We start from the raw sequence: 57,671 nt of genomic DNA on the forward strand, positions 1-57,671 counted from the left end.
TTAAACCGCCCCTAGTTTGAACAAATTTTAATCCGCAAAGGTCAACAGACCCTAGAGGTTTCATATGTTTCGTCGTTATTTAGCTGTTACTAAGCCAGGTATTATTATGGGGAATTTGATCAGCGTTGCCGGTGGTTTTTTACTCGCCGCCCGCGGTGATATAGACCCATGGTTAATGTTGGTTACCTTGGTTGGTTTATCGCTTGTTGTTGCATCGGGATGTGCCATAAACAATGTTATTGATAGAGACATTGATGTTGCCATGGCGCGTACTCGCTCACGTGTGACTGTAACGGGCGAAATGTCTGCAAAAGCCGCTTTAAGTCATGGCGTGTTATTAGGGCTAATTGGCTTTGGCTTATTAATTGCCTTTACCACTCAAGCGGCAGTATTTTTTGCCGCCTTTGGCTATGTCATCTATGTAGGGGTTTACAGCCTCTACATGAAACGCAACTCTGTTTACGGCACCTTTATTGGTAGTCTGTCGGGCGCAGTTCCACCTGTTGTTGGCTATTGCGCCGTTACGGATGTGTTCGATATGGGTGCATTAATACTGCTGGTGATGTTTAGTTTGTGGCAAATGCCGCACTCATATGCAATTGCTATTTTTCGCTTTAAAGATTACCAAGCCGCTAATATTCCAGTATTGCCCGTGGCGCAAGGTGTTAACAAAGCTAAGCGCCATATTGTGCTTTATATTGCGGTATATGCTTTAGTGGTGATGCTATTGCCAATTAGTGGTTATACCGGTGCTGCCTTTATGGCCGTTGCCTGTATTACCAGTTTTTGGTGGTTACTCATGGCACTTAGAGGATACCGCTACAACATAGACACCACCCGTTGGGCACGCCAAGTGTTTGCGTTTTCAATTATTAATATTACCGCTTTGAGCATTGCCATGGCGTTAGATTATCAAACAATTGCGCCACAACTGGTGGCGCTAAACTGATCTAAAACGATCAATGAACCGAGTTAATTCCCAAAGTTAACCAAAGGCTCTGAGCATTGCGAGGAGCCTTTTTTCGGCCCTAAAACAAAGCTAAATTATTTACTTAAGCTTTCAGCATCATAAAACATGGGTTTCAATGTGCCACAATTTATAAACTGATAATTGAGCTCACCAGCAGAGGGCACTTCAGTTGAGGTGCGAAACTTTTGTAAACAGGCTCCACTTAAATCAACAAACATAATATGATGATAGCTTGGTGGCTGAGTTATTTGGTGAATATAAATACGCTCGTTATTTTTTAGCGTAACCATATCGTACTGTTGCCATTTTGAGGCTGGGCTTAAATCAGTTAGCTCACGAGTAAATAACTGCTCGCTAAGCTCTATTAATTTATCACTGTAAACTAAGCTACCTCCTTGTCTAAAATCTCCAAGGTACACATCTGCGGTAATCGCGACTTCTTCGCCTCGCATTAAGCGTTGAATATTAAACGGCTTTGATTTTACGGTAACTAACTCAGCGTCACGTACTAAATCTAAAAATGGAATATCAGATACATCTACCTTGTACATAACATGCATATCATAAGGAAGCTCAAAGCTTGGAATATTAATGGCGTATACACTTGAACCCTTATTAACTAATACCATGCCATGCTCTGCTTCATATTTGGGGTTTAATGGCGGAAGTTCTGGTGGCTCTTCGGCATTAGCAAGCGAGCTGGTACAAAATACAATGCTGATAAATAAATATACGAAGTAGGGTAGCCGCATAATAACCTCAATTAATTTATAGATATAAAGTGTAGTATACATTTATACATAATTATCTTTAGTTATATTTTAGTAAAGCTTAAACGTGATACACACTAAAGCTTTAGCGTGTATCAGTACATTTAGGGTTAGCTATTATCTAATTGCTTTTTTCACTTCGCGCCAGTCAATAATTTTAAAGTTTTGTGGTTGTAGGGGCATGCGATTGTAGCCATCTTGTACTATAAGCATGCCTTCAGGGTAACCAGGCAAAGCCGTTGCTGTAACGGTTAAACCGTCAGTTTCACCTACGCCATCAATGCCTTTATCTAGGTTTGCAATTACATTAAACTTACCTGCAAAGCTTAGACTAGGCTCTTTGTCATCTGAGATTTTATAAAGCACATAGCTATTATCGCCTTGGCTTGATACCACTAAATAGCGAGCATCATTAGCATGATAAATTTCCATACCTTCAACATCTGCCACCAGTTGCTCATTAACACTTTGTAGCTTTACTGCTTTGTTACCAGCGGTAGGCTCTGCATCGATATACCAAATGCCTGCATCTTCTTCACCTGCAAATAGTTGGCCTAGATTATCATCAGCGCTACAGCCTTCAGGTTGGCTTGGTAGAGTAAACTCTCTAACCAGTTCACCACTTAAATTACTTTGCTCACCGATGAGTTTATATTGCTGAAATAAACCTGATTTATCATTAACAAACACGTAATGGCCAGACTCAGAGGAATACATACACATACCGTAAATCTCAGGTAGGTTAGTGGCTATTTCTGTCACATGGTTTACTTGGTTATCACTATCGACAGTAAATACGCTAATGCTATTAAGAGTACGGTTACTGGCAGTGATCCACGTATGGGTCTGGTTGTTTATGTCTTGATGTTGGCGCACATCAACATTATTTAAACGCCCAACATTAAGCGATTGTACTTTGCTGCCAGCAAGGTCATAAACCATCAAACCACGGCGTTTATCTGTGCCTAAAATTAAGCTGTTTTTAGCGTCTTGCTCATTAATCCAAATAGCCGGATCATCTGCTGCATCACCAAACGCAGCAACCGGTGTAGTTTGTGCGCTGGCATGAAGGTGAGTCATCGCGACATTGTTTTGTGAAGTCGCTGTTTGCGCTGTGTAGTTAACGTTTGCTTGAATGTAAGCGCCTGTTTCATCATCAATTAATACCAGCTGGGCTTGACTGTCATTGATAAAGCTCGCTGCAACAGACTCTATTGTGTGCTCACCTGCCAGCGACCATTGGCTTAGCTTGTCTGTTTGAGCTTGGTAAGCATAAACCTTATTACCATCAGTGGCACTCAGCCATAATGTACCGTCTTGTGATACCGATAGAGCCCCGATTTCACTGTTTAATTCGCCGTATGGCTGTACTAAAGCCACAGGTTGCTTATTGGCATCTGATTCCGCATCAGCATTAATGGCCCACACTCCGAGCTCTGCCTCACTCACATACAGGGTTTTTGTGTCGTCATTTACTGCACAACCTGAAGCCTCTGTGACTGCAGAGAACTCACGTACTGCGATATTTTTAGCTTGGTTAGTGGCTAAATCATAAATAACCGTTTCGCTGATCAAGCCGCGAACATCTGGCACAAATGCTGATACAGTTTCGTTATTGCTATTTTTAAATAAACACACGGCATCGGGCTGGGCTTGAGGTGGACTAATGCGGGTGAGTTCATTTAGCTGCCAAGTTTGGCCATTTTTTATAAGCTTAAAAATAACCACATTATCTTGGTTGTTATCTAGAGTTGCCAATAAAAATTGCTGCGCTGCTATTTTTTTCAGTGAAATTGACTCAAAGTTACCGGCGAGCAGCACACTGCTTTTCTCGTTATCGGTAAGTAATAAACCCTGGCTTTCGCTCGCCATTAGCCATTGATTATTACCTAGCGCTGCTGCTTGTGAGCCTTGCATGTATTGTTGTGGGCCAAATAATTTGGTTTCAATGTCTGTTTTTTCAATATATGGTTTTGTAACTGCTGCATTATTTTGCGTATCGTTATTACGTGTACAGCCGCTTATAGTAGTCAATAGAAGTGCACTGCCAAGCACAGCTGAAATTGTATTTAGTTTAAAGTTCATTATTTTATCCTTTACTTATCTATGTGCTTTTCAGTGCTAAAACGTACTTCACCAAGGTGATTAATCGCGCTTACACTGAGAGTTTCGCCATTGATAGAGACACTTAAAAAACCCGGTGTTGCTTCTGCGTAGCGGGTAAATTCACGTTGTTTTACAAACCGTGCTTCACTGCCACCACCAGAGACAAAGTGAGCCACCTTGCTATTTTTTGGTTGATTGTATTGCAAGTCGTGCTCGTGCCCTGCGATATAAACGTGCACGTTATGGCGTTCTAAAATAGGTTCTAAAATGTCGCGAAGACCTTGGTTGCGTCCAAAGCGTTTACCGCTAGAGTAAAGCGGGTGATGGCCAACAACAATTTTCCATTTTGCGTTACTGCCAGCTAGTTGGGTTTCAAGCCAAGTAAGTTGGGTTTTATAGCCTTGCCCTTGGGTTGAACGGTATTTTTCACGGGTTTTATATTCAGGTTGAATCGGGTTGGTATCTAAAAACACCATTAACACTTGCTCGTTGTTTTCAAGCGCAAATGTTTTACTGTAGTACCTTGCAGGTAACTGCCAACGCTGACTTTTTGCGGTGTAGTCAATTTGTGCTTGGGCATTACCCAAGTAATCGTGATTACCTAAAACAACATACCAATCTTCAAATGTGTGCGGGCCATGGTATATGTTCTCAAAGGCTGATTGCCAAAGAGGATCGTTCACACTTGCCACGCCATTTGGGTAAAAGTTATCGCCGGTCGAGACGATAAAATCGGCATCAGTTTGATACATAGCAATTTCTAGCTGATGAGCCACTTCTTTTTGGTAAAAGTGGCCGTTGTGTCCCCAATCACCAATAACCATAAAGTTAAGGCTATTAGGCAACGTAGTTAACCTAGCTATTTTTTGTTGTTGGTATAGTGCATCTTTATAAACAACAGGCTCGTTTGCACTAAGCGCTGATGAGCACAGTATCGCGGCCATTATGAAAGACAATTTAAACATGTTTTAACTCCAAAAAAGCACGCGATGGTTTGCCATTACGTGCTTAAAATGACAATACGTGTGATTAGAATGCGTAACGCAGCATTACTTGAATCACAGGGCCTGCTTCTTCCGATTCAAGCTCGTACTCATCAAAGGCACGATTGTTTTGATCATCAAGCGAGTCAAACTTATTGAAAACTTCATCTTTACTGGCATCCAGTAAGTTTGAACCAACTAGGCGTAGAGTGATGTCATCCCAGCGCTTTTCAACGAATAACTCTAAATCAGCACCGTAAGAGGTTGTTACTTCTTCACCCACAAAGCGTCCGTATGCATCACCTTGGTTACGGTACGTTGCACCAAATGATGCGCCAAGTGTTGGTAAATCTTGGATAAAGCCTACGTTATAAACATAATCAGATTGGTCATTAAATTTACGCTTACCAAAGCTGTCTTCAACTTCACTGTCGAGCCAAGAGTAATTTAAGAAGATACCAGTGTTAGGCATGTTTAAGGCGCTCAGTGGGGTTGATAAATCAAACTCAATACCTTGAACTGTGCCATCACCAGTATTTTGTGGTTGCAGCACAAATGTGCCTTCGCCTTCAGAGCCTTCAACACCGGTACTGGCAATTTCAATAAGGTCGCTAACGTCACGGTAAAATACGTTTACACCAACAACACCACTTTTACCTAAACGGTATTCGTAACCTAAATCGATACCCCAAGACGATTCTGGTTTAAGGCTTGAGTTACCTAAAAAGTCATTATCGGCGAGCTCTTTTTCAAGTAAGGCGGGTGTCATGTAGTCAAAGTCAGGGCGGCGTAAGCTGCGAGCAACAGAGGCACTGACTCGTCCGTTATCGCTGATGCTATAACGAAAGTGAGCCGACGGTAAGAAAAAGTCATAATCATTCTCGGCAGTTACGCCTTCATTGGTATCAGTAATACTTGAATCAGTTGACTCCCAGCGCACCCCCATCTCCCACGAGAACACATCCGCTTCGTGCTTGATTAGCGCAAATAAATCAAAACGATCTTCTTCTAGGGTATTAACGCCACCAGCCACTGGTTCAAAGGCGTTGTCAAAACCGGCAAGAGTCAGTGGATTCTCAGTAAATTGATCCCAATTGGTAAAGTCTTTTTCAAGCTCATCTTCAGCGACAAAAATAGCGGTATCGCGCTCTTTACCTTGTATAAAAGCACCAAATTGGATTTCTTTTGAATCACCTACTAGTAAGCTGTGCTGCCATTGTAATGACCATTCTTTATCATCGATATCAACGGTTTCTTCTGCTTCTTCAAACACCATTGGAGCTCTGAGGTATCAAGCTCAACTTCTTGTTCGTAAACAGACTCTTCAAAGCTGGCATAACCTAATTTAAATTTGCTGGTACCGCCCAGTAGGGGTAATTCATAGCCAGAATTAATGTTGTAGTTGGTTTGATCAATAAACGAAACGTTTGCGTTATCTGAGAGTAAATTACCCCCTTCAACAACAGAGCCTGATGTCGCCGTTGGGTTGTCGTATTCAAAAGAGCGCTCATCTTCGGTACGGTCGGTATCAACCCACATGGCGCTAATATCAAACTTACCGCCATTATCAAATACCTTCTCAAAGCTGGCATTTAAAGAGGTATCATCGCCATCACGGATATCAGATTGATCTTCACGGTTATCAAAATCGTCTGTAGCGTAATTAGGGTTATTTTCAGGGCTATCGCCATAACGTCTGCTTGATTTTTGTTTTGGGTTATAACGACCTTGTAAATTGGCACCTACGAGTAAACGGCCACCTGCAAATTCAGTACCGTAAACGCCCGCAAGGCTCTCTTTTATTTCGCCGTCATCGTAACGTAAGCCACCAGCGCGAATATAACCACCGTCTAAGCTGTAGCCATCGCGAAGTACAATATTAAGTGTGCCTGCTATGGCATCGGCAGAGCGGTTGGCACTAGATGAACGAATAATTTCTACACGCTCAATTAATTCTGCTGGGATACGGTCCACAAAAAATGAACGGTCAGCACCGGCACCCGGTACTTCCTCACCATTAATAAGTACTTTTGTGTAAGCAGGGCTTAAGCCACGCATACGAGCGCCGTCTGATTCAAGTACGTCAGATAAAAAAGTAACACTAGGAACACGCTTTAGTGCATCACCGGCGGTGAGTGGTTCAAAACGTTGAAAGTATTCTTGTGAGTATTCAAGCGTTGGCGCTAGTTCTTGCGAGCGGTTGCGATAACCAATCTCACCATAGACCACAAGTTCTTCAGAAACCTTTACTTCAGGTTCTCTTGGTGGTGTTTGTTCTTGTGCATTCACGATAATACTAAATTGGCTCAGTGCTAATGCCGCTACAACAGCATTTAACTTAAATTGTTTCATTGATTTGCTCCGGTTGTCCTTGGTTTGGTGAGCAAACTAAAAAAAGTTAATGACGCTAATGTGACAGTTTTAAAGTTAATTCCTGACAAAACGCCAACTTAGTACTTTTCAAACAGACATTTGAGCTGTTTAAACACGGCTCCAGAGCACTAAAAATGGTTATTACGAGGTTAAATACTTATAAATTTTAATCTCAATGTCATATCAATGAGCCAAAATGACCCTGACGAACACAGCATGACTAAGCTAGCATGCAGACCAACATAGACTAAAGAAGCCACCCTAATGCGATATAACCCATTTACCAACCATGCAAAATTAACCAACACCATCATTTTATTGTTAGTTATGGCTGTAGCAATATGTACTTACTTTGGCGAACTTAAGCAATGGCAAGACATTGCGTGGCTCGATATTGTTGGTGAAGGCGGTATTGTGTTGATGACCCTCAGCTGGATAGTTGCGTTACTTATTTCACGCCCGCCAGGCAAAGTAACTACCTTATTAGTGTTAGGTTTAGGTTTGTTTATGTTCTCAGCCACACTCGATTTACTCGATGAGTGGTTAAAGCAACCTTCACAATTATGGCTCACCTGGTTTGAGTCACTACCAGCGCCGTTTGGTATGTCGCTTACCAGTGTTGGGCTTTATTATTGGCATCAAGAGCAATTTGTGTTAAATCGTCAATTGCGTCGTCGAGAAGCGCATCTGCGAGAACATGAAAAGGTCTGTCCGGTAACAGGGTTATACCGAGTAAACTACTTACATTCACTGATGCAGCAACAACAAACAGAGCAGCAAGGGGGTACTTTAGGTGTTATTGATATTCGTGATTTTGCAAAGTTTAATGCGCAGTTTGGTTTTAGTGAAGGTGATAGGTTACTAAGAGAAATTAGTGATTTATTAGTAATGAATTGCCGATTAAATGATGTGCTTTGTCGCTATGCCGGTGATTGCTTTATTGTACTTATGCCGAATACCAGCCAAAGCCAAGCCAAAGAGCTATTAGCGCAAATGAAAGCGGCGCTTAATCACTGTGCGTTTAAAGTCGCAAAAAGCAAAGGTGCACAGTTTCAGCATATTTTAACCGCCACCATGGCAATGGATTTAGAGCAAGATCCAGTGCAGCAAACCAGCCAGCTACATCAACAATTACAACAACAAAAGGCGCTTGTAGGTGCAGCAGTATATTAGCTTAGACGATAAATACCTCAGCGCCGAGGGGATTATCACTGCGCTGGTGGAGCTTGCTCAAGGACGAGGGATCCCGCTGCATAAATTGCTGCGTGGTACGGGTATTTTTGAGCAAGATTTATATGACCTATCACAGCGCTTTAGTTTATCGCAATTATTGGCTTTAATTAGCCAGTTTAAAGCCTTAATGAAGAGTAATGATAGTGGCTTTTTACTGGGTCATCAATTGGTTAATGACGTTAGCCCAGTAGTGCAAAGTGTGCGTTTAAGCCCCAGTTTAGGTATGGCTTTGAAGCAATTACAACAAATTAGTACCGTTATTGCCCCTTTATTATTTACCCGTAGGCATATATTTAAAGACGATTTATATCTGTACTTGCAACCGAGTATCGGTATGGACGAGTCATTAAAAAATTATTGTTTTGAAATATACAGCGCTGCGTTAATGAGCTTACTAAAACGAGTATGTAATGTGTATCCACATTGTTATTTTGACTTTACTTGTAAACGCCCTCGGCATATTCAAGAATATGAGCAGCACTTAGGCTTACGGGTTCGGTTTGAACAACCCTACACCCGTTGGCACTTTAATAAACAACTACTTAAGTGCACAAACCCAGAGGCTAGTCAGCTTAGGTGGCAGCAGTGCATAGCGCAAAGTGAGTTACATAAGAATGTATCACAGTCTTTTGTTGAGGCTGTGTGCCAGCGCATTTACCGTGATAAAAACAACAGCCTTGCTAACAGTGCTGAGTATTTTGCCATGAGCTCTGCTACGTTTAAACGTAAGTTAAAACAACACGGTGTCAGTTACTCTCAATTACAAGATGAGCAAAATAAACTTAAAGCTCTGCATTTACTGGGGGTGTGCCACGGCTAGCGCATTTTAATCCCAGACTCTAACAGGGTTGAGCGGTAATCATCGTCTAGCCCTGCCATTTTCTTTTTCCTCGCCATACTTGCTGACTTAGATGCATCTTGTTTAAAAAGCGCCATGGCTATCTTTCGCATTACATTAAACATTAATGGCCCTTGAAGTTTGCGTATTCTCGATTCATCTTCTCTGAAGTTCATATCAAGCATCCAATGCATGCTTTCAACCTGCCAGTGACTGCGTACTGCATTGAGTGCTTGCGCTGCATTTAAGTCTAATGAACTTATATACCAGCGTGTTTCAGTGGTATCCGACCCTGCCGACTTATCATGAACTTCAGCCCTGACCTTAATAATACTCGTTAAGCCAGGCCAACGATAATCCTTGCCTAGCCAGCTTTTATCTATAAGTAACTGCTGGCATGTACGTGTTTCAACACGCCCATGTCCTGAGCTTATTTCGGTATGTTCATCACAATTATGCTTAGTTAACCTTTCACGCTCGCACTTGTGCCACCACGCTTCTAGTTCCTTTTGCATGCCTGAATGATTACCTTTAAGTGCAAGAATATAATCTGCTTTTTGTTGGATGATTTGTTTTGCTATTTCTTGTTGGCATCCCATCGCATCTAACGTAATGATACTGTTTTCAATATCGAGCAGGGTGAGTAATTCTGGTATTGCGGTGATTTCATTTGTTTTATTATCAACAGCCGTCTGCCCAAGCACTAACTGGTGTTGGCAACTCCATGCACTGACCGTGTGTAAGGCACTTTTTCTGTCTTTTGTGGTAAATGAACGCCGTGCGGTTTTGCCATCAATAGCGATGATATCTGCACCTGTGATTTCAATCAGTGATGATATCCAAGATTGAAATGCCCTTTCTATTTCATTTGCTTTTAACCGACACATGACGCGCGCAATCGTGTCATGTTTTGGAATTCCTGCGTTGAACGTGCCGTATTTTTTTAACCAATCAAGTTTTAGGTGCCCAAAGTCTTCAATATCTTCCCATCCTTCTGCACCAGAGAGCACAGCGCTAATAGCAAGGAGAAGAATATCGATAAGTTCATGCTTTTTACAACGTTCAATGCGAGGATCTGTAATTGAATTAAAATGTTTCAGAAAAGTAGTGCTCATATTTATGCGACCAAGTAATTATTATGCCTTGATCTGATCACTACTTGCTCTATAAGTTCAATTTATAATGATCTTGCCGTGGGGGGTGTGCCAGCAAGGTAATGAACGAGTGGCTGATCGGCTTGCATTTTATGATATTCCTAACTTTCGCCGAGCATTTAAGCGTTGGACCGGCCTTACGCCAAGTCAGTTAAAAATATAATTAAAAACTAGCCGCTTGCTTTATAACAATGCCATGGCGCTTTGCTAGGCGCTGATGATCTCTGTCATAGCCTCCACCAATCACAGTGGCAACAGGGGTATTATTTGCAAGGCAGCGTTTAAGCACTAAGTGATCGCGCTTTTCTATCCCTTGCCAACTAATATCCAGTTTGCCTAAGCCATCCTCTTGCCAAATATCAACGCCAGCATCGTATAAAACAAGATCCGGGTTAAGCTCGTTTAATAAAAATTGTAGCGTATCGTCAACAATACCTAAATATTCAGCATCTTGCATATTATTGGCTAAACCAATATCTAAATCGCTAGGGGACTTTCTAAACGGGAAGTTTTTCTCACAGTGTATTGAACAGGTAAACGCATAAGGTTGATGAGCCAGCATAGCTGCGGTGCCATCGCCTTGGTGAACATCTAAATCAAAAATCAGTACGTTGGTCACTTCACGATTTTGAATTAACGTTTGTGCGGTAAAAGCTAAATCGTTCACCATACAAAAACCTGAGCCAAAATCACTATGAGCATGGTGAGTGCCGCCCGCTAAATGGCACGCAAGCCCATTTTTAAGCGCTAAACGCGCGGTTTGCAGTGTTCCTAGCGGAGCGGTAAATGTGCGGTTCATTAGTGCTTGTGACCAGGGTAAGCCAATACGGCGCATGGCTCTTTCATCTAGGCGGTTATGCCATAAATCGTGAATGTAGTTTTCACAATGTACTATTTCTAGCTCTTCTACACTACCATGTGGTGGTTCTGTGATATTACTGCCAGCAAGCCCAAGGGTTTTAACATGCTGGTGTAGCTGAGCAAATTTACTCATTACAAAGCGATGTTTGGGATCAAAACTAAACGAGTAATTAGGATGATAAACTAAAGGTAGATTGGGATTTAAACTCATATCTGCGTCGTTTAATTATTTTTGGTTATGGTAATCAACTTCACGCAGTGCGTCTATTTATGTTTGGTGAATAAGCGTTTCAAGCTCACGGTGTAATAATGTTTCATCGGCAAGGTTTAGCTCAACTAAACGCTTTAAATGCGTGATACTGTCTATATCAATACTATGGCATTTAAGGCCAACATGATTTTCTTCTATGTGACGAATAACCACCGGCATTTTTATTTCAATATCGCTTTGTGGCAAGGTAAAACGTAATATTGCTTCGTCATTTTTGTTGCCTGTAAAGGCATCGCTTTTAGTGATCAGTGCACCATGTAAAGAAATATCTAATAGGGTACATGCATACTGGGAGCTAGCCGTTTCCAATTGCGCTGCTGTAGAGAACATAATACGAGAAAATTGCCGACGGTTTTGCATAATAATCTTATAAAGTTGTTATTTATAATAAGCATAGCTGGTAATGCTCAACACGCCAATTTGCTCAAAGATAAAAATAGCTCGCATAAAAAAGCCCCGCATAAAATGCAGGGCTTTTAACTTATTCACTGTGGCTGTTAGCCAATTTTTTTATACTTTATGCGCTTAGGCTGTGCAGCTTCTGCACCAAGAGTCTTTTTAAGCCACTCTTCGTATTCAGTATAGTTACCATCAAAGAAGTTAATTTGGCCTTCGTCGCGGTAATCTAAAATGTGTGTAGCAATACGGTCAAGGAACCAACGGTCATGCGAGATACACATGACACAACCTGGGAATTCTAAAATAGCATTCTCAAGAGCACGTAATGTTTCAACGTCCAAGTCATTGGTTGGCTCATCTAGAAGTACCACGTTGCCGCCTGCTTTTAACAGCTTAGCTAGGTGTAAACGGTTACGCTCACCGCCAGATAAGTCTTTAACAAACTTTTGCTGATCGTTACCTTTAAAGTTAAAACGGCTAACGTAAGCACGGCTTGGGAACTCAAAGTTACCAATTTTTAGTACATCTTGGCCGTCAGAGATTTCTTGGAATACCGTTTTGCTTTCGTCCATGTTGCCACGGAACTGATCAACAGTTGCCAGTTCTACTGTTTCACCAATGCTGATATTACCGCTATCTGGCTGTTCTTCACCGCTTAACATTTTAAATAGCGTTGATTTACCTGCACCATTGGCACCAATAATACCCACAATAGCGCCTTTAGGCATGCTAAAGCTTAAATCATCAATTAAAACACGGTCGCCAAAGCTTTTACGTAAGTTGTTTACTTCTAATACTTGGTCACCTAAACGTGGGCCAGGTGGAATAAACAATTCGTTGGTTTCGTTACGTTTTTGGTAATCAGACTGTTGTAGCTCGCTAAACTGTGCCATACGCGCTTTTGATTTAGCTTGACGACCTTTAGGGTTTGAACGAACCCATTCAAGTTCTTGTGCAATTGATTTTTGACGTGCTTTTTCAGATTTTTGCTCTTGCTGTAAGCGGGCATCTTTTTGCTCAAGCCAAGACGAGTAGTTACCTTCCCACGGAATACCTTCACCACGGTCAAGCTCTAAGATCCAGCCAGCAACATTATCAAGGAAGTAACGGTCATGCGTTACTGCCACAACGGTGCCTTCGTAGTCATGTAAGAAGCGCTCTAACCAGGCAACCGACTCAGCATCTAAGTGGTTAGTTGGCTCATCGAGAATAAGCATATCTGGTTTTTCAAGTAACAAACGACAAATAGCAACACGACGGCGTTCACCACCCGATAGGTGCTCAATTTTAGCATCCCACTCAGGTAAACGAAGTGCATCGGCAGCACGCTCTAATACGTTATCGATATTATGACCATCATGCGCTTGAATAATCGCTTCTAATTCACCTTGTTCTTTAGCCAGTGCGTCAAAGTCAGCGCCTTCCATTGCGTATTCGTTATACACTTCGTCAAGGCGGTTAAGGGCATGTTTTACTTCACCTACAGCTTCTTCAACAATTTCACGAACTGTTTTGCTTTCGTCCAAAACAGGCTCTTGCGGCAAGTAACCAATTTTAGTGCCTGGTTGAGGGCGAGCTTCACCTTCAAAATCTTCATCAACACCTGCCATAATGCGTAGTAATGATGATTTACCAGAACCATTTAGACCTAGCACACCAATTTTTGCACCAGGGAAAAAATGCAACGAAATATCTTTTAAGATAGTGCGTTTTGGTGGCACAACCTTAGATACTCGACTCATCGAGAATATAAACTTATCAGGTAAAACCATAGAAGAAGCCTTCAATAATAATAAAAATTTCAATGCTGTATTGTAGTGGCTCACAGGTGAAACAGTCAACGAATGGGGCTGTTTTAAAGTACATATTCAATTTGTACAAACCGAGTGAATAAATTTCATTTAGACATCTATACATCTAGAGGTTGATATTTTTCACATTCTGTTCATAATGAGAGCGTATTAATTCTCGGTTTTTATGAGCAGGAGCTTTAAGAATGCCAATTACAGTAGAAGACGAATTGCCAGCTATTGCACGTTTACGTCATGAAAACGTGTTTGTAATGCCAAAAACACGTGCAAAAACGCAAGAAATACGCCCTATGCGTTTGGCTATTCTTAATCTTATGCCTAATAAAGTAGAAACCGAAGTACAGTTTATTCGCTTGTTGGCTAATTCTCCGCTGCAAGTAAATGTAGAGCTACTGCGCCTTGACACACATCGTAGCAGTAGCAACTCAGAGCAACACTTAGATACCTTTTATCGTTACTTTTCAGAAGTGAAAAACAATAATTACGATGCACTATTAATTACCGGTGCGCCTTTGGCACATTTAGAGTATGAAGAAGTGGCGTATTGGGAAGAATTCAAAGTGATTATTGATTGGGCCGAGCAGCATGTAACCTCTACCTTGTTTTCGTGCTGGGCTGCCCACGCGGCTTTATATCACCGTTATAATTTAAAGCGCGATTTAAAAGACAACAAACTCTGCGGGGTGTTTACCCATCAATGCTACTTTGCCCATGGTGCACTTACCCGCGGCTTTGACGATACCTTTTTAGTGCCGCACTCACGTTATGGCCACATAGATATAGATAAAATAAACGCTTGTGAAGAGCTGGTGGTATTAGCGGGCTCTGAACGAGTCGGGGCTTATTTACTTAAAAATAAATCGGGCAGCCAAGTGTTTATTACCGGCCACCCAGAATACGATGCCGACAGTTTAAAAGCCGAATATGAGCGCGATTTACAAAAAAGCCCTGATGCGCCAAAGCCCGAAAACTATTTTCCTGATGACGATACCAGCAAGCAACCGTCTAAAACATGGCAAAGTCACGCGTTTTTACTGTTTTCAAACTGGTTAAATTATTACGTTTACCAAACCACACCCTATGATATTAACTTAGTTAGCCAAGACGTAAGGACTAACAACTATGCCGAATAATCCTCAAAACAATAAGCATCAAGAGCTGAGCGCTGCGCTCAAACAGCGCATTTTAATTTTAGATGGTGCAATGGGAACCATGATCCAAGCGCATAAGCTTGAAGAGCAAGACTACCGTGGTGAACGTTTTAAAGATTGGCACGTGCTTATTAAAGGCAACAACGATTTATTAAGCCTAACCAAGCCTGAAATTATTACTGATATACACCGCAGCTTTTTAGCCGCCGGAGCCGATATTATCGAAACTAACACCTTTAACTCGACCACCATTTCGATGGAAGATTACGACATGGCGAGTATAAGCCGTGAAGTTAATTTAGAGTCAGCTAAGTTAGCCCGCACTGTATGTGACGAATTTAGTGCTAAAACCCCAGAAAAACCGCGCTATGTAGCAGGTGTTTTAGGGCCAACGTCTAAAACGTGTTCGTTATCGCCGGATGTAAACGACCCCGGCTATCGTAATATCACCTTTGATAAGTTAGTGACTGCGTATGTTGAGTCAACCCTTGCGCTTATGGAGGGCGGTGTAGATATAATTTTAATCGAAACCATATTCGACACGCTTAATGCAAAAGCGGCATCGTTCGCAGTAGAAGAAGCGTTTGAACAAGCAGGGCGCACATTGCCAGTGATGATTTCAGGTACTATTACCGATGCCTCAGGCCGTACGCTTTCAGGGCAAACCACCGAAGCATTTTATAACTCTATTCGCCATATTAAGCCGCTTTCAATTGGCTTAAATTGCGCCCTTGGGCCAGATTTACTGCGCCAATACGTTGAAGAGCTATCACGTGTGTGCGAAACCTTTGTCTCTGTTCATCCTAACGCGGGCTTACCCAATGAGTTTGGAGAATACGACTTAGAAGCAGACGACATGGCAAAAGAGATCATAGATTGGGGTAAATCGGGCTTTATTAATATTGTAGGCGGTTGCTGCGGCACTACGCCTGCGCACATTCGTGCCTTTGCCAAAGGGCTTGAAGGCACAGCACCACGAAAATTACCTGAGCTTGAAGTGCGTATGCGTTTATCAGGCCTAGAAGCCTGTAACTTAAATTAAGGAGCCGCCAATGACCCAACAAATTGCAGTATTTACCAATGTCGGCGAGCGTACTAACGTGACTGGCTCGGCCATGTTTAAACGTTTGATCATGGAAGAAAACTACGAGACCGCCCTTAATGTGGCCCGTGAACAAGTAGAAAATGGCGCCCAAGTTATTGATATCAACATGGACGAAGCCATGCTGGACTCAAAAGCCGCCATGGTGAAGTTTTTAAACTTAATTGCTTCAGAGCCTGATATTTCTAAAGTACCTATTATGGTCGACTCCTCTAAATGGGAAGTTATAGAAGCAGGCCTAAAGTGTATTCAAGGCAAGGCCATTGTTAACTCCATTTCACTCAAAGAGGGTGAAGAGCCGTTTATTCGCCAAGCTAAAATTATAAAACGCTTTGGCGCCGCCGCTGTTGTGATGGCGTTTGATACCGACGGCCAAGCCGATACTGCCGATCGTAAGTTTGAAATTTGTGAGCGCAGCTACCGTATTTTAGTCGACGAAATTGGCTTTCCGCCAGAAGACATTATTTTCGATCCCAACATATTTGCCGTAGCCACCGGCATAGAAGAGCACGACAATTATGCCGTAGAATTTATTGAAGGCACCCGCCGTATTAAGCAAAACTTACCCCATTGTAAAGTGTCGGGCGGGGTGTCTAATGTATCATTCTCGTTTAGAGGTAATAACCCGGTACGTGAAGCGATTCACTCGGTGTTTTTATACCATGCTATAAAAGCGGGTATGGATATGGGCATAGTAAACGCAGGGCAGCTTGCGGTTTACGACGACATCCCCGAGGAGCTTCGTAAAGCCGTAGAAGATGTAATTCTTAACACCGACTCAGGTGCGGGCGAGCGCCTTGTTGAACTTGCGCCTAAATATTCAGGCATGGCACAAGCTGAGCGGGTAGAAGATTTAGAATGGCGCACTTGGCCTGTAGAGAAGCGCTTGGAGCACGCCCTTGTAAAAGGCATAACCACCTTTATAGATGAAGACACCGAAGAGTGCCGTGCTGGCGCCGATAAACCTATTCACGTCATTGAAGGGCCACTCATGGATGGCATGAACGTGGTTGGGGATTTATTTGGTGCCGGTAAAATGTTTTTACCCCAAGTGGTTAAATCGGCTCGTGTGATGAAGCGAGCCGTGGCCTACCTTGACCCATTCATTGAAGCCGAAAAAGAGGAAGGCGCCACCAACGGTAAAATTGTTATGGCTACCGTAAAAGGTGACGTGCATGACATAGGTAAAAACATCGTAGGCGTAGTACTACAATGTAATAACTACGAAGTAATCGACCTTGGGGTAATGGTGCCAGCAGATAAAATACTGCAAACCGCGATTGACGAAAAAGCCGATATCATAGGCCTTTCGGGCTTAATTACTCCGTCGCTTGATGAAATGGTACATGTTGCCAAAGAAATGAAGCGTCGTGGCTTTGAGCTACCGCTCATGATTGGTGGGGCAACCACCTCAAAAGCGCATACTGCAGTAAAAATAGAGCCGCAGTATGATAAAGGCGTAGTGTATGTAAATAACGCCAGCCGCGCGGTGGGTGTGGTGTCTAATTTACTTTCTAAAGATCACAAAGCAGAATTTTTAGCTAAAACCACCGCCGAATACGACAAAGTACGCGAACAACAAGCACGCAAAAAGCCGCGCTCAAAACCAGTTACCATACAGCGCGCCCGCGATAATGCTGCAAAGCTCGATTGGGATAACTACACACCACCCGTGCCGAAAAAGCTGGGCGTGACCGAGTTTAAAAATGTATCAATCGCGACTCTACGTAAATATATAGATTGGACGCCGTACTTTATGACCTGGTCAATCGCCGGTAAATATCCGCGCATAATGGACGATGAAGTAGTGGGTGAACAAGCACAAAGCTTGTTTAAAGACGCCAACGATATGCTCGACGACCTTGAAAAATCAGGCACTTTGCAACCACTAGGTGTAATTGGTTTATTCCCTGCAAACCGTGTGGGTGATGATATAGAAATATACACCGACGAAACGCGAAAAGAGCTATTAACTACTTCGTGCCATTTACGTCAGCAAACCGAAAAAACCGACTTTGCTAATTACTGTTTAGCCGACTACATTGCGCCAAAAGGCACGCCTGATTACTTTGGTGCGTTTGCGGTAACAGGTGGCTTAGAAGAAGACTACCTAGCCAATGCGTTCGACGCACAGCAAGACGATTACAATAAAATAATGGTAAAAGCGGTTGCCGACAGGCTTGCCGAAGCATTTGCAGAGTACTTGCACGAACAAGTGCGTAAAGAGTATTGGGGATATGCACCAGATGAAAACCTGCCTAACGATGAACTCATTCGCGAAAACTACCAAGGTATTCGCCCCGCACCGGGTTACCCAGCGTGCCCAGAGCACACCGAGAAAAAGAAAATTTGGCAGTTACTCGATACCGAAAAACGCATTGGTATGCAGCTCACCAGCTCTTACGCCATGTGGCCAGGTGCTGCGGTGTCGGGCTGGTACTTTTCACACCCACAAGCGAAATACTACGCCGTTGCTGCAATACAGAAGGATCAGGTTGAAGACTACGCTAAGCGAACAAATATGACGCTCGCAGAAGCCGAAAGATGGTTATCGCCTAACTTGGGGTATGAGCCGGAGTAAAAGAGCAGCGGTCAAAAGTTGAAGCGGTCAGTTTTTAGCTGTCAGCTATCAGTAAAACAAAAACGAGCCAAGGTAGGCTCGTTTTTTATTTTTGTATCTTTTTATCGCAATAAATATCGATAACTCAATTGTTTACATAATAGGCATTAGATGTGACTATTGAATGAATTGAACGTGTAGTCTAGGTATTAATTTTTTGGACTAAGCATAAAGAATACTAAGTTTTAGTTACTCTAATTAAGGAATTATAATGCAGACAATTACGGAAGATCAGCTATCTCTTGAATATTACGGTGCAGCAGTTGAAAAAGGGCAGCTAAAAGCGAAAGATGTTGCTCGCTATATTTTAGCACTAGATGAATTTATGAACGTGATTACAACAGAAGCTTATGGTAAAGATGCATCGCTATGTATGGATGTCTCAGGTTTTAGAGGGCAATCATTTGATATTGATTTTTTACTACAGGTGGTAGGTTTATCCTCTGGAGCATTATTTTGTACTAGCTCCCCCAAAGACCTTATTACTCTGGCTACTGACTCAATTAAATTGTGTATTCATTTAGCTGGCAATCAACCGAAGCAGTGCACACCAGATAGTAACGCGAATACAGTTAATATCGAAAACTCTAATGGTCATACTCAGGTATTTCATATTCAAACGCTAAACGTTCTTTCTGATCCAAAAGCTGCTAATTCGTTAGATACATTTATTAGGGAGCCTTTGGTTAAAGGATTAAGCGAAGTAAAGTTAAAATCTTCAAAGTTTGATATCCAAACTAAAGCTTCGGCTAATGATGCTGAATTTTTTAAACCTCTTGATTTCGATTTACCAATTTCAAAAAATACAATTACTACAGGTTTAACGATTGAATCTCCATCCTTTAAAGATGGAAATAAGTGGAAATTATTTGATGGACAGTCCAGTTTTTATGCAGAAATTACTGATAGAGAGTTTATTGATACTGTTGATAAGGGAGAGAGGTTTGGAAAAGGGGATCTATTAATAGTTGAAATAGAAATAATTCAGACTAAAACACCGCAAGGTTTGAAGATCGAAAAACTTATTACGAAAGTTACCGATCATAAAGAAGCGCCTCAACAGAAAGGTATGTTTTAAGATTTTAGGTCAAAGTATTAGCACATAACGAAAGTCAAAATTGAAGGTTTTTTAATGAAGTATCTAAATTACATATTGCTTTGCCTATCCCTATTTTTCACATCGAACACATTTGCGCTTGAGCAAAAGTATCACGAGAGTGTTTTACCTGTTATTACTGCTTTTAAAACGCATGATAAAACTGCGATTGCTGCGCATATTCGCTACCCTCTAAAAAGGCAATATCCATTGCCCGACATTAAAAATGAAGCTGAGTTTATTACCCGCTTTGATGAAGTGTTTGATGAGGAACTTGTTGGCGTTATTGCCAGTTCAAATATCGATACCGATTGGGATAGCGTAGGTTGGCGTGGCATTATGCTAAATAACGGCGTAATGTGGGTAGACACAGACGGCAAAGTTATTGCTGTGAATACACAAAATAGCACTGAGCAAGCACATGCAGAAAAGTTAATTGCTCAAGATAAACAATCACTCCATTTAAGTATTAATACATTTGAAGAGCCAGTGCTTGATTGGAAAACGGCTAGCTATCGTGTTCGCGTTGATAATTTAGGCGATGGAAACTTCCGCTATGCATCGTGGAGTATTGATAAAAGCCCAAGCGACAAGCCTGATATCGTTTTAATTAATGGTGATATTACCTTTGAAGGTAGTGGCGGCAATCATCACTATACGTTTAAAAACGGGCGTTACAGTTACGTGTTACATGTCACTATTATTGGTTGCGATACATCTTCACTTGGTTGGCTTGAAGTATATAAAGACGATAAGCAATTGTTATTTGAAGACGTTGTAAGTAAAGGTTAATACAGTAGCGAAAAGAGCACATAGTTACTAATTTTTAAATAGAATTATAAATAAAATATGAAAATAGAAGATATAAAACTTAAAATTGAAAGCTCTGAATTTTATAAAAACTATAATGTTAAACAGTTGATTAAACTGGTTATTGATTTATATGAAAGCTACCGAATTGAAAATACTAATTTAGAGTATGACGGCGATATGCTTCTTTTTCAGTGCGGGGTAGATAGCCTTAGTAAAGACTACTTTATTGTTGATATTACACGTCAAATTATTCCTGATTTAGACGACATAGATGAAGCTACAGATGCTATGCAGCAACTTAGTACGACTTTTAAATTTTTACCAAGCGAGGCTGCATTTGCGCTTTCAACAACGAGTCAGTGGTGTTCTGCGTTAAATGAGGTTGATAGTCTTAGGGCGTTTATTGAAAACAGTGATGCTTTTCAATGGGCTATTAAAAATGATGTGGTAAAAGTAGATATTGAATTATCTTATATATAAATATTAAAACAATAATTGTAGTCGCATAAACTACGATAATGGAATTGGTTGTGCAATTAGCTTTTTTAAAAGGATTTACATGAATAAAAAAACTTCAAACTTAGTCGTTATATTTTTATCTGCATTCATTACATCGTTTGTTAGCCGCTATTTAACTGATTCAATAATAAACCTAAAAGATCTACCTTTTTATATGGAGTTTTTACTTTTCCTAGCTATTTATTTGGTAATTTATTTCCCACTAAATGGTTTATTTGAAAAATTCGTTGTTAAGTCAACACCTGATAGTTAGCAAAACAGCAAGGCAGAATAAAATATAATGAGTCAGAGGGTTCGCTATGCAAGACTTTACAGGTATTTTAGCTTATTGTTTTGTCGCATATCTGTGTAGTAATCGGCTTGCTCTTAACCACTTTTAAACAAGGCAATTTTATGAAAACGATTGGCATGCTCGGAGGTATGAGTTGGGAGTCAACAGCCAGCTATTACAAAGCTTTAAACGAAGGCGTTAAACACTCATTGGGTGGACTACATAGTGCCAAAAGTTGTATGGTGAGCGTCGATTTTGCGGAAATTGAAGCACTACAGCATCAAGGCGATTGGCAACAAACAGCTAAGTTACTCACCAAGGCAGCTAAATCTGTAGAGGTTGGTGGTGCCGACTTTTTACTTATTTGTACCAACACTATGCATAAAGTGGCCGATGAGATTGCCAGTAATATTACCATTCCTATTTTGAACATCGCCGATGCCACCGCCGAGCAATTAAAGCACGATGGCATTACGCGAGTAGGGTTATTGGGCACGCAATTTACAATGGAGCAAAACTTTTACAAAGAGCGTTTAACCGATAAGCATAACATTGAGGTATTAATACCTCAGCCTAATGAGCGAAAGCGAGTGCACGAGGTTATTTATTCGCAGTTATGCCAAGGTATTATTGATGACGATTCGCGAGCTGATTATATACGCATTATAGAGCGATTATTTGAGCAAGGCGCGCAGGCCATCATTTTAGGCTGTACTGAAATCGCCTTGTTGGTAAAACCACAACATACGCAGGTTCCGCTTTACGATACCACCAAAATACATGCCGAGGCAGCAGTAAAACTAGCGCTGGCTAAATAAATAAGATTGAGCTTAATTCTGTAAATAATCACTTCGTTATGCTTGCATACAGTGATGCTGAGAGTAAAGTAATTTGGGGGTAGAGGTGAAAAAGCTTACTATTTATTTGTTACTTTTATTATCTGTTGGATATTCTGCAGTTGCTTTATATTCGCTTATTAATAGTGATATTGAAGATGTTATTATTTGCAGCACTGATGAGAATACTCATTACATCCCAAGTGACGCTTGTGAATATTACTTACTTAATTATAGAGCAGATAAGAGTGATATTGAATCACTTGAATCAGGCGCTGGTCTAGCATTTTTATTTGAAATTAAAGATATAGATAAGCGCGATGCTTATATCGAATACTTTATTTCTAAAGGAATCAAAGTAAATACGTTAAGTCACATAGATGGTTTATCACCTCTACACTCGGCTATTTTGCTTAATGACTTTGGTTTAGTGCAACTTTTAATGGATAAAGGCGCGAGTATTACCATTAAAGAAAAATCACATGGGCTTACACCTTTAGAGTTTATTCATAAACTGAGTGAAAAAAATGCTCAGATAGATAGGCAGCTGACATCTGAACTTTTGACGTCGATTTCAAATAATAAACAGGCTGGTTAATTCAAAAATTACCGAATACGTTAAATCTAGTGATTCTATTATTAACCAACAAAAAAACCGCCAAATGGCGGTTTTTTATTAGCAAGTAAAGCTGTTAACACGCTTTATTTTAATGGCCTTTCTCAAAGTCATTTACTTCGCGCTCGGCTTCCTCTTTCGATTTACCGTATTTTTGCTGAATTTTACCAACAAGCTCGGTACGGCTACCTTCAATTTTATCTAAATCATCGTTGGTAAGATCGCCCCATTTTTGCTGCGCTTTACCTTTAAGTTCTTTCCAATTTCCTTCGATACGATCGCTATGCATAATTAGCTCCTTATTAAGAGTGATGATTTTTCATTTTAAAAGCGTTACTAATAAAATGATTTTTAACGTTCACTTATAAAGTTGCAAAGGCTATACCAGAAAGTGAAACGCTTAATATATCAACTGCTTATGCTTTTTTGGTGCGTAAAGTTTTTTAGCTGGTGGCGAGCTTTATAAAAATTCTGCAGGGTGGCTTGTAATTATTTCAGGGACTGTCACTTCAGGGGGGGTTATTGCAGGGACACTGTGCTGGTTTTTTATAAGTAACCTGAACTCTGGTTAAGAGATTTACTAACATATTGAATCAAAATGATATTTATTTTTATTTTCTCAAGCTAGAGATTTTTAGTGAAAACAAGGCGAAATTACGCGTCAATAGCTAGCCTATTGCAAGTAAATTCAACGCAGTTAGCGCTGAAAATAGCTGCTTGAGATGGATTTATTATCCGGAGTTCAGGTTAAGTACAATAAAAAAGCGAGCTATTAAAGCTCGCTTTGCTGTTTAATAAAGGAATTAATGTCTAAAGCTTGGCATTAGCGCAGGAATGCCTGGCAGCATACCTACCAGTGCCATTACACTGGTTAATAACACAAACATAATAAGTGGGATGACCCAGCGACTCATTCGCGATAAATCAGCACTTCTTTCTTTACAGCCAATAAGGCCCAAGTTATCAAGTAGCATAGTTAGTGACCAACCAAATGCAGGGTTTACTAGGCTTGATGCAAACACCACAATGGCGGCTGATTGGGTGGTTTTACCTTCACGGGTCATTTCCATACCCGCTTCAAGTAGTGGAATAAACACCCCTACAATTAAGGCAACACATAATACTGGCTGCCAAATAGCTAAGTCCATTGGGTAACCCCAAACACCCGCGATAATACAAAATAACGCAGTTAAAATTGCGCCTGCAGGAATAGGGCGTTTTGCAATAGCAGCAGGAACAATGTAAGTGCCCCAAGATGACGCAAAGTTAGCACCGCCTAATAGCGAGCCAAAGGTTTGTCTTGTTGATGCGCTAAGCATGGTATCGTCAATATTCATTTGTACTTTTTCAGTACGCTCTGGGTAACTAATTTTTTGAAATACTTGATGGCCTAAAAAGTCAGGCGACCACATAGCAACTGCTAAAACTGCAAAAGGAAGTACAACTACAAAGCTTTCAGCTGTTGGTAAGCCAAGCATCCAGCCGGTGTTTTCGCCCCACCAGTACATAGGGTTCATGTTTGGTAAGCCCGGTGCAGTATGAAACTCAAACGGTGCACCCAATGCAAAAGCAGTAAAACCACCAATTAAACAGCTCAGTGGCACGGCTAACCAGCGTTTTTTATAATGCTCCAATAAAGCATAAAGTAAAATTGTGGCTAAGATTACGATAAAGGCAATATGGGTCATTTGAATTTCTTCAGCCCATGCAAACAGCTTTTTAACTTGTGAAATGGTACCCACAAATCCTAAATAGAGGAGTAGGCCACCACACACCCCTTTACTGGTGAGCTTTGCCATGAGACTGCCGCCTTTACTAAATGCTAATATCAATCCAAAGGCTCCTATGAGCAAACCAAAGGCCATAGGGTGTCCGCCTGCGGCAACCACAATAGGAATTAATGGAATGAGTGGGCCATGAGTACCCGCTAAATTAGCGGTCGGTAAAATAAAGCCAGAAAATAGTAAAATAAATAACGAAACAATTAAAAGTTCGTAGCGTACGTTTTCAAGTACAAAACCATCACTCAACCCCAAAGGGCCTGCAAACGTGGCAGCAATGGCTGCAACCATCACAACTTTACCTATAGTAGCGGCCATTGCTGGAATGGTGTCTTCAAATTCAAAGCGATAATCTCTAAACGGTAAATTTGGACGCCAGCGTTTTGGCTGCATAATTTGCAGCTCGTGCTCTAGATAAGCGTCGCGGCTTTCAAACTCAGAGCTGGGTTTATGAAGATTTTCATAGCTATCGGACGCGGTTTGAGTATCCGCTCCTGGTATAGCATCAGATGAATTATCATCTAGCGGCTTGGTGGTCATGACTTCTCCTGCAACTTAGTTGCTAACTCAAAATAAAAATACAGCTTTTACAAAGCAAATGAACGTTGAGTGCGCAGGGTAAAACAGCTTGCTACATATTGTAATTAGGCAAAAGGTCGTGCATAGCCCAGTTTAACGCTTTGTAAATGTTAACAAAAATAGCAAAGGGATGTGTTGTAACTGGCTTGTTAAATTTAAAAGGTCTTTAAATTCAATGGTTTATGTTTTTGTTTTTACAGTGTGATCTTGCCATGTAAAATAGCAGAAAGGTCATAAAATCAGCAGATTCAGCAGCAATCATTCTTTAGTCTAATAAAGGTGGCGTTAGCCGCTATTTGCTTATTATAAATACAATAGCCGCAAAGTTGCACAAAAGCTAACAATACTAAGCTTTAACGGAACGACTATTTTTGGACTCAAGATAGGGTTTTGAAAGGTAATAATAGGAGTAAAGTAAAAATATGGCGCAAAGTGACTAAACAAGGAAAAGCCTTTATGGAACGTATTTATAAAGGCATTTCTGGGTACGCTTGTTTGTTTTCACCGCCAGTTAAACGCTGTAACAACCGACGTTGGCTTGACAGTAATTGCCCTGAGCGTTCATTCATTATTTTGCAGGTTTTAGTTTTTAGCTCAAGCTGGTGTAATAATTTTGTAGTGAGCGAGTTTATATCAGCAGGCAGTAACGCGGTTAATTGTGCTAAGCCTTCTTTGCCACCTTGCAGGCCTAAACTCACCAAAAAGCCATCGCGCTGGTTATGTGATTCATTTAAGCTTTCTAAAAAGCCAAGCATTTTTTTATTGTGTGTTTCTAGCTGACATTACGTTGGCTTAGCAATTCGTATTGCGTTTCAAGTAATTCAATTAACGCGTCTAGCTTAATAATGTCTTGTTGCAGACTTACAATATACTCTTTTACAGTTTTCATTTTTTATGAAGTTCAACCATAGCGTTAACGGTTTCATCAATACTAATTTTAAATTCACCACTGGCAATTTCAGCCTCGGTTGACGTGTTAGGGATCACCGAGTCAAACCGAGCGGTAGAGCAGCGCTATGAGCCAAATAACCCAATAGCTAACAACGATGGTTATGTATTTTACTCCAACGTAAATGCACTTGAAGAAATGGCAGACATGATGTCTGCAAGTCGTAGCTACCAAACATCTGTTGAAGTTATGGGGCGTGTAAATAGCATGCAGCAAAGCATTCTTAAGTTAGGACAATAATTTTATGCAAGTTAATTCAGCCGTTCCAAGCGCTGCAGACGCCACAAAAAATACCACGAATATTGCCGGTAATAGTTCTGCAGATGAAATGTCGACCATGTTTTTAGAGTTACTCGTTGCGCAAATTAGTAATCAAAATCCATTACAGCCTATGGATGGCACCCAGTATGTGAGCCAGCTTGCGGAGTTTTCTAATGTTGAGTCGTTACAAAGCATTCGCCAAAACACCGCCGACGGCTTGGATTATGTCAGCAGCTTAGCGGTGCTTGAAGCCACTAATATGGTTGGTAAAACGGTTGATGTACAAGCAAGCAGTATTGCCCTTGAGCAAGATGGCAGTGTCTCAGGCATGGTTAATTTAGGGGAAGGCGCAGATTCAGTCACTGTGCAACTTTATAACCAACAGGGTGAATTAGTTGAAGAAAAACAACTGCCTTATTCTGGAGTCGGTTCGCTGCGTTTTGAATTTGAAAACCAAGAAGCCGGTGCGTATGCAGTTAGAGCGTATGCCACTACCGCAGAGGTGCCAAAGCAGCTTGATACTTGGTTAAGCGGTGAGGTTGAGCGTGTTTCTGTAGGTAAATCGTTAGAAGATATTTTATTGCAAGTCGATGGTTTGGGTAATTTTGGTATCACTGAAATTAATCAAGTGGCATAAATAAGAGGAATAAATAATATGTCTATGTTCAATATAGGATTAAGTGGTCTTAAAAGTACCCAAACAGGATTAGAAGTAACCAGTAATAATATTGCTAACTCGGGTACTGCTGGTTATAAAAATAACACTGCAGAATTTGCCGCGGTTTATAACGGCAGCCAACGCGGTGGCGTTAAAGTTGCCAATGTTAAAGAAGATTTTGTCACCGGTGGTGAAATTGTACGTACTGGTAATGCGCTGGATATTGCTATTGATGGCCAAGGGTTTTTTGCCATATCAGAAAACGGCCGTACGGCTTACACCCAAGCAGGCCAGTTTCAGTTAGATAACGACTTAATATGAATCGTTATAACGGTAATAAGAGTCAAATTATCGAACTAATGAAAAAACATAACACTAACGTGGCTGATGAAATACAAGAAAAAATGTACGATTTTGACAGCTTAATTAAGCAAACAGACGAGACATTAACCTTGTTGCTTAATGACATTCTGGATGAGTTATGGACGATGTCATTAAAGGGTGTGAACAGTGAGTTTTTAGCGCGTGTTTTAGGTGCACTACCTAAACGTTTAGCGCAAGTGTACCAACAGCAAATTGACGGCTTAAGTGCACAACTATTGAGCAAAGTGATTGCCGCCAGAAAAGAAATTATGTCGATAGTTAGAGACATGAGCAAACAAGGTGATATTGAATATCGCTTATTTGAAGAAGAGACTGCAGGCTAACTATGAGTCAAGCATTTAGGTTTCCCACTTTAAATAAAAATGAGCAACATCAAACGCTGCAAGAGCGTTTAGATGCTGCTCAGCGTGTTGGTTTACAGCAGGGCTATGAAGAAGGGCTCGCGCAAGGGGCAGCCGATAAGCAAAGTGAGTTAGAGCAGCAAATGGAGCAACAAATAGAGCTACGGGTTGCTGAACGTCTTGAAGCGCAAAAAACACAGCTTATTGAACGTTTTAACACTTTATTCGACAAAGCGAATAACGAACTACTTAACTTTAATGATGAGTTTAAACAAGATCTTGCCTTGATGATAAGCAAGTTAGCAGAGCATGTTATTGACTGCGAGCTAAAAGTACGCCCCGAAATACGCTCGCAGCTGATTGAAAAAGCCATTACCTTGCTTAGCAATCGCGATGTAGTAACAAAAGTTATGATCTCAGGGGCTGATCGCCACTGCTTTAATGATGCACGTTTAGCTGAATTTTCGGTGCCGGTTTACTTTGATGAGGCTCTGATCAGTGGAGACGTTGAACTGGTGGCAGAGCAACAAACACATCGATTTTCTTTTTCAGAGCGCCTACAAAGCTTACTGGATGAAGTGATACCTGAAATACTCAAAGCGCAGCCACATGACTAACCCCTTACACACTAGTTTAAAATCTGCGCTGACAGCGCTAACCCCGCCTGAATTAGTTAAAAGCTATGGTCGTTTAACAAGAGTCAATGGTTTAACACTTACCGCGACGGGTGGGCAATTCGTTATGGGTGAAAAATACCAAGTTGAGAGTGTTGACGGTCACTGGTATGACGCTGAAGTTGTGGGCTTTAATCAAGATGAAGCCTATTTAATGCCCTTGAAAAAAATACAAAATTTATATTCTGGTGGGCGAGTTAGACCAGTTATAAAAAACAGCCATGTGGCTATTTCAGAAAAGCTATTAGGGCGAGTAATTGATGCGCAAATGCAACCCATTGATAACTTAGGCCCACTTGAACAAGACAGCACAAAAAGCGCCAGTAAATTGAGTAACGATTATTCTTTAACGACGCTGGAGCGCAAAGGCGTTACCGAGCCGTTAGATGTGGGTATTCGCGCTATTAATAGCCTATTTAGTGTAGGTAAAGGCTAGCGGTTAGGGTTATTTGCAGGTTCGGGTGTGGGTAAAAGTAAATTACTTGGCATGATGACCCGTTTTACCTCGGCCGATGTAGTTATTTTAAGCCTAGTCGGTGAGCGTGGTTGGGAAGTAAAAGATTTTATTGAGCAAAGCTTAGGTAAAGAAGGCTTAAAAAAAGCCATTGTAATAGCATCCCCAGCAGACGATTCTCCCTTATTGCGTATTAAAGCCGCCGAGCTTAGCCATAAATTGGCGGCTTATTTTAGAGATAAAAATTCAAATGTATTGCTGTTGATGGACTCATTAACCCGCTATGCGCAAGCACAGCGAGAAATTGGCTTATCGGTAGGTGAGCTGCCCGCATCTAAAGGGTACCCGCCATCGGTATTTAGTAAATTAACCCAGTTGGTTGAAAGCTCCGGTAATAGTGAAAAAAGTAAAGGCAGCATGACCGCCATTTATACGGTATTGGCTGAAGGCGACGATCAACAAGACCCAATAGCCGATAACGCCCGAGCAATTCTTGATGGCCATATAGTATTGGATCGCACCTTAGCAGAAAAGGGTCATTATCCGGCCATTAATATTGGTTCATCGATTAGCTGAGTAATGCCAAATATAGTAAGTGATGAGCAGCTAAGTTTTTGTTATAAATTAAAAAAACTTTATAGCCGCTACATGCAAGTGCATGAGCTTATTCCTTTAGGGGCGTATCAGGCAGGTAAAGATCCTGAACTCGACAGTGCGGTAAATTTGTATCCAAAAATCGAATCATTTTTATGCCAAGGATTGAACGAACAAGTGGATTTCTCACAGTCAGTGAATCAGTTAAATGCAGTGATGGGTGAACTGAATGCTTAATAAATTTTTAGGATTACAACAACAAAAATTAGATAAAATGCTGGCCGAGCAAACTCAATTACAACAAAGAAGTAACTTAGAGCAGCAACGACTATCGCAGCTACAGCAGCACATAAACAGTATGGATAAAAACCAGCAAATGAGCTCGGCGCTAAGCTTACAAAATTTATCAGGGATGAAACGCATTTTGTCTGGTTTGTCAGCGCAGCAACAAGCGCGGATTCATGATTCACAGCAAGATGAATTACGTCAACAGCAAGCTTATTCTAAGCAAATGAGCTTTACCAAAGGCATAGAAGGGATAGTAAGCAACAGGCACCGTGCTTTTCAAAGGCAAGCGCAGCAACAAGAAGCTAAAGTTTTAGATGAAATGATAAGCCAAGCACATAGTCGTACCCTACATAAATAACTGCTAATTTTTGCTACAATGGCGACAAAGTAATTTAGGGTAAATAGCGTGCTGCCGGTTCAAGAAATATATAACTCACTCATTGATGCATTAAAAGCCAACCCAATCACCTTACTGCAAGCGCCGCCTGGTGCAGGTAAATCAACGTGGTTGCCATTACAGCTTATGCGCGATGGGCATTATAAACACATAGTGATGTTGGAGCCTCGGCGCTTAGCTGCACGTAATATTGCCAATTATTTAGCGCATTGCCAAAACGAAACGCTGGGGCAAAGTGTCGGTTTACGGGTGCGAGGTGAGAGTAAAGTAAGCGTACACACGCGCCTTGAAATAGTCACCGAAGGCATGCTGACACGCATGTTACAAAATGACCCTGAACTCAGTGATGTTGATTTACTGATTTTTGATGAGTTTCATGAGCGCTCTATCGCAGCAGATACCGCGCTGGCTTTTGCTTTAGAATCGCAAGCGGCGCTACGTGAAGATTTAACCATTATGCTGATGTCGGCCACCCTCGATAGCGATCGTTATACCGCATTTTTTAATTGCCCAGTTATTCAGTCAAGCGGGCGAAGTTACCCGATTGACGAAATATATTGCCCAATAAAAGATGAAAGCCGCTGGCTTGATGCCATCCCCGCTATTATAAAACAAGCACTCAATGAGCAAACAGGCAGTGCGCTGGTATTTTTACCCGGCCAGCGTGAAATACTGCGAGTGCAGCAAGCGTTGATCGACTTGCCCAGTAATTGTATTGTTGCCACATTATTTGGCGAACAAGATAAAGCCAATCAACAAGCAGCAATTGCACCAGCGCCTCAAGGAATGCGAAAAGTGGTACTAACGACCAATGTTGCCGAAACAAGTTTAACCATTGAAGGTATTAGAATTGTTGTTGATAGCGGCAAGCGCCGTGCAGCCAGCTTTAATTTAAAAACCGGTGTGACTGAGCTTACTACGCAAAGTATATCGCGTTCATCGGCAGTACAACGCGCAGGGCGTGCAGGACGAATAGAACCAGGGGTTGTGTATCGGTTAGGTTCCAAACAAACTTTTGAGAGACGAAACAGCCACGATAACCCTGACATTCTTACCTCAGATATTAGCCAACTGATGCTTGAGGCGAAGCAGTGGGGCGCAAGTATTAGTGAACTCACCTTACTTGACCCGCCGAGTGAGCAACAATGCAGCCAAGCTACTAATTTATTATCTATGCTTGAAGCTATAGATAGTAACGGTAAGCTCACCACGCTGGGTAGTAAAATGTTGGGCTTTGGTGCCGATATTCGCTTAGCGCATATGTTATTAAAAGCGCAAATGTTAGAACCACGGTTAAGTGGGATTTATCGATTAGCTATTTATTTAGTGGCCTTACTAGAAAGCCGAGTTAACACTGCCAATGAGCTCAACCTAGCACTGCATAGTCTACAACAACGACCACATCCGGTGTTTAAGCAGCAATTAAATTATTGGTTAAAACGCTTAAAATTTACCGATAGCCGTACAGATTTAAACACTGAACATTTGAGCTTATTAGTGTCGCTTGGTTATCCAGATCGGATTGCTAAAAAACGCGGTAATGGCTACTTATTAGCAAATGGGGCAGGGGCTGAGCTAAACCCTGACTACTGGCATAATGACGAATATATAGCTATTGCCAGTATGGGCGGGCATAAAGGCGGGCGTATTTTTGCAGCCACGGCGCTAAATCCATTAGCGCTTAAAGAGTATTTACCGCATTTATTCACTGAGTTGACCCGCTGCGAGTTTGATGAAAAAGCCGCTCGGTTTATTCATCAAGATGAAGTAAAACTTGGGGAAATTACCCTTAGTAGCCAACCAAGTAAACATAAGCTTGATAAAACAGAGCGCACCAAGGCATGGCTTAGTTTGTTTGCCAAACAGGGCTTTTCACTGTTTAACGAGCAAAAAGAAAGTGAGCAACTGCTTATTAGAATGTGCCTAGCTAGCAAATTGATGCCAGAACAGTTTCCTATTATTAGTCAGCAGCAGCTCATTGAAACAGCAGGTGATTGGTTAGGGGTATACCTTGAAGATATTAAAACCCTTGAGCAACTTAAAAAGTTTAATTATTTTGAGGCACTACAAAATTGTTTTAATTGGCAACAGCAAAGCGAGCTAAAATCTTTACTCCCACTGCGGCTAACAGTACCAAGTGGCTCTAACATAAAAATTGAATACCAACTTGATGGACCTGCCAAGCTTAGTGTGCGCATGCAAGAAGTATATGGTTTAACCAGCACGCCTATGTTAGCTAACGGTAAATTAACACTGCTAATGGAGTTGTTATCGCCAGGCAAGCGTTCACTACAGTTAACTCAAGACTTAGCGCATTTTTGGAATAGTAGTTACCGCGAGGTACAAAAAGAGATGAAAGGGCGCTACCCCAAGCACTTTTGGCCAGACGATCCTGCCAATAGCGTTGCCACCAATAGAGTAAAAAGCAGAATGTGATCACGCTTCCTTAATGTCACTTAATGTTAAACGTTGACCATACAAATAACGAACATTTTTGGGCGTTTTACAAGCACTAAACTATTATTACTTTAATGCTGATATTTTACAGAGTAAGACTTACTACGCTAGTGTACATATGAGTCGTAAGGTAGCGAGCGTTTGTAACTAATTGAAGATGCAGCTAACAATCTAAAAGTGATAATAGAGGGAAGATGCATGAAAGACGTTATCTTTAGAGGGCTTGAGGCACTGGTTATTGAAAAATGTGGCATGGCTGCATGGGACGACTTACTTGAAAAAATGCACCTGAAGGTCGTGTTTATATTTCTGCAGAAAGTTATCCAGATGAAGAAATAGTTGGTTTGGTACAAGATGTAGCAACTGCACTTTCTATGTCTATGCCAGAGGTATTAAAGGCCTTTGGAGAGTATTTATTTTCTCACTTAAAGGCACGTCACCCAGCTATAGTAGACAGCTTTAATAGTTTTGCTGATCTCATTATTAGTATTGATAAAGTAATTCATGTTGAAGTAGCTAAGCTTTATCATGAGCCTAATTTACCTGAAATTGACGCCAAAATTATTGAAGACGGGTTTATTTTAATGCGTTACAACTCTAAGCGACAGCTTTGTATGTGCGCCGAAGGGCTTATTTTTGGTGCTGCGGCTCATTATGGGGTTGATGCTAAACTTAATCATGCCCAGTGTATGCATGATGGGTTTGATTCGTGTTTAATTGAAATAAAATATGAGACTCCCCATGGCTGAAGACGACTACAATTATAAAAAAGCGTATTTGCGCGAAAAATCAGCCAGAGATCAATTAGAAACCCTACTAGAAGACAAAACACGGGCATTGTTTATTGTTAATCAAGAGCTGGAAGAAAAGCTCGAAACGGTTAAAAACCAACAAATAACCTTAATGCAAAGTGAAAAAATGGCCACGCTAGGGACACTCTCTGCTGGGATGGCTCACGAAATAAATAACCCGCTTGCTTACATAACCAGCAATGTAGAAAGTATAAATTTATAAAGCCCGTGTTGGTTTCGTTAATGACGGCGGCTCAACAAATTGTAGATAAATCGATTTCAGTATCGCAGTTAGAGTCTATTTTAGTTCAGCTCAATCAAGAGAACGATTTAAGCTTTATTGTGGACGATATTGATGACTTAGTTGATGATACCCAAGAGGGATTAGAGCGCATAGCTCATATTGTTAGTAACCTTGTCGACTTTGCAAGCCTAAAAGACAACGTAACTGCAATGGCAGATATTACAGAATCACTCAATGGCACACTAAAACTACTCGACAACCAGCTAGGGACGTGTGCTATAGAGTTACACATTGAAAAGTTACCTCTAACACGGTGTAATATTTCATCTATGAAACAAGTGTTTGTAAACTTATTAATTAATGCCAAACACGCCTGCGACGATTTGCGCGATCAGCAAGGAAAAATAAGTGTTAAGCTGTTTGCCAATGAAAACAATATTTACATAGAGGTGGCAGATAACGGCTGTGGAATGGACGCTGATACACTTAAACAAATGTTCGATCCCTTCTTTACCACTAAACCAGTAGGCCAAGGCACTAGTATGGCTATAGTTTACAATGTGCTTAAAGAGCACAATGGCACTATAGAGGTTGAAAGTGAAGTAGGTATGGGGTCTTTAATACGTTGTGTAATACCTATTGCTACATAACTTTGTAAGCTTAAAGTTTACAATGCAGGCATGGCTACAAAGTGTGTTGTGGCTATTGAGCGTAGGTATAAGTATCTTAACTCGATACTTCTTGTCCGCCGTGTTGCTCGGCTAAATCATCAAGTTCGGCAACGGTATAATCAAATCCGCTTTCATCATATTCGTAGCTTACTTTAACGCTGTCGCCGCCATTAAAAAGACGTGTTTTTACGTCATTGACTGGCCAATCTTTTAATTCGTGTAAAAAGCGGTTGGCTACTTGTGATGACTCAAACCGGTAACTAATCTCTGTTTTCATAAATAATAATACCCTGATAATTTTACCCCCGTAGTTTGTTGATTTTTACCAAGGAGTCAAGTTATCTACTTTAAAAGGGCAATAAATTATGACTTTATAGATACTTATCGGTCATAGTAATCTAAATTGGAGTGTTAACAGTATAAAGCTTGTTTAAAAAACAATAACTATATAACAATAACGGAGTAGGCAATGAAACATTTAGTGACTTTAGTTGGGCTTATCGCTTTTTTAATGGTGGTAGTACCGGGACCTCTTTATAAATTTAATATTGTTGAACTAGGTACTGCCTTTGCTGGTTTTAGATTAGGCGTTTATGTTGGTGGGGCAGCATTAGCCTTATTATTAGTTCAAGTGCTATTCATGCGTAAAACAGTGAGCCTAATCAGTGCAGTGGTCACGGTTATTTTTGCAGCTGTTGCTATTGCAATGCCGATTAACATGATGAATACAGCAAAAAGTGTTCCGCCAATTCATGATATTTCTACCGATTTAATTAACCCACCTAAGTTTGTTGCGGTTGTGCCTTTACGTGCTGATGCACCTAACCCTGTTGCTTACGCGGGTGAAGAAACGGCAGCGCAGCAACGTGAAGCGTACCCAGAACTAAAACCGCTCGAGTACAACCAAACCCAAACAGAGCTGGTGGCAGCAATTACTAAAGCCATGGAAAACTTAGGCTGGGAACTGGTTAATAGTGATGTTAATAATGGCATTGTTGAAGCAACAGACACCACAACATGGTTTGGTTTTAAAGACGATGTTGTGGTTCGTATTAACGATAAAGGCAGTAAACGCGTGGTCGATATACGCAGTAAATCACGTATTGGTAAAAGTGATTTAGGTAAAAATGCACAGCGTATTAAAACACTGATTGACGAGTTAAATGCTGTTGTTGTGGAATAATTAATTACCAAAAACAGCCCTCGCGTTTTGCAGGGCTATTTGCAGTTGCACATGATCAGCTTATGTTCATAGCTGACAGTGCATACTGTAGATGATTTTTAATAAACTATGGAGTTATTATGAAAACAGTCGGATATGCAGCAAAAAGCCAAGGTTCTGAACTTACAGAGTTTTCTTTTGAGCGCCGCGATTTACGAAATAACGATGTAGCAATAGAAATTTTATATTGTGGTGTGTGCCATTCAGACTTACACGCAGTGCGTAACGACTGGGGGGGTAGTAATTACCCATTAGTTCCTGGGCACGAAATTGTAGGTAAAGTAATATCAGTCGGTAGTGATGTAAAAAAATACAAACAAGGCGATACCGTTGCTGTAGGGTGTATGGTTGACTCCTGCCAAAGCTGTGACCAATGTGATAATCACGAAGAGCAATTTTGTCGTGAAGGCATGGTCGGTACTTACAGCGGGACCGATAGAGTTAACGGCGAAATGACTCAAGGTGGCTACTCTAAACACGTTGTAGTACGCGAAGAGTTTGTATTATCAGTGCCTGAAAACTTAGAATTATCGCGCGTGGCGCCGTTACTTTGCGCCGGTATTACTACTTATTCACCGTTACATAAATGGGGTGTAAAAACAGGTAGCCGAGTTGCTGTGGTAGGCCTTGGTGGATTAGGTCATATGGCGGTTAAAAATGCAGTAGCAATGGGTGCAACCGTTACTGTTATTGGTCGTACTGAGTCTAAAAAAGAAGATGCAATTAAGCTCGGCGCACAGCATTATTTAGTATCAAACAATGATGATGAAATGAAAAATGCGCAGTCAGCGTTTGATGTCATTATTGATACCGTGCCTGTAAAGCATGACTTATCAATTTACACACCACTACTTGATATCGATGGTACCTTGGTTATTGTTGGCCAAGTAGGCCCAGTAGATGAGCTAAACACAGTTCCTCTTTTAATGGGTCGTCGTCGTGTGGCTGGTTCTTTAATTGGCGGCATTGCAGAAACACAGCAAATGCTTGATTTTTGTGGTGAGCACAACGTACTGCCAGAGTGTGAAATGATCAACATAGACGAAATTAACACCGCTTATGAGCGTATGGAACGCTCTGATGTGCGATACCGTTTTGTTATTGATATGTCATCTATTAGCGTTTAATACGCTAAAGAGTAAAATGTAAAAAGAGCCGCTTAGCGGCTCTTTTTGTTTTTATTAACAAGGCTGTGCCTGTTTAGTTTTGTTGCCGCTAATTTGTATATAACTAAGCAGCCACATTAACAGCCCACCTAAAAATAAAGCCGCAGCAACATAGCCTGTTTGATTTGGCGCTGCCCCTTTTGCAATAGCAATGCCGCCAACCCAAGGGCCAATAGCATTTGCAATATTAAACGCACACTGCACTAATGCCCCAATCATGGCGTGGCCGTCAGGTGATACATCCATTAATAGCGTTTGCACTAAGGTTGATAGCCCTAAGCTGCAGCCAATAAAAAATATAACCGCATACAGCAGATAAATATTATAGCTGGCACTGACATATGCAAATGCAAAAACAATGGTAGAGGCAAGCGTAAATCCGGTGGTTTTAATCGCTGATTTATCGGCAGCTTTACCTAGTACGTAATTACCGAGCGTAGAGCCAATACCAAACATCACCATAGCAATTGAAATTGTATAGGGCGCGCTCTGAGTGACCTCTAAGATCGTATCGGCCACATAGGTATAAATACAAAATACGCCACCAAAGCCAATAATAACAATCCCTAATATTGACCAAACCAGTTTGTTTTTTAGCACCCCTAATTCGTTGAGTAAGTTAGAAGTATGGGTGTTTTTAACATTAGGCACCACGTTATACACAAAAATAAAGGCAATAAACGCCAACACCCCAGCTGCAGCGAGGCAATAACGCCAACTAAGATTTTGCCCAACGAGCGTTACTACGGGTACGCCTACAATGGTTGCGACTGTCAGCCCCATAAATACTTTTGACATAAAGCTAGCACGCTTTCCAGCAGGCGCTATATCTGAGGCCAATAACAAGGCTGCGCCAAAATATGCGCCATGGGGTAAACCACTTAAAAACCGAAACAGCACAAGTTGCTCTAATGAACTAGCTAAGGCGCTTAAGCTATTAGCAATACACATTAAACTTAAAAATAGTAACAGCGCTTTTTGTTTACGCATGTTTGCTGTTGCCAACATTAAAATAGGCGCGCCAACAACCACTCCAAGAGCATAAGCACTAATAGCATAACCACTTTGTGACGGGGTACTGCCAAATGCCTCACTAATTAATGGCAACATAGGCATCATAGAAAATTCAGATAACCCCAAAATAAAAGTACCCAACGCTAGCACAATTAAAATAGCGGTTCTATTGGGCTGACCCGACGGCGATGTAGTATCAACGGCCATATAAAATCCTTGAAGATAATAAATAAAATTTAATAACAAACTAAACGCCAGTGCGTTTAAAAATAAAGCACACACGCTTATTTAGTTGAATGTGGAAATGAGGAGTAAAGAGGCGTGCATTTTAAATTAAAAGCTCTCTTTCGTCATGGACTAAACCATAATTTAAGATGAATAAAATTTAACTTAAGCCAACCAAAGGATGGTTAAGTAAGTTCAGCAAAGTATTAACGCAATCAAAAATAAGCAGTGTTAAATTTAAAATGTAATGTTAACTTGACTTTTTGTAAGGCATGAATGATATTTGTAAAGTAAACATTACTTTTAAAAACAGGATAAAGGCAATGAAAGCAGAATTAAATTTAAAACAACGCCAAATTAAAAATACCAGTTACCTAGCTAAATGGACCTTAATATGGCTTTTTACTTTAGCTATTTGCAGCTTTGGCCCCACTTTAATCTGGGATCGTTCAGCGCTAATTAGTGGCTTTTTTATTATTATAAATTTGGCTGCTGGCGTAGGGATGATTTTAGCCAACAAGCGCTATTTGCAAGGCATGGATGAATTAATGCAAAAAATACATCTCAGTGCCATGGGGTTTACCTTAGGTGCAGTGTTAGTAGGCGGGCTGGCATACACCAATTTAAAATTGAGTGGTTTAATTGATTTTAAAGCGCAAATACCCGACTTAATGTTTTTAATGGGGGCGGTGTATTTAATTAGTGTGTATGTGCTTAATAAACACTATTGCGCAGGTGATGAATGAAAAATAGATTAAAAGTGTTAAGAGCCGAGCATAATTTCACTCAAGCAAAGTTGGCCGAGCTGTTGGATGTATCGCGCCAAACGATTAATGCCATTGAAAAGGGCAAGTTCGATCCCAGCTTGCCACTGGCTTTTAAGGCCGCAAGGTTGTTTAAACTTAAAATAGAAGACATTTTTGATGACGAACATGGTTAAAAATTAACAAAGTGCGACAATATGTCGCGCTTTTTAACTTGCCGCAGCACGTATAATTTACCCACAAAATTTTTGTGGTAAATCAATAATGACTGATAAAAAAAATCCCCTAACCTCCTATTTAGTATCGCCTTTGGCACTTGTTATAAGTGGCGTACTATCGCCTGTTGCCTTTGCAGATGACGCCTCAATTGAAGTGATTGAAGTACACGGTCAAGCACAAAATAAACACCTATCATTAGGCTCATCTGAATCGTTATTAACTGATTTAGGTGTGGACTTTTCAGCCGCCGGTGGCATGGCTAACTTACCTGTTTTAAATGGTTTAATGGGCGATAGAGTGGCGGTACTGGTCGATGGAGCGCAAATCACCGCCGCCTGTGCTAACCAAATGAACCCGCCACTGTCGTATATTTCAGCCAATCAAATTAGTAGCTACAAAGTAATTGCGGGTATTTCTCCAGTAAGCGCCGGTGGCGATAATATTGCAGGGGTGATTGCTGTTAATTCTATTTCACCTCAGTACAGTGAAAATAGCGAACTTGCATGGCATTCAGGTTATGTGTCAGCCCAGTACAGCACCCTTGATAACGCCAAAAAGGTCGGCGCAGGTATGCGCATTGCCAGCGATGTATTCAGTTTTAATTATCAAGGTGCGTTTAGCGATGCTAACAGTTATGAAGATGGTAACGGCGATTTAGTGCTCGATACCCTGTACCGCGCGCAAAACCATAGTTTAAGTGCTGCCATGCGCGATGATAAGCAACAATTAGTGGTTAAGCTAAGCCATCAAAAAATACCCTATCAAGGCTTTGCTAACCAATATATGGATATGACAGATAACACCAGCTATGGCGCTGTTGCCCAGTATAAGCGTGCTTTTACAAACAGTGAGCTTGAAGCGCAGTTAAACTGGCATAGCGTAAAGCATGAAATGGGGTTTTTTAGCGCAGAAAAAACCGGAAAAATGCCAATGAAAACCGACGCCGAAGATATAAGCACTCAGTTAAAATGGCGATTAGCGCTTGATAACAACAGCCAGTTATTACTCGCCCAAGAGTACCATTATATGAATATTGATGATTGGTGGCCTGCGGTTGAAGGCTCAATGATGATGGGGCCAAATGACTACAACAATATTAATAACGGCCGGCGTCAGCGTATTGCCCTGCTTGCTGAATATGAAAGCCAACTAAATACTCGCTGGTGGTTAAATGCAGGCATTCGATTTGAAAATGTAATGACCAACACTCATGATGTGCAAGCATATAACCCAGGCATGGCTGCAATGAATGCGATGGCCATGGCGATGCCAAGCGATGCAATGGCCGCTAAAAATTTTAATAACCAAAGTAAAAAACAAACAGATAATTTAGTTGATGCAAACGTGCTGATTAATTATCAACTAAGCAATAACGACGAACTACAAATTGGCTTAACCCGTAAAAATCGTGCGCCTAATTTATACGAACGCTACAGTTGGGGGGTGGGCAATATGGCCACCACTATGATTGGATGGTACGGCGATGGCAACGGCTATATTGGTAACATTGCCCTTAAACCTGAAACCGCACACACGCTTAGCACTACGTATACCCGTATGGCTAAAGACGACAGCTGGCGTATCAGTGCTAATGCATGGGTGAGCGATGTAAATGATTATATTGACGTCAACAGAGTAAGAAGCTTTAACCGCACAGCGCTTGCAGCTAATACCCGTAATGTACTTATGTTTAATAACCTAGATGCCACGCTTTATGGAGTAAAGCTAGATGCGGTTGCTACTCTGCACGAGTCTAAGCAGTATGGTAGTTGGTCGTTAAAAGCTAACATTACCAATACCCGTGGTAAGCGCGACGATACCAATCAGCCGCTTTATCAAATTAAGCCACTGCAAACCCAATTTGCGATTAACCAGCAAGTTGGCCGCTTTGAAAACGCTCTCACGTGGCAGTGGGTCGATAGTAAAACCCGCGTAGATAGCAACCGCCTAGAAAACCAAACTGAGCAGTATCATTTACTTAATTTAAGCTCTAAAGCCAGTTGGGATGCATTGACCGTGAGTGTTGATATTACCAACCTGCTTGATGAGTATTATGAATTACCATTAGGTGGCGTAAGTATTGCAGAATTTAAACAAGATATGTCGCAGGGCTTTAATCAATTAGCTGGGCAGGGGCGCTCTATAAATTTAGCCATGAGTTACGCGTTTTAAGATGAGAGAGTAAGTTAGTACCAGCCGTCAGATTCGATTTTAGGTTAATCGAGTCTGACGGTTTATTGCCATTAATTTTTAAGTTTGCTTGTGACAAAATTCTATAAACTGCGTTAACAGTGGGTTTTTGTATTTGTCTTTATGCATCACTAACCAAAACTGCCTTTGCATGGAGTGGTTTAAATTAAGCTGTTTAACACGGCCATCTTTTAGGGCATATTGCGCAGCAAGTGATGATAAACATCCTAAACCCAAGCCATTCGCTACACAGTTTATAAGCGCTTCAGTGGTGTTGAGCTCCACGCTTTGTGCCCAATTTTTTATATGTGGTGCAAGGCTATGTAAAAAGAAGGAACGCGAGCCAGAGCCCGTCTCTCTTAATACCCATTGGCTACTATTTAAGTCGTTAAAGCTAAGTTGTTTTTTTGCAGCCAGTGGGTGGTTTATTGGCGCAATAATACACATAGCGTCATGGCTAAACACATTAGAGACTAAATCGCCTTGATGGGCTTGGCCTTCAATAAGTGCTATATCGAGCTCGTAATCTATAAGCTTTTGACAAATAAGCGCCGAATTGGAAATCAGTATTTGTTGCGAGTAATGCTGTTGCTGCGCTCTGAATTTGCTTAGTAAAGCAGGCAATAGATGATTACCTATAGTATCGCTGGCACCAATTTTTAAGGTTCCGCTGGTAGGAGCGTTGTCTAAAAACAAGTTATCGATAGTATTTGCCCGATTTAATAGTTCATCAGCAAGGGGCAGTAGTTTTTGCCCTTCTTGATTTAATAATAAGCGATTATTTACACGATCAAATAATGGATGGCCTAACTGCTTTTCAAGTTCGCTAAGCGCCATACTCACCGCCGCTTTAGATAGAAACAATGATTCAGACGCTGCTGTAAGGGAGCTGTGCTGGGTTATGCCTACAAATACTTTAAGTTGCTTAAGTGAAATATTCATTATGCTATGTTTAGTTTGCCTGAACGTGCGTTCTATATAATTAGATTTAACTTAACAAAATGCAAGCGTAAACTTCTCTGTAAGTTACAACCACAGGGTGGAATAGAGATGTTTAAACATATAAAAACAAAAGTATCTGGTGCACCCACCCCAATGGGCGGTTTGGCATTAGGTATTGCCAGCCTAGGTTGGGCTTGGGAGAGTATGGCTAACCTAAATGGCGTAGCACAATATGCCGGTGCCGCTATTGCGAGCGTATTATTGCTATTGTTAACACTTAAGTTTTTATTACATCCTCAGCTGCTTAAAGCCGATTTAGCCCATCCGGTTGTGGGAAGTGTGGTGCCTACTTTTGCTATGGCAACGTTGGTGGTATCTAATTCGTTAGGGCACGTTAATCTATTAGCAGGGGATGTGCTTTGGGTTGGTGCATTTTTATTGCATTTGGGATTTTTACTGAGCTTTATTATTCATCGTGTTCGTGAATTTAAAATTGAACACATGGTGCCAAGTTGGTTTGTACCACCGGTTGGGATTATTGTTGCCGATGTCGCGTTTTCAGGGAATCCGGCTCTGCTATTTTTAGCACAAGGGGCGCTTTATTTTGGCATGCTGATGTATGCAGTTATGTTGCCTATGATGATTTACCGGATCATTTTTGCTGCGCACATTCCTGATGCTGCACAACCTACACTGGCTATTTTAGCGGCGCCAGCAAGTTTATCGTTAGCTGGTTACTTTACAGTTATCAGCGAGCCGTCACCGGTTATTATTGGCTTGTTATTTGGAATTGCGGTACTGATGACCTTTATAATTTACGTCGCATTTTTTAAATTACTGTGCCGTCCATTTTGCCCAGGTTACGCTGCCTTTACTTTCCCTATGGTTATTGGTGCTACTGCGTTATTTAAACTCGCCGCATGGATGCATACAGTGGGAATTGATTTGCAGTTTGTTAAGCAAATACAGTATTTAGCAACGTTTGAATTGATTGTGGCAAGTGGGGTAGTTTGCTATGTGGCGGTTCGTTATTTGGCTCACTTTAAGCTTTTTAACACTCAATTTAAGCCTCTCACCCTATCGCAATAACAATTAAACGCTTGTTTGCACTACCTCGGTAGCACCGTGCTCAATTGCTTGTTCGGCATCTTGCTCAGCAAGCTTTGCGCGCTCTGCTTTTGAAACATAAGCCGGTTTGTTGCTTTTATGCAGCTTGGCATTAGCGCGCTTATCTTTCTTTTGAAACTTAGTAACGATTTTTTTTCTGCGATTCATGATTAACCCCGTAATTTTGAGCTGCGCATTATACAGGCATCTTGTTCAAAGCTGTTAGATAAATTATAAGCTTTGCTTGTGGGTCTGCCGCAAAGCGCTGTTTGTTACTTTACAAGGAGGTTATAATTAGTGTTCTTTGTTGTTAATTAAATGGAATCTGTTTTGAACAAGCTAGCTTTAGCAAGTATTGCCTTATGTGCATTTAGCGCTCATGCACAATTAAATAAACACAGTGAAAGCGTGGCCGATTACGCAGTTAATAACTATCAAAATGCACAGGTGCATACGCTTACTAATTTAGTATCGTTTCCTACGGTTAATAAAAGTGAGATCAGCGCGCCACAAAACCCTGACTTTATTGGCTTTAAAGCATTATTAAAAATGAAAGCCGCTGAACTTGGCTTTGACTACCAAGATTTAGGCTATACCGTACTCATAGGCATGGGTGAGCAAAAAGAAAAAGTAACCATAGTGACTCACGGCGATGTACAACCTGCAAACGCCAGCAAATGGAAACAAAGCCCATTTATTATTGATACCTCAGAGCCGGGTAAATTAGTTGGCCGAGGTACCGAAGACGATAAAGGCGCTATAGCCACCGCTTTATATGCGATGAAAGCCATAAAAGATAAAGGCATAACCCTTGATAACCGCATTGAATTAATGATTTACCTAGCGGAGGAGTCTGACTGGGGGCCGTTAACTGAGTTTATGAAAACCTATGAGCAACCAAAGTATGCGATAACCATTGATGCCTCATACCCTGTAGTGGTTGCTGAAAAAGGCTGGAGCTTAATTGCGCCAACATTTGATGCAACATCACCACAAACAGGTGTGTATGTCAGCAATGTCACGGGTGGTGCCTTTGCTAGCCAAATCCCTGAAGATGCCAGCTTAACTTTGCATAATGCGAGTACTGAATTGGTGGCTCAATTAAAACAAACAGCCAAGGTTCTTAAGCAAGTAGAATTTACCTTTGATGATCAAACAGATGGAACTTTAATTAGTGTTAAAGGCATGTCGGCTCACTCATCTGAGCCAGAGTCAGGTGTTAACGCCATTGCTTATTTGGCTGAACTATTTAAAGCCGTTGAGCTTGAAAACAACAGTGATGGCCAGCTCATTGATTTTGTTAATCAGCTTATTGGTTTAGATATTCACGGTAAACAGTTTGGCGAAATTGCTTATGAACATGACTTTATGGGGCCAATGACCGTAGCGCCTACGGTTATTGAACGTGAGGGTAATGCGCTTACTTTAGCGGTCAATGCTCGCCGTCCGGTTGGTAAAGATGAGACGTTACTTAAACAACAAATTGATACTGCGCTTGCTAATTGGCAAACGGCTAATCAGGTTACGTTAGCTAACATTAAAACCACCATTGGTACGCCCATGCTTTTAGATAGCGCACCCCATGCGCAAAAGCTACTTGATATTTTTAAGCATTATACGGGTGATAAAAACGCTGATTTTGTCTCTATTGGTGGTGGTACCAACGCTAAGTTATTTGATAATGCCGTATCGTTTGGCCCATCTATGCCGGGCAAACGCTACACCGGGCACTCAGAACATGAGTTTATTACCCTTGAGCAATTAGCACTTAATTTACGTATGTACACCGCAATGATGATAGAGCTGGGGAATATGTGATTTTGGATATATAACCTATATCTAATACGAAAAAACCGCCGTAACGGCGGTTTTTTTTATAGCAACGGTGTGCTATTGAAAATCAACTTCTGGCAAGCATTCAAATCCAGGTTTTGCAAATAAATAACCTTGCATTAGCTCAATACCTGCGTGTTTTAACCACTGATATTCTTCAATGGTTTCAATGCCTTCAGCCAGAGCTGTAACATTTAGCGCGCTAAACATGTTTAAACAGTGGGTAACGATTGCCTGGCGATTTTTATCTTTGTCGATATCTCTGATCAGCGCCATATCAAGCTTGATAATATCAGTTTGAAAATCGGCTAATAGGTTTAATCCAGAATAGCCTGAACCAAAGTCATCGCTGGCTGTTTTAAAGCCTAATTCTTGGTAATAGCTCACAACACGTTTTACATGTGCGCTGTCTTCTATTTTTTCGACTTCTGTAAATTCAAACATAATATTTGTTGTAGGGAAGTTATACTTTTTAGCGGCTTCTAGGGTGGTACGAATACAACGCTCTGGCTTGTAGATAGCGTTTGGTAAAAAGTTAATACTAAGCATCGAATCTACACCTAGCTTTGATGCAAGTGCAATCGCTTTAATTCTGCATAACTGATCAAACGTATAGCGGTTAGTATCGTTAACGCGAGAAATGATAGAGTAGGCAGATTCATTATTTAAACCACGGACAAGTGCTTCATATCCAAAAATAGTATTATTTTGACAATTTACAATAGGCTGAAATGCCATGGTAAAGTCAAAATCTAGTTCATTCGAATCAGCGCAATTGCTACAAGATACTTTTTCGCAATTTAGTGATTTATCATTCATTCATCGTACCCTTTGTTTTAACCTACAAAATAAGGTGTGGTTAAGCCTGCCCTTAATCCTAACAAAGTATTGATATTTTACATAATCTATTTAACTGTTTTTGTTTAACCTTTTTGTAACTCACTGCGATTAAATAGTGCCTTTATTTCTATGATTAATGAAAAAGTAGCAATAAGGTTATGGCTTCTTTACATGCGCATAACCTTACTTTTCATGAGCTTTAAGCGCTTTGCGCCTAGCTTAATACACTCGGTATTTACTTAAGTGTGGCGTTAAGCGAAATCTCAGTATTTAATAATTTTGAGATAGGGCAGCCTTTTTTGGTTTGTTCGCACAATGCTTGAAATTGCTCATTTGAAATATCTGCAATGGTTGCATTTACTTCAAGGGCAATGTGCGTCACGGCAAAGCCATCATCCACTTCATTTAAACTAACCACTGCTTCGGTGTTTATGTTCTCAGCGGTAAAGCCCGCTTCACCAAGTGCCAGCGATAAAGCCATACCAAAACAGGCACTATGTGCTGCACCCACTAACTCCTCTGGGTTTGAGCCTGGCTTATCTTCAAAGCGAGTATTAAACCCATACGGCTGGTTATCGAGAGCACCACTTTGAGTTGATATAGTGCCTTTACCACTTTTAATATCGCCAGACCAATTTGAGCTTGCCGTTTTTTTAATTGTCATCATGTTCTCCTTGTTGCGATTAATGTAAATTTTTCAGCATTGATATCAGTTGTATGTAAAATAATCCGATAATTGCTTAAAAATGTACGTAGTAACATGGAGGCTGCAAGATAAACGCCAATCTCTATTTGCTACGTTTACATCGCTCAGAACAATAAATAACGTTATCCCAGTCTCGTTGCCATTTTTTACGCCACGCAAACGGTTTATTACACACAGGGCATATTTTTTCAGGTAGGGTTAGTTTTTTATGTGCCATAGTTATTTGCCTGACTGCTTTTTGGATTTACGTACCGAGGGAGTCATGGCTACATGTTTTTTTAGTATGGCATGAATAGCACGTTTAACATCGGGCCGCTCTCGGTATTGCCATAGCCGTTCGCGGGCTTCTTTTGAGGCGGTGGTTAAATCAAGCATCGGCTCAGGGTAGTCTTCACCTAGTTTAAAGTCGTTAAATAGCGCTTCCATGGGCGTTTGCTCCCAAGGTTGATGTAAATATTCAATGGGGAGCTTTTCAAGTTCAGGGCACCATTTTTTTATAAACGCACCGGTTGGGTCTTTATCCTCCGATTGCTTAATTGGGTTGTAATGACGAATAGTATTAATACCGGTGACAGAGGCTTGCATTTGAATTTGTGGGTAATGAATCCCCGGTTCAAAGTCTAAAAAGTAATTAGCCAGCGGAAAACTTGCCTGTTGCCAGCTGATGTTTAAATGATGCGTTACAAAACTAACCAGCATAGCGCGCATTCTAAAATTAATATAACCGGTGGCTTTTAAACAGCGCATGCAGGCATCAATAATAGGAATACCAGTTTGCCCCTGTGCCCAGCGTTCAATATCGCTAGTAACCTGGGCGTCATCACGATACGGAAATGCATGGTAACCCGGATTTAGCGCTTTAAATTCCATGGTGCATTCGCTTTCAAACTTTTGCATAAAATGACAATGCCAATGCAAGCGTGATACAAACGCGGCAAGTGGGCGCTTCCACCCTTTTTTATCAGCAGAAGTGCTATGGTATGCGTCAATCGCCATTTGATACACTTGCCTCAGGCTGATATTCCCCCACGCTAAATAGGGCGATAACCTAGAGCAATGTGTACGGCTTAAGCTTGGGCTGGATATTCCTTTTTGATAACTCTTACCGCGTTCAGCAAAAAAGCTTTGCATTACTTCACGGGCAAGTCGAGGGCCCCCGTGCTGAAAATGTTCATTATCTTGCGTGTAGGCGCTCGGCAGTATAGGTGTTTGATAATCAGTAAGAGCAAGTGGTTTTATTTGTTTCCAATTAGGTATAGCAATAGGTGCTTGCATGGTTTGTTGCCAGCGCTCGTTCCAATTACTGCGATTTCTTTTGCCACGTATCACAGCCCCCGTTGGCGACTCTAACCAGTTAATATGATGGTGTTGGCACCAGGCTTTAATTGCTATGTCACGCTCAAAGGTATTGTTTAGCCCTATTTCTTGGTGGCTAAAGAGGTTTGTGATTTCAAACTGCGAGTGAAGCGATTCAAGCAGGGTTTGCATATCTTCATTAAAGATATACACGCGGCTGTTAAAGCGAGCCAACTGGGTGTTTAAGTCGCAAATAGATTGATATACAAAGCGCCAATGCCGCTCGTTGTAATGCGCATCGTCAAGCAGTAAAGGTTCGAAATTATAAATTAAGAGGGTAGGCAGGCCATTACTAAACGCATTTTTTAAAGGCTGATGATCGCTTAGGCGTAAGTCACGTTTAAACCAGACTATGTTTATTTTTTCTTTCATACTAGCAATATTAAAACCGTGGCATTATAAATAATAGGACAAAACCAATACGTATTAAATGTAAAAGAAGACTAGTGTAAAAACGATTTTGATATAGGCAACTCATGTTAAGGTGATACTAAAATGAGTCGCCAATAAAAGAAGTATTATAAATAGGGAGAATTACCGTGATACTTAAGCAATTTTGGCACTTGCAGTCATGTGAGAGTACACCTATTAAAGCTTCACCAATTGCAACTACTACCATTATCTTTTCCTAAAACTTGCGGGGGTATCGCTTTGTATGACGATACCCTCAGTTAGGGTAAAATTAAAAACGCTTACCAATAGTAAAGCTAAAGACACGAGATATGACAACGCGCGCATTAAATATAATTGATTGATCTGCTACCGTTTCACCTGAGTGAAACTTCCCTCTGATAAGTTTCCTGAGTTATTTAGGTTTTTAACATCGACACGAAGATTTAAGGGTACTCGCCGAGATATCATGGTATGTAGGTAGGGCATCAAAGGCTCCAAACGTTGCTACTGTTTTGGCTCCGCATTTAGTAGCAAAGTCGATAGCCTTTGAAACGTTAGTAAAGTTATTTGCCCAGTCAGTAAATTCTGTTTTATTACTCACTAGCGAAGATATTTGATATAAAAAACCACCTACAAACGCATCGCCTGCAGCTGTGGTATCCACAACATATGCCTTAGGGCAAGGATAAGTACCACTAAATGAGCTAGATGAAAAAGTAATAGGCTCGCCACCATCGGTCATTAAAACTAAAGCTACGCCACTATCTACCCAACTTCTAATAGTGGTATCAATATGCTCTATTCCATAAAGCGAGATCAGCTCATCTTTACTCGCTTTAATAATATCAACTGTTTTAGCAACATCCTCAATAACAGATTTAGCTGTGAGTGGTTCATCCCAGAAGGCTGAACGAAAGTTAATGTCAAAGCATGTAACCGAGCCTGATTCTTTAAAGTGTTTTAGCGCATGTAAGGTTGTATTTAATACTAAAGGTTTTGCAAAAGAGCCTGAACAAAAACTCACAATTTTAGGTGTTGAAAATAAAGAGGGCTCTAAATCGGTTATTTGTAAATCGTAATGTGCAGCATCTTTATCGTAAAATTCAAATGTACGTTCACCGTTTTCATCCAACGATACGAACGCGAGTGCCGTCTTCCCTTTTTTTGAAAAGCCAACATAAGATGTGTTTACATTATACATTTTGAGTGCATTTATTAAAAAGCGACCAAATTTATCATTGCCTACTTTACCAAGCAAATAACTTGAACCACCAAGCTTTGCTACGGCTACAGCAACATTAGCGGGTGCGCCTCCGGCAAACTGTGTGAAGTCTAGTTCGCTATTTGATGCCTTATTGTGCATGCAGTCATGTGAGAGTATATCTATTAAAGCTTCACCAATTGCAACTACTTCCATTATATTTTCCTAAAAATTGCGAGGGTATCGCTTTGCATGACGATACCCTAGATTAGAGTAAAATTAAAAACGCTTACCAATAGTAAGGCTAAAGGTACGAGGTAAGACAACGCGCGCATTAAATGTAGTTGCTTGACCTGCTACCGTTTCACCTGCGCGAGGATCCCCCTCTGATAAGCCTTCTGAGTTATTTAGGTTTTTAACATCGGCACGAAGGTAATAACCGTCTTCGTTTTCAAGGGATAAACCAAGGTTTAACATGCCATACATAGGCAGTTCTGCTGTGTTGGCGTCGTCGGCATAACGTTTACCGCTCCAAGAGTAGCTACCATGAATAGCTGCCATACCCCACGAAAAATCTTCAAACTGATAGCTACTAGTTAATTGGCCAAAGTGCTTAGGCACACGTACAGGTAAGTTGCCGTTTATATCAATAGAGGCAGAGCTTCCATTAGCATCCAAGTATTGCGCCGCTGGTGTGTTTACAAACTCGGGTGATTGGTACGTTGCAGATACACCAATGCGCCAGTCTTGGGTGATTTGCAGGTTAAATTCGGCTTCTACACCTAAGGTTTCTGTGTTTCTAAAGGCTTGACGTTGCACTACTTGACCATTTTCAACAGTAGGTACATTAAAGAATAAATCATCCGCAGCGGCGAAGTAACCGGTTACAAATGCTGCGACATCACCTTCGTTATATTTAATGCCCACCTCGGCCATTACCGTTGAAGCTGGTTGTGTTTCGCGTCTCTCAGAGTTATTAAATTGATTAATTTCCTCTTGACTAGTTAGGTTGGTAATCGCCATGTATTTATCTACATCAGGCATACGAAAACCATCTGCATATCGAGTGAATACCGCTAAGTCGTCGTTAAATTTGTAGTTAGCTGCAATTGTCCATGCCATTTCGTTGTATTCAACATCAAAGTTTCGGTAAGTCCCATCACCAAAGGGCAGGGTAATATTCCCATTGACGGTATCAGTATCGCTGGCAAAACTGTCAATTGTGTAATTAGCTTGGTTTTGCGCTTCCCCATCTGCTTTGAGGGTTTCGTACCTTAGGCCCAGATTAAACGACACATCTTCAAGCTCGTATTCAAAGTCAGCAAAGGGCGCAAGGGTATTTTCACTATAAACAATATCGGCAAAACCATGTGATCCAGCCTGAATACCTTTGTAAGTACCGCTGGCAATGTCAAGACCTTGTGCATCTGTAAATACAACATCTAAGCGCTGCGGCAGGGGCTCTACTGATTGCAGTGTATTAATTCGATAGTCGGTAACATGGCCATTAATATTAGAGAAGAATAAGCCAAAATTAGCATAAAGAGTCCCTTCGCCTACATCATCAAAGGTGTAGTTGAATCTGGTTTCGTTTTGAAAGTTATCGCCTTCAAAACGTCTATGCCAAAAGCCTGCGTTTATTCCGTATCCATTGGTGTTGTAGGTATTTACGTTGCTTGAATCAGCCAATACAAAGCCGTTTCCTGCATCGCGTATATCGTAACTTAGGTTACCATCAACCATGGCACCTGCAAGGACATCAGTATTTGCAGCATATATAGCTTGTGCTTTACTAGCTAACGATTCGGCGTTACCTACGTTAATGATGCCGGTAAAGGTTGTTAGCATATCGGTATAACGCATTTGATTTGAAAAGACTAAGTTTTCGTTGATTTCAATTTCGGTTGTATTGCCAAAGTAGGTCACATTAGCGTAGTTACCATCTGCAATATCCAAATCAATGTCGCCGCTTGGGGTGTTATTAAGAGTTAATAAACGCGCACCTGCTGAGTTACCGGTGGTGCCATCTCTGATATCCATTCCGCCTGGGATTGTTTTAGCATTGGTGGTTGAGCCTATTAATGGCTGAGGAATAAAAAAGAATGATCTATCGTTTTGTTTATTAAACTCAAAGCGGGTAAAGCCGCTGCCATCTTTAAAAAAGTGCTTAATATTGCCATTAAGCTCACCACCTTGGTTAGCTGTATACCCCGGATCGCGTGCGGAGTCATCCTTGCGATACCAAGCGCCAACAGCATAGGTTGTCTGATCGTCTATTGATCCGCTAACCCAACCTTGTCCACCTAGGCGGTTGTTGCTGTTGGTTTCAAAAAACACATCACCTTGGGTATCATCGGAGCCTTCACGAGAAATAAAATTAATAAACCCAGCTGGCGCGCTACCAACAAAAATTGACGAGGCACCACCACGAATAGCTTCAACGCTGCCAACAAAATTAGACAAACGGGTAAAGCGATCATTTTGAGTAAATAAAATATCTTGATTATAAAACACGGTCATACCATCACGAAGTAGTGCTGTAAACTCTGTTTGCGTTGATAACGGAAAGCCTCGTGGGGCTACGTTGTTACCGGTTTCTCCACCGGTGTCTTCGGCATGAAAACCAGGAATACTTCGCACTAATTCAGCAACACTGTGCGGAGCCAATTGCTCTAACTTTGCTTCGTTAAAGGTAGTTATTGCATTAGTTGATTCGATTTTCTCTTTTGGCCGAGATGTTCCCGTTACAATAATGCGCTCAAACCCTAAATCACTTTTTGCTTCTTGTTGCTCTTGTGACAAGACGCTAGGGGATATGGATAGACCTACAGCGACTGCAATTAGAGTCATTTTTGCTGATACTTTCATTTTTCTGTTCTCTCTTTGTTGTGTGTGTATACAAATTTGCGGTTTTATTAATCAAACATGTCAGTGTTATCAAATTTGTAAATAGAATGTAGAGAACTTAAAATAATAAATCAACTATTATTGCTTATTATTTTTTGTACAGCTTTTTGATTGTTTAAGTGAATTTTTTACCTCTGATAAAAAATAAATAAGCAGCCAACGTTACCGATGGCTGCTTTTTAACTTTAAAGTATATTAGTGGTGTGAAAGGCTTGCGTGATCTTGAGAAAAGTTGATAAGTAACGGAAGGTTAGCGCAGCCTACTGATTGAGCCTTGGCGCCAATAGAGCCACTTTGTACTTCACAGCGATTAATACCGCGATGATCAGCCTGGCTCAATTTTAACTTTGTTGCCAAAACTATTTTTTCTCTGACATTGATAGGAATGGCGCCATCAATGACAATTGCCTCAAAATCAAAAATAGCTAAAGAACACAATGCCGCGTAGGCGAGGCCATCTGCAACTTGGTCTATCCACTTATCGAGTACGGGGCCTAAGTCTCCCCAATACTCTTTTGAACTCCATAGTATGTCAGTATTGTAGCCATCACCTTTGAGCATTTTTTCGAGAATATACAGTGATGATTGCATAATAAGTTGTTGGGAGGTTAGTTGTCCTTCACTATTAAGCATAGGCCTAGGTAATGAACCTATAGCGCCGGCATTACCTTTTTTACCAGTAAATAAGGTTTCGTTTATAACAACTCCACCACCAATAAAAGTACCAATAAAAATATATAAAAAATCGCTAAAACGAGCAGGATTACCAAAGCTTAATTCAGCTGAACAAGCCGCAGTATCATCATTACATACATACACGGGAAGGTGTACAATTTGATTTATTTTTTCTTTAAAATCAAAAGACTTCCATTCATTCAATACTGTTTTTGGAGCGCCGGCTTCTTCTGTCCAGTTCCAAATTTCGTAAGGGGTTGCAACACCCACACCTAAGATACGCTTGGCTAATTCGTCACTTAAGCTCATTTTAAGTACGCTGATCCCTTTCTCTAAAAAGGTTAGCAAGCTCTGTACTGTGGGGTAAGCGCAGTTTTCGTGCAAAGTTGCGCGTATATTTCCTACTAAGTCAATCAAGGTTAAATCAAAACTGCGACGACCTACTTTTAAGCCAATTCCAAATGCACCATCTGGATTTAACGCAAATGGGATGGTTGGTTGGCCAACCTTACCACGCTGAGGGTCTTTCCGTATTAATAACGATTCGGCTTCTAAACTATTGATAATTACTGTGACGGCCTGTGCTGAAAGCCCTGTTTTTTGTGCAATTTCAGCTTTTGGAGCACTACCGTGTTGGCGAATTAATGACATAATTCGGCGTTCATTATGAGCACGCAGGCCAGATTGGCTTCGGCCTTCTTGTAAAGAGAGTCGAGGGTTTTTAGATTTGATAATTATTCCTACCTAGTTGTTATTATCTTGAATAACCTGATTAATTGTACACCGAGTGTGTGTAATTGGCGACTATATTAGCTTTATTGCCGGGTTCATTTCTTATTATTAAATTTACGACAGAGTATAAATAAGTCACAGGAGGTCAATAAATAACTATAGTTGATTTATTGACGGAATGATATTTAACTGGTTAAATGCTTTACTTAACATTAACAACTGAGACACGGCAATGACCACACACACACACACACAAACACCTCTTGTCTCCAAGGAGATGGTGGTTCCCTTTATTTTACTTGTTCTGTGCTTTGCTGCATGGGGAGCTGCGGCAAACATGACTGATCCGCTAGTAAAAGTGTTTAGTAAAATTTTTACTATGTCGTCAGTGCAGTCTGCATTGGTACAATTTAGCTACTATGGAGCTTACTTTTGCCTAGCTATTCCGGCGGCATATATCAATAAACGCTTTTCGTATAAAACAGGTGTGTTAACCGGTTTAGGGATGGCTGCAATCGGAGCATTTTTGTTTTATCCCGCCAGCCAAGCAATGACTTATGGTTTTTTTTTAGTGGCTTTGTTTGTGCTAGCTGGAGGCTTATCTATTTTAGAGACATCAGCAAACCCTTATGTAATGGGAATGGGCACCCAACAAGGTGCAACTCGCAGGTTGAATTTGGCGCAATCATTTAACCCTGTCGGTACTAACATTGGTGTTTTTTTAGCCGCTACCCTTATTTTACCAAAGCTCAATACCGCAACCTCTGGTGAGCGCACAAATATGAATAGTGAGCAATTAACTAGCATTATAAGCGCAGAACTTGATGCAGTTATGGTGCCTTATGTTGGTATGGCTTGTGTGTTGGTTTTTATTTGGTTGGCAATTGCGTTTACTAAAACACCTAATTTTTGTAAGCAAAAAAAAGTCTCTAAGCATGTAGAATTTAGTGCAACGTTTAAGCGCTTGTTTAAAAATACCCATTACCGCTTTGGTGTTATCGCCCAGTTTTTTAATGTTGCGGCGCAAACTTGTGTATGGACATTTACCATCCAGTACGTAATGGAGGCACTCGATACAAATGAAGTTACTGGGGGAAGTATTTTACAATACAGTATGATCACCTTTTTAGTTTCTCGATTTGTAATGACCTGGCTTATGGGATTTATTCGTCCTGCCAAACTGTTAATGGCAACCTCTATTATTGCAATGCTGCTGTGTTTTTATATGGTGAAAATGCCAAATATAAGTGGCGTATGGGCGCTGGTAAGTATATCGGCTTGCTTGTCGTTAATGTTTCCAACTATTTACGCGATTTCACTACATGGGTTAGGCGATGATGCAAAACTAGGTGCTGCTGGTTTAGTAATGGCTATTTTAGGTGGAGCGATAATTCCTGTATTCCAAGCTGTGTTTATTGATACATACAGTGTCGCGTTTTCTTATGTTGTGCCTGCGGGGTGTTTTATTATTGTTGCAGCTTATGCTGCATTTGATTTAAAAACAAAAGTCAGAGTATTCAATAATGTAGCGCCTTGCTAAATGGATTGAAAACCGAGCCTGAAGGCTCGGTTTTACTTTTTAACTTTTCTCATTTGTAAATCTTCTTTAACCCCAACCTTCATCGGATTAAGATATTAGGCATGTTGATATTCTTATTTAGTTGAAAAAATATGTTTTTAGATCTCACCGAAAATACCAACCAAAATGTTTACTCTTACTTAGTAGGCGGTATCAGCCCAAGGCCTATCGCATGGATAAGTACATTAAATAGCGAAGGTAGTGCAAATATTGCGCCTTATTCATTTTTTACTGTGGCTAGTTGCAAGCCAGCTGTTTTAAGTGTTACGCAAGTAAACCCTAGTGATAAAACGAATAAAGATACGCTTAGTAATCTAATGGCAACTAAAGAATGTGTGGTTAATATTGTCAGCCAAGAGCTAGTTGAAAAAATGAACCAAAGTTGTGCAAATTATCCTAGTGATATAAGCGAGTTTGATGCAGCTAACATTGCCCAAGCTCCAAGTAAGTTAGTTAACGCGCCAAGCGTTGCCGATTCAAAAGTACGGTTTGAATGTAAGTTACGCGAAGTTATTAGTATTTCAAATGAGCCTGGCGGTGGAAAAATGATGTTGCTGGATGTAGTGGGTATTTGTATAGACGATGAAGTGATGAGTGGTGGCTATATTGACCCTGAATTATTAAATGCAGTGGGCAAAATGGGCGGCGATTACTTTAGCACCACTAAAGATAAGTTTGTATTAAAACGCCCACAACTTTAAAGGTGAGCGTTTTAATTACATTAGGTTAAACAGCGCGCTATTTACTCTGTTTTTGGTAAAAACAGTGCACTCATTGCCCCCAAAAAACCTAATCCGCTGTAAAGCAAAATAAGCTCTGCGGTTGATAAAAACGATTCTAATAAGCCTATGCTGCCCAACATCAGTAATAAAACCCCAATAACGGTATTACTAACCGACACATAATCGGTGCGTTTGTTACCCTCTGCCATATCGACGAGGTACGTTTTTCGCCCTAAGCGCACTCCTTGATGCGCAACTGAGAGTAAAAAGTACAAAATAGGCATAGCCCACCAATTTAGTAGCAGCTCGTTATACCAAGTTGCAATAACAAATACAGCCAGCCCATTAATGGTAACCAAAGTGGCACTAAGTACCAGCACTCGCTGGCTAGATAAGTCACTTAAGCGCCCCCAAATCGGCGCTGAGACTAGGCTTGCAAAGCCGGAAACGGCAATAAAGGTGGCAAGTAAAGAAAATTCAAACGACTGTTTACTGGCTAAAATAATATAAAAAGGGGCACTCAATGCTGAACAAAGCAGTAAGGCACGTGTAATAACAAAATGCGCAAACTGTTTGTCTTGGTATAAAATTTTTAACTTTGAAAACGCGTGCAATAGGCCATTATTAGCTCCTTCGGTAGCGCCACTATATTCGTTAATTTGTGCATAAGAAAACGCGGCAATCAGCCACATTAATGCACCCAGTAGTAAAGCGATGATCACAATGTCTTGATCTTTTTGCTGTGAAAAAAACCACATCATGAGACCAAACGTTAAGGTGGCAAAACCGGCAATGCTCGCAGCAAGCCCGCTAATATTACCGCGTTGCTGTTTAGGAATAACTTTGCCCAGCACATCTTTTGCAGCGACAGAGTTAAACCCTCTGGCAAGGCTAAATAAAATTAATAAGCCAATAATAGCGTAGCCTGCTTGTGCGCCCTTGAGGGTAAACGCCACCGCAACCATGGCTAAAATGCATCCTGCTTGTATCACTGCACCTATTACCCATACCCATTTACGAACGGGGAGTTTGCGAATAACGTTAGCAATAGCAAGTTGGGGCAGCAATGAACCCGATTCTCTGATTGGTACTAACCAAGCAATAAAACTCGCTGGTACATTTAAGCTTTGCATTAACCATGGCAGCGTTATTTTTGGATTAAGCAGTGCATCGGCAAATTTACTAAACAGCTGGCTAATGAGTAAAATAATAAAATTACCGGGTACTTCCTGACAGGCATTGTCGTCGATGGCCTTGCAAGCTCGGGCGTCTTCTTCATTGTTTAAGCGTTTATAGATTTGTTCTTTTGTCAGTTTTTTCACTCTATTTTACCGCTGTATAAGTACAAATATTTATATATATTAAGATGGTATGCTTAACTTTTCTACTGTTGGGATTACAAAGTCATTTTACCAGCTAAGAATAAAGGAACCCCAAATAAACACAAAAAAATCAGCTAAGCGCTGATTTTTTGTTTGTACTAAAGCAGCGTCTTATTCAAAATCACGAGCACTGTGGCGCTCTGCGAGTTGATCCTCTTCTGCTCCCCACGTACGGTTAAC

The 57,671-nt window shown here is 40.9% G+C and carries 52 protein-coding genes and 4 pseudogenes (1 of these 56 running past the window's edge); 31 read left to right on the forward strand and 25 right to left on the reverse strand.

The features are described from left to right. Positions 1-64: 64 nt before the first annotated feature. A complete protein-coding gene (gene cyoE, locus QMA00_RS01015; RefSeq protein ID WP_290155489.1) occupies positions 65-949 on the forward strand; it encodes a heme o synthase in 885 nt (294 codons plus the stop codon). Between the two features lie 95 nt (positions 950-1,044). On the opposite strand, the gene QMA00_RS01020 is transcribed toward cyoE, so the two are convergent. The 5 genes from QMA00_RS01020 to QMA00_RS01040 all read right to left on the reverse strand — a co-directional run bounded on the left by QMA00_RS01020 (position 1,045) and on the right by QMA00_RS01040 (position 7,181). Further along, the gene (locus QMA00_RS01020; protein ID WP_290155490.1) at positions 1,045-1,722 is read right to left on the reverse strand and encodes a hypothetical protein; all 678 of its coding nucleotides are present in this window, start codon (positions 1,720-1,722) and stop codon (positions 1,045-1,047) included. A gap of 135 nt (positions 1,723-1,857) precedes the next feature. Further along, a complete protein-coding gene (locus QMA00_RS01025; protein WP_076923143.1) occupies positions 1,858-3,825 on the reverse strand; it encodes a phytase in 1,968 nt (655 codons plus the stop codon). A gap of 11 nt (positions 3,826-3,836) precedes the next feature. Then, complete coding sequence (locus tag QMA00_RS01030) at positions 3,837-4,811, reverse strand: metallophosphoesterase (protein WP_076923142.1); 975 nt, start codon at positions 4,809-4,811, stop codon at positions 3,837-3,839. 64 nt (positions 4,812-4,875) lie between these two features. Then, positions 4,876-6,105, reverse strand: a complete 1,230-nt coding sequence (locus tag QMA00_RS01035; protein WP_254843695.1) for a TonB-dependent receptor — start codon at positions 6,103-6,105, stop codon at positions 4,876-4,878. After that, the gene (locus QMA00_RS01040; protein ID WP_254843694.1) at positions 6,027-7,181 is read right to left on the reverse strand and encodes a TonB-dependent receptor plug domain-containing protein; all 1,155 of its coding nucleotides are present in this window, start codon (positions 7,179-7,181) and stop codon (positions 6,027-6,029) included. The genes QMA00_RS01035 and QMA00_RS01040 overlap by 79 nt, the downstream gene beginning before the upstream one ends. Positions 7,182-7,466: 285 nt before the next feature. Between QMA00_RS01040 and QMA00_RS01045 the strand changes: the two genes are divergently transcribed. Together QMA00_RS01045 and QMA00_RS01050 are read left to right on the forward strand one after the other, a co-directional pair. Further along, positions 7,467-8,375: a GGDEF domain-containing protein gene (locus tag QMA00_RS01045; RefSeq protein WP_290155494.1), complete on the forward strand. Its 909-nt coding sequence runs from the start codon at positions 7,467-7,469 to the stop codon at positions 8,373-8,375. Continuing rightward, positions 8,359-9,255, forward strand: a complete 897-nt coding sequence (locus tag QMA00_RS01050; protein ID WP_262977071.1) for an AraC family transcriptional regulator — start codon at positions 8,359-8,361, stop codon at positions 9,253-9,255. The genes QMA00_RS01045 and QMA00_RS01050 overlap by 17 nt, the downstream gene beginning before the upstream one ends. On the opposite strand, the gene QMA00_RS01055 is transcribed toward QMA00_RS01050, so the two are convergent. After that, entirely contained in the window at positions 9,252-10,388 is a 1,137-nt protein-coding gene (locus QMA00_RS01055; protein ID WP_248475029.1) for an ISAs1 family transposase, read from the reverse strand. The genes QMA00_RS01050 and QMA00_RS01055 overlap by 4 nt on opposite strands. A gap of 85 nt (positions 10,389-10,473) precedes the next feature. Between QMA00_RS01055 and QMA00_RS01060 the strand changes: the two are divergent. Then, positions 10,474-10,590, forward strand: a pseudogene (locus tag QMA00_RS01060) (AraC family transcriptional regulator); the annotation flags it as partial. Here the strand turns inward: QMA00_RS01060 and QMA00_RS01065 are convergent. From QMA00_RS01065 to ettA, 3 genes are all read right to left on the reverse strand, one after another. Then, positions 10,591-11,499 (reverse strand): histone deacetylase, encoded by a 909-nt coding sequence (locus QMA00_RS01065; protein ID WP_076923139.1) that lies wholly within the window; start codon positions 11,497-11,499, stop codon positions 10,591-10,593. A 57-nt stretch (positions 11,500-11,556) separates the two neighbouring features. Then, positions 11,557-11,919, reverse strand: a complete 363-nt coding sequence (locus tag QMA00_RS01070) for a PilZ domain-containing protein (RefSeq protein ID WP_076923138.1) — start codon at positions 11,917-11,919, stop codon at positions 11,557-11,559. 137 nt (positions 11,920-12,056) lie between these two features. Continuing rightward, entirely contained in the window at positions 12,057-13,730 is a 1,674-nt protein-coding gene (gene ettA / locus QMA00_RS01075; RefSeq protein ID WP_024601901.1) for an energy-dependent translational throttle protein EttA, read from the reverse strand. A gap of 224 nt (positions 13,731-13,954) precedes the next feature. Between ettA and metA the strand changes: the two genes are divergently transcribed. The 8 genes from metA to QMA00_RS01115 all read left to right on the forward strand — a co-directional run bounded on the left by metA (position 13,955) and on the right by QMA00_RS01115 (position 22,775). Beyond that, positions 13,955-14,902, forward strand: a complete 948-nt coding sequence (gene metA / locus QMA00_RS01080; RefSeq protein ID WP_008465491.1) for a homoserine O-succinyltransferase — start codon at positions 13,955-13,957, stop codon at positions 14,900-14,902. Then, a complete protein-coding gene (locus QMA00_RS01085; protein ID WP_076923137.1) occupies positions 14,892-15,962 on the forward strand; it encodes a homocysteine S-methyltransferase family protein in 1,071 nt (356 codons plus the stop codon). The genes metA and QMA00_RS01085 overlap by 11 nt, the downstream gene beginning before the upstream one ends. A gap of 10 nt (positions 15,963-15,972) precedes the next feature. After that, entirely contained in the window at positions 15,973-18,603 is a 2,631-nt protein-coding gene (gene metH / locus QMA00_RS01090; protein WP_262977328.1) for a methionine synthase, read from the forward strand. A 250-nt stretch (positions 18,604-18,853) separates the two neighbouring features. Next, the gene (locus tag QMA00_RS01095; RefSeq protein WP_076923135.1) at positions 18,854-19,720 is read left to right on the forward strand and encodes a hypothetical protein; all 867 of its coding nucleotides are present in this window, start codon (positions 18,854-18,856) and stop codon (positions 19,718-19,720) included. A 54-nt stretch (positions 19,721-19,774) separates the two neighbouring features. Further along, positions 19,775-20,530, forward strand: coding sequence for a hypothetical protein (locus QMA00_RS01100; RefSeq protein ID WP_076923134.1), 756 nt, complete (start codon positions 19,775-19,777; stop codon positions 20,528-20,530). A 57-nt stretch (positions 20,531-20,587) separates the two neighbouring features. After that, the gene (locus tag QMA00_RS01105; protein WP_076923133.1) at positions 20,588-21,031 is read left to right on the forward strand and encodes a hypothetical protein; all 444 of its coding nucleotides are present in this window, start codon (positions 20,588-20,590) and stop codon (positions 21,029-21,031) included. A 432-nt stretch (positions 21,032-21,463) separates the two neighbouring features. Continuing rightward, positions 21,464-22,159 carry an aspartate/glutamate racemase family protein gene (locus QMA00_RS01110; RefSeq protein ID WP_076923131.1) on the forward strand — a complete coding sequence of 232 codons (696 nt, stop codon included), beginning with the start codon at positions 21,464-21,466 and terminating at the stop codon, positions 22,157-22,159. Between the two features lie 85 nt (positions 22,160-22,244). Next, the gene (locus tag QMA00_RS01115; RefSeq protein ID WP_290155505.1) at positions 22,245-22,775 is read left to right on the forward strand and encodes a hypothetical protein; all 531 of its coding nucleotides are present in this window, start codon (positions 22,245-22,247) and stop codon (positions 22,773-22,775) included. A 109-nt stretch (positions 22,776-22,884) separates the two neighbouring features. Here QMA00_RS01115 and QMA00_RS01120 read toward each other — a convergent pair whose 3' ends face one another. The 3 genes from QMA00_RS01120 to QMA00_RS01130 form a co-directional block, all read right to left on the reverse strand. Further along, positions 22,885-23,082 carry a CsbD family protein gene (locus QMA00_RS01120; protein WP_076921415.1) on the reverse strand — a complete coding sequence of 66 codons (198 nt, stop codon included), beginning with the start codon at positions 23,080-23,082 and terminating at the stop codon, positions 22,885-22,887. A gap of 514 nt (positions 23,083-23,596) precedes the next feature. Continuing rightward, positions 23,597-25,114 (reverse strand): DUF3360 family protein, encoded by a 1,518-nt coding sequence (locus QMA00_RS01125; protein WP_076921417.1) that lies wholly within the window; start codon positions 25,112-25,114, stop codon positions 23,597-23,599. Positions 25,115-25,620: 506 nt separating this feature from the next. Next, positions 25,621-25,908 carry a hypothetical protein gene (locus QMA00_RS01130; RefSeq protein WP_249928716.1) on the reverse strand — a complete coding sequence of 96 codons (288 nt, stop codon included), beginning with the start codon at positions 25,906-25,908 and terminating at the stop codon, positions 25,621-25,623. 218 nt (positions 25,909-26,126) lie between these two features. Between QMA00_RS01130 and QMA00_RS01135 the strand changes: the two genes are divergently transcribed. From QMA00_RS01135 to QMA00_RS01185, 10 genes and pseudogenes are all read left to right on the forward strand, one after another. Next, positions 26,127-26,342, forward strand: coding sequence for a flagellar basal body rod C-terminal domain-containing protein (locus tag QMA00_RS01135; protein ID WP_290155506.1), 216 nt, complete (start codon positions 26,127-26,129; stop codon positions 26,340-26,342). A gap of 4 nt (positions 26,343-26,346) precedes the next feature. Further along, positions 26,347-27,000, forward strand: a complete 654-nt coding sequence (locus QMA00_RS01140; RefSeq protein WP_064663402.1) for a flagellar hook capping FlgD N-terminal domain-containing protein — start codon at positions 26,347-26,349, stop codon at positions 26,998-27,000. Positions 27,001-27,018: 18 nt separating this feature from the next. Next, on the forward strand, positions 27,019-27,342 hold the full coding sequence (locus QMA00_RS01145; protein ID WP_283957448.1) for a flagellar hook-basal body complex protein: 324 nt from the start codon (positions 27,019-27,021) through the stop codon (positions 27,340-27,342). After that, on the forward strand, positions 27,339-27,728 hold the full coding sequence (locus tag QMA00_RS01150) for a FliG C-terminal domain-containing protein (protein ID WP_254843633.1): 390 nt from the start codon (positions 27,339-27,341) through the stop codon (positions 27,726-27,728). Before QMA00_RS01145 ends, QMA00_RS01150 begins: the two co-directional genes overlap by 4 nt. Positions 27,729-27,730: 2 nt before the next feature. Next, positions 27,731-28,363: a FliH/SctL family protein gene (locus QMA00_RS01155; RefSeq protein WP_076921419.1), complete on the forward strand. Its 633-nt coding sequence runs from the start codon at positions 27,731-27,733 to the stop codon at positions 28,361-28,363. Then, positions 28,356-29,705 (forward strand): annotated as a pseudogene (locus tag QMA00_RS01160) (FliI/YscN family ATPase). The gene QMA00_RS01155 and the pseudogene QMA00_RS01160 overlap by 8 nt, the downstream one beginning before the upstream one ends. Then, positions 29,698-30,114 carry a hypothetical protein gene (locus QMA00_RS01165; RefSeq protein ID WP_076921421.1) on the forward strand — a complete coding sequence of 139 codons (417 nt, stop codon included), beginning with the start codon at positions 29,698-29,700 and terminating at the stop codon, positions 30,112-30,114. Before QMA00_RS01160 ends, QMA00_RS01165 begins: the two are co-directional and overlap by 8 nt. A gap of 48 nt (positions 30,115-30,162) precedes the next feature. After that, the gene (gene hrpB, locus QMA00_RS01170) at positions 30,163-32,589 is read left to right on the forward strand and encodes an ATP-dependent helicase HrpB (RefSeq protein ID WP_076921424.1); all 2,427 of its coding nucleotides are present in this window, start codon (positions 30,163-30,165) and stop codon (positions 32,587-32,589) included. A gap of 219 nt (positions 32,590-32,808) precedes the next feature. Further along, positions 32,809-33,359: pseudogene (locus QMA00_RS01180) on the forward strand (heme NO-binding domain-containing protein). Then, positions 33,352-34,295: pseudogene (locus tag QMA00_RS01185) on the forward strand (ATP-binding protein). The pseudogenes QMA00_RS01180 and QMA00_RS01185 overlap by 8 nt, the downstream one beginning before the upstream one ends. A 76-nt stretch (positions 34,296-34,371) precedes the next feature. Here the strand turns inward: QMA00_RS01185 and QMA00_RS01190 are convergent. Further along, a complete protein-coding gene (locus QMA00_RS01190; protein WP_008108632.1) occupies positions 34,372-34,593 on the reverse strand; it encodes a hypothetical protein in 222 nt (73 codons plus the stop codon). A 192-nt stretch (positions 34,594-34,785) separates the two neighbouring features. Here QMA00_RS01190 and QMA00_RS01195 point away from each other — a divergent pair, with 192 nt between their 5' ends. Both QMA00_RS01195 and QMA00_RS01200 read left to right on the forward strand, forming a co-directional pair. Then, positions 34,786-35,499, forward strand: a complete 714-nt coding sequence (locus QMA00_RS01195; RefSeq protein WP_076921426.1) for a DUF1499 domain-containing protein — start codon at positions 34,786-34,788, stop codon at positions 35,497-35,499. Positions 35,500-35,618: 119 nt separating this feature from the next. Then, complete coding sequence (locus QMA00_RS01200; protein ID WP_013464412.1) at positions 35,619-36,665, forward strand: NAD(P)-dependent alcohol dehydrogenase; 1,047 nt, start codon at positions 35,619-35,621, stop codon at positions 36,663-36,665. A gap of 54 nt (positions 36,666-36,719) precedes the next feature. Here QMA00_RS01200 and QMA00_RS01205 read toward each other — a convergent pair whose 3' ends face one another. After that, entirely contained in the window at positions 36,720-37,925 is a 1,206-nt protein-coding gene (locus QMA00_RS01205; protein WP_076921429.1) for an MFS transporter, read from the reverse strand. A 341-nt stretch (positions 37,926-38,266) separates the two neighbouring features. Between QMA00_RS01205 and QMA00_RS01210 the strand changes: the two genes are divergently transcribed. From QMA00_RS01210 to QMA00_RS01220, 3 genes are all read left to right on the forward strand, one after another. Next, a complete protein-coding gene (locus tag QMA00_RS01210) occupies positions 38,267-38,689 on the forward strand; it encodes a hypothetical protein (RefSeq protein WP_249928714.1) in 423 nt (140 codons plus the stop codon). After that, positions 38,686-38,883 carry a helix-turn-helix transcriptional regulator gene (locus tag QMA00_RS01215; protein WP_076921434.1) on the forward strand — a complete coding sequence of 66 codons (198 nt, stop codon included), beginning with the start codon at positions 38,686-38,688 and terminating at the stop codon, positions 38,881-38,883. The genes QMA00_RS01210 and QMA00_RS01215 overlap by 4 nt, the downstream gene beginning before the upstream one ends. Before the next feature lie 88 nt (positions 38,884-38,971). Then, positions 38,972-41,098: a TonB-dependent receptor gene (locus QMA00_RS01220; RefSeq protein WP_076921436.1), complete on the forward strand. Its 2,127-nt coding sequence runs from the start codon at positions 38,972-38,974 to the stop codon at positions 41,096-41,098. A 78-nt stretch (positions 41,099-41,176) separates the two neighbouring features. On the opposite strand, the gene QMA00_RS01225 is transcribed toward QMA00_RS01220, so the two are convergent. Next, the gene (locus QMA00_RS01225) at positions 41,177-42,058 is read right to left on the reverse strand and encodes a LysR family transcriptional regulator (RefSeq protein WP_076921440.1); all 882 of its coding nucleotides are present in this window, start codon (positions 42,056-42,058) and stop codon (positions 41,177-41,179) included. A gap of 108 nt (positions 42,059-42,166) precedes the next feature. On the opposite strand from QMA00_RS01225, the gene QMA00_RS01230 reads away from it, so the two are divergent. Then, the gene (locus QMA00_RS01230; protein WP_076921442.1) at positions 42,167-43,147 is read left to right on the forward strand and encodes a TDT family transporter; all 981 of its coding nucleotides are present in this window, start codon (positions 42,167-42,169) and stop codon (positions 43,145-43,147) included. A 3-nt stretch (positions 43,148-43,150) separates the two neighbouring features. Here the strand turns inward: QMA00_RS01230 and QMA00_RS01235 are convergent, their stop codons facing one another. Beyond that, positions 43,151-43,333 carry a DUF2986 domain-containing protein gene (locus QMA00_RS01235; RefSeq protein ID WP_076921444.1) on the reverse strand — a complete coding sequence of 61 codons (183 nt, stop codon included), beginning with the start codon at positions 43,331-43,333 and terminating at the stop codon, positions 43,151-43,153. 162 nt (positions 43,334-43,495) lie between these two features. Between QMA00_RS01235 and QMA00_RS01240 the strand changes: the two genes are divergently transcribed. Next, entirely contained in the window at positions 43,496-44,983 is a 1,488-nt protein-coding gene (locus QMA00_RS01240) for a dipeptidase (protein WP_076921645.1), read from the forward strand. Between the two features lie 72 nt (positions 44,984-45,055). Here the strand turns inward: QMA00_RS01240 and QMA00_RS01245 are convergent, their stop codons facing one another. The 7 genes from QMA00_RS01245 to QMA00_RS01275 all read right to left on the reverse strand — a co-directional run bounded on the left by QMA00_RS01245 (position 45,056) and on the right by QMA00_RS01275 (position 53,814). Further along, positions 45,056-45,817, reverse strand: a complete 762-nt coding sequence (locus QMA00_RS01245) for an EAL domain-containing protein (RefSeq protein WP_076921446.1) — start codon at positions 45,815-45,817, stop codon at positions 45,056-45,058. 256 nt (positions 45,818-46,073) lie between these two features. After that, positions 46,074-46,502, reverse strand: coding sequence for an OsmC family protein (locus QMA00_RS01250; RefSeq protein WP_076921448.1), 429 nt, complete (start codon positions 46,500-46,502; stop codon positions 46,074-46,076). A 124-nt stretch (positions 46,503-46,626) separates the two neighbouring features. Next, positions 46,627-46,761 (reverse strand): DUF2256 domain-containing protein, encoded by a 135-nt coding sequence (locus QMA00_RS01255; protein WP_076921450.1) that lies wholly within the window; start codon positions 46,759-46,761, stop codon positions 46,627-46,629. A gap of 2 nt (positions 46,762-46,763) precedes the next feature. Beyond that, positions 46,764-48,272 (reverse strand): deoxyribodipyrimidine photo-lyase, encoded by a 1,509-nt coding sequence (locus tag QMA00_RS01260; protein ID WP_076921452.1) that lies wholly within the window; start codon positions 48,270-48,272, stop codon positions 46,764-46,766. 445 nt (positions 48,273-48,717) lie between these two features. Further along, positions 48,718-49,710 (reverse strand): carbohydrate kinase, encoded by a 993-nt coding sequence (locus QMA00_RS01265; protein ID WP_033103828.1) that lies wholly within the window; start codon positions 49,708-49,710, stop codon positions 48,718-48,720. Between the two features lie 63 nt (positions 49,711-49,773). Continuing rightward, complete coding sequence (locus tag QMA00_RS01270; RefSeq protein WP_024597027.1) at positions 49,774-52,362, reverse strand: TonB-dependent receptor; 2,589 nt, start codon at positions 52,360-52,362, stop codon at positions 49,774-49,776. 234 nt (positions 52,363-52,596) lie between these two features. Further along, positions 52,597-53,814, reverse strand: coding sequence for an ROK family transcriptional regulator (locus QMA00_RS01275; RefSeq protein WP_100218334.1), 1,218 nt, complete (start codon positions 53,812-53,814; stop codon positions 52,597-52,599). Positions 53,815-54,040: 226 nt separating this feature from the next. Between QMA00_RS01275 and fucP the strand changes: the two genes are divergently transcribed. Both fucP and QMA00_RS01285 read left to right on the forward strand, forming a co-directional pair. Next, complete coding sequence (gene fucP / locus QMA00_RS01280; RefSeq protein WP_033103829.1) at positions 54,041-55,348, forward strand: L-fucose:H+ symporter permease; 1,308 nt, start codon at positions 54,041-54,043, stop codon at positions 55,346-55,348. 131 nt (positions 55,349-55,479) lie between these two features. Further along, entirely contained in the window at positions 55,480-56,088 is a 609-nt protein-coding gene (locus tag QMA00_RS01285; RefSeq protein WP_033103830.1) for a flavin reductase family protein, read from the forward strand. Positions 56,089-56,129: 41 nt separating this feature from the next. Here the strand turns inward: QMA00_RS01285 and QMA00_RS01290 are convergent, their stop codons facing one another. Both QMA00_RS01290 and yghU read right to left on the reverse strand, forming a co-directional pair. Further along, the gene (locus tag QMA00_RS01290; protein WP_033103831.1) at positions 56,130-57,431 is read right to left on the reverse strand and encodes an MFS transporter; all 1,302 of its coding nucleotides are present in this window, start codon (positions 57,429-57,431) and stop codon (positions 56,130-56,132) included. A gap of 171 nt (positions 57,432-57,602) precedes the next feature. After that, positions 57,603-57,671 carry the 3' end of a glutathione-dependent disulfide-bond oxidoreductase gene (gene yghU / locus QMA00_RS01295; protein ID WP_076921454.1) on the reverse strand. It continues 774 nt past the right edge of the window, so only the last 69 of its 843 coding nucleotides appear in the window; its start codon lies off the right edge, out of view — the gene reads right to left on this strand; it ends in the stop codon at positions 57,603-57,605.

Origin of the sequence: Pseudoalteromonas sp. APC 3694 (genome assembly GCF_030407565.1) — a bacterium.
Lineage (GTDB): Bacteria > Pseudomonadota > Gammaproteobacteria > Enterobacterales > Alteromonadaceae > Pseudoalteromonas > Pseudoalteromonas tetraodonis.

What these genes read in the sequence shown, in the direction of transcription:
- QMA00_RS01055 (WP_248475029.1), bottom strand. Translation starts at nt 10,388, where the DNA reads ATGAGCACTACTTTTCTGAAACATTTTAATTCAATTACAGATCCTCGC.
- QMA00_RS01110 (WP_076923131.1), top strand. Translation starts at nt 21,464, where the DNA reads ATGAAAACGATTGGCATGCTCGGAGGTATGAGTTGGGAGTCAACAGCC.
- QMA00_RS01265 (WP_033103828.1), bottom strand. Translation starts at nt 49,710, where the DNA reads ATGGAAGTAGTTGCAATTGGTGAAGCTTTAATAGATATACTCTCACAT.
- QMA00_RS01065 (WP_076923139.1), bottom strand. Translation starts at nt 11,499, where the DNA reads ATGAGTTTAAATCCCAATCTACCTTTAGTTTATCATCCTAATTACTCG.
- QMA00_RS01040 (WP_254843694.1), bottom strand. Translation starts at nt 7,181, where the DNA reads ATGAAACAATTTAAGTTAAATGCTGTTGTAGCGGCATTAGCACTGAGC.
- QMA00_RS01225 (WP_076921440.1), bottom strand. Translation starts at nt 42,058, where the DNA reads ATGAATATTTCACTTAAGCAACTTAAAGTATTTGTAGGCATAACCCAG.
- QMA00_RS01130 (WP_249928716.1), bottom strand. Translation starts at nt 25,908, where the DNA reads ATGCTTGGCTTTTTAGAAAGCTTAAATGAATCACATAACCAGCGCGAT.
- QMA00_RS01245 (WP_076921446.1), bottom strand. Translation starts at nt 45,817, where the DNA reads ATGAATGATAAATCACTAAATTGCGAAAAAGTATCTTGTAGCAATTGC.
- fucP (WP_033103829.1), top strand. Translation starts at nt 54,041, where the DNA reads ATGACCACACACACACACACACAAACACCTCTTGTCTCCAAGGAGATG.
- QMA00_RS01145 (WP_283957448.1), top strand. Translation starts at nt 27,019, where the DNA reads ATGTCTATGTTCAATATAGGATTAAGTGGTCTTAAAAGTACCCAAACA.
- QMA00_RS01270 (WP_024597027.1), bottom strand. Translation starts at nt 52,362, where the DNA reads ATGAAAGTATCAGCAAAAATGACTCTAATTGCAGTCGCTGTAGGTCTA.
- metA (WP_008465491.1), top strand. Translation starts at nt 13,955, where the DNA reads ATGCCAATTACAGTAGAAGACGAATTGCCAGCTATTGCACGTTTACGT.
- QMA00_RS01285 (WP_033103830.1), top strand. Translation starts at nt 55,480, where the DNA reads ATGTTTTTAGATCTCACCGAAAATACCAACCAAAATGTTTACTCTTAC.
- QMA00_RS01070 (WP_076923138.1), bottom strand. Translation starts at nt 11,919, where the DNA reads ATGCAAAACCGTCGGCAATTTTCTCGTATTATGTTCTCTACAGCAGCG.
- metH (WP_262977328.1), top strand. Translation starts at nt 15,973, where the DNA reads ATGACCCAACAAATTGCAGTATTTACCAATGTCGGCGAGCGTACTAAC.
- QMA00_RS01120 (WP_076921415.1), bottom strand. Translation starts at nt 23,082, where the DNA reads ATGCATAGCGATCGTATCGAAGGAAATTGGAAAGAACTTAAAGGTAAA.
- QMA00_RS01200 (WP_013464412.1), top strand. Translation starts at nt 35,619, where the DNA reads ATGAAAACAGTCGGATATGCAGCAAAAAGCCAAGGTTCTGAACTTACA.
- QMA00_RS01155 (WP_076921419.1), top strand. Translation starts at nt 27,731, where the DNA reads ATGAGTCAAGCATTTAGGTTTCCCACTTTAAATAAAAATGAGCAACAT.
- QMA00_RS01195 (WP_076921426.1), top strand. Translation starts at nt 34,786, where the DNA reads ATGAAACATTTAGTGACTTTAGTTGGGCTTATCGCTTTTTTAATGGTG.
- QMA00_RS01235 (WP_076921444.1), bottom strand. Translation starts at nt 43,333, where the DNA reads ATGAATCGCAGAAAAAAAATCGTTACTAAGTTTCAAAAGAAAGATAAG.
- QMA00_RS01230 (WP_076921442.1), top strand. Translation starts at nt 42,167, where the DNA reads ATGTTTAAACATATAAAAACAAAAGTATCTGGTGCACCCACCCCAATG.
- QMA00_RS01125 (WP_076921417.1), bottom strand. Translation starts at nt 25,114, where the DNA reads ATGACCACCAAGCCGCTAGATGATAATTCATCTGATGCTATACCAGGA.
- QMA00_RS01140 (WP_064663402.1), top strand. Translation starts at nt 26,347, where the DNA reads ATGCAAGTTAATTCAGCCGTTCCAAGCGCTGCAGACGCCACAAAAAAT.
- QMA00_RS01165 (WP_076921421.1), top strand. Translation starts at nt 29,698, where the DNA reads ATGCTTAATAAATTTTTAGGATTACAACAACAAAAATTAGATAAAATG.
- ettA (WP_024601901.1), bottom strand. Translation starts at nt 13,730, where the DNA reads ATGGTTTTACCTGATAAGTTTATATTCTCGATGAGTCGAGTATCTAAG.
- QMA00_RS01260 (WP_076921452.1), bottom strand. Translation starts at nt 48,272, where the DNA reads ATGAAAGAAAAAATAAACATAGTCTGGTTTAAACGTGACTTACGCCTA.
- QMA00_RS01210 (WP_249928714.1), top strand. Translation starts at nt 38,267, where the DNA reads ATGAAAGCAGAATTAAATTTAAAACAACGCCAAATTAAAAATACCAGT.
- QMA00_RS01220 (WP_076921436.1), top strand. Translation starts at nt 38,972, where the DNA reads ATGACTGATAAAAAAAATCCCCTAACCTCCTATTTAGTATCGCCTTTG.
- QMA00_RS01035 (WP_254843695.1), bottom strand. Translation starts at nt 6,105, where the DNA reads ATGGTGTTTGAAGAAGCAGAAGAAACCGTTGATATCGATGATAAAGAA.
- QMA00_RS01045 (WP_290155494.1), top strand. Translation starts at nt 7,467, where the DNA reads ATGCGATATAACCCATTTACCAACCATGCAAAATTAACCAACACCATC.
- QMA00_RS01250 (WP_076921448.1), bottom strand. Translation starts at nt 46,502, where the DNA reads ATGACAATTAAAAAAACGGCAAGCTCAAATTGGTCTGGCGATATTAAA.
- QMA00_RS01190 (WP_008108632.1), bottom strand. Translation starts at nt 34,593, where the DNA reads ATGAAAACAGAGATTAGTTACCGGTTTGAGTCATCACAAGTAGCCAAC.
- QMA00_RS01255 (WP_076921450.1), bottom strand. Translation starts at nt 46,761, where the DNA reads ATGGCACATAAAAAACTAACCCTACCTGAAAAAATATGCCCTGTGTGT.
- QMA00_RS01205 (WP_076921429.1), bottom strand. Translation starts at nt 37,925, where the DNA reads ATGGCCGTTGATACTACATCGCCGTCGGGTCAGCCCAATAGAACCGCT.
- QMA00_RS01020 (WP_290155490.1), bottom strand. Translation starts at nt 1,722, where the DNA reads ATGCGGCTACCCTACTTCGTATATTTATTTATCAGCATTGTATTTTGT.
- QMA00_RS01030 (WP_076923142.1), bottom strand. Translation starts at nt 4,811, where the DNA reads ATGTTTAAATTGTCTTTCATAATGGCCGCGATACTGTGCTCATCAGCG.
- QMA00_RS01085 (WP_076923137.1), top strand. Translation starts at nt 14,892, where the DNA reads ATGCCGAATAATCCTCAAAACAATAAGCATCAAGAGCTGAGCGCTGCG.
- QMA00_RS01100 (WP_076923134.1), top strand. Translation starts at nt 19,775, where the DNA reads ATGAAGTATCTAAATTACATATTGCTTTGCCTATCCCTATTTTTCACA.
- QMA00_RS01095 (WP_076923135.1), top strand. Translation starts at nt 18,854, where the DNA reads ATGCAGACAATTACGGAAGATCAGCTATCTCTTGAATATTACGGTGCA.
- QMA00_RS01105 (WP_076923133.1), top strand. Translation starts at nt 20,588, where the DNA reads ATGAAAATAGAAGATATAAAACTTAAAATTGAAAGCTCTGAATTTTAT.
- cyoE (WP_290155489.1), top strand. Translation starts at nt 65, where the DNA reads ATGTTTCGTCGTTATTTAGCTGTTACTAAGCCAGGTATTATTATGGGG.
- QMA00_RS01025 (WP_076923143.1), bottom strand. Translation starts at nt 3,825, where the DNA reads ATGAACTTTAAACTAAATACAATTTCAGCTGTGCTTGGCAGTGCACTT.
- QMA00_RS01150 (WP_254843633.1), top strand. Translation starts at nt 27,339, where the DNA reads ATGAATCGTTATAACGGTAATAAGAGTCAAATTATCGAACTAATGAAA.
- QMA00_RS01215 (WP_076921434.1), top strand. Translation starts at nt 38,686, where the DNA reads ATGAAAAATAGATTAAAAGTGTTAAGAGCCGAGCATAATTTCACTCAA.